The 43,136-nt window shown below is 62.1% G+C and carries 39 protein-coding genes and 1 tRNA gene; 26 read left to right on the forward strand and 14 right to left on the reverse strand.

The annotated features are described in order from the left end of the window. Positions 1-309 precede the first annotated feature (309 nt). From EN955_RS17515 to EN955_RS17540, 6 genes are read left to right on the forward strand one after another with little or no spacing between them, the layout of a single operon-like run. A complete protein-coding gene (locus tag EN955_RS17515; RefSeq protein WP_024503428.1) occupies positions 310-2,187 on the forward strand; it encodes an extracellular solute-binding protein in 1,878 nt (625 codons plus the stop codon). Further along, on the forward strand, positions 2,187-4,055 hold the full coding sequence (locus tag EN955_RS17520; RefSeq protein WP_024503427.1) for an extracellular solute-binding protein: 1,869 nt from the start codon (positions 2,187-2,189) through the stop codon (positions 4,053-4,055). Before EN955_RS17515 ends, EN955_RS17520 begins: the two co-directional genes overlap by 1 nt. Before the next feature lie 30 nt (positions 4,056-4,085). Continuing rightward, entirely contained in the window at positions 4,086-5,183 is a 1,098-nt protein-coding gene (locus tag EN955_RS17525) for a microcin C ABC transporter permease YejB (RefSeq protein ID WP_127223439.1), read from the forward strand. Then, positions 5,183-6,328 (forward strand): ABC transporter permease, encoded by a 1,146-nt coding sequence (locus tag EN955_RS17530; RefSeq protein ID WP_024503426.1) that lies wholly within the window; start codon positions 5,183-5,185, stop codon positions 6,326-6,328. Before EN955_RS17525 ends, EN955_RS17530 begins: the two co-directional genes overlap by 1 nt. After that, positions 6,325-7,956: an ABC transporter ATP-binding protein gene (locus tag EN955_RS17535; protein WP_013527943.1), complete on the forward strand. Its 1,632-nt coding sequence runs from the start codon at positions 6,325-6,327 to the stop codon at positions 7,954-7,956. Before EN955_RS17530 ends, EN955_RS17535 begins: the two co-directional genes overlap by 4 nt. Positions 7,957-7,985: 29 nt before the next feature. Then, positions 7,986-8,927, forward strand: coding sequence for a glyoxylate/hydroxypyruvate reductase A (locus tag EN955_RS17540; protein WP_024503425.1), 942 nt, complete (start codon positions 7,986-7,988; stop codon positions 8,925-8,927). On the opposite strand, the gene EN955_RS17545 is transcribed toward EN955_RS17540, so the two are convergent. Then, a complete protein-coding gene (locus tag EN955_RS17545) occupies positions 8,928-9,290 on the reverse strand; it encodes a hypothetical protein (protein ID WP_024503424.1) in 363 nt (120 codons plus the stop codon). 286 nt (positions 9,291-9,576) lie between these two features. Continuing rightward, positions 9,577-10,506: a methyltransferase domain-containing protein gene (locus EN955_RS17550; protein WP_024503423.1), complete on the reverse strand. Its 930-nt coding sequence runs from the start codon at positions 10,504-10,506 to the stop codon at positions 9,577-9,579. A gap of 106 nt (positions 10,507-10,612) precedes the next feature. On the opposite strand from EN955_RS17550, the gene EN955_RS17555 reads away from it, so the two are divergent. Both EN955_RS17555 and EN955_RS17560 read left to right on the forward strand, forming a co-directional pair. Beyond that, on the forward strand, positions 10,613-11,623 hold the full coding sequence (locus EN955_RS17555) for a ligase-associated DNA damage response exonuclease (protein WP_024503422.1): 1,011 nt from the start codon (positions 10,613-10,615) through the stop codon (positions 11,621-11,623). 4 nt (positions 11,624-11,627) lie between these two features. Then, entirely contained in the window at positions 11,628-13,229 is a 1,602-nt protein-coding gene (locus tag EN955_RS17560) for a cisplatin damage response ATP-dependent DNA ligase (protein ID WP_024503421.1), read from the forward strand. Between the two features lie 20 nt (positions 13,230-13,249). Here the strand turns inward: EN955_RS17560 and EN955_RS17565 are convergent, their stop codons facing one another. Beyond that, the gene (locus tag EN955_RS17565; RefSeq protein ID WP_024503420.1) at positions 13,250-14,389 is read right to left on the reverse strand and encodes a hypothetical protein; all 1,140 of its coding nucleotides are present in this window, start codon (positions 14,387-14,389) and stop codon (positions 13,250-13,252) included. 331 nt (positions 14,390-14,720) lie between these two features. On the opposite strand from EN955_RS17565, the gene EN955_RS17570 reads away from it, so the two are divergent. Next, positions 14,721-14,796 (forward strand) — tRNA-Thr (locus tag EN955_RS17570). Between the two features lie 45 nt (positions 14,797-14,841). Here the strand turns inward: EN955_RS17570 and EN955_RS17575 are convergent. From EN955_RS17575 to EN955_RS17600, 6 genes are all read right to left on the reverse strand, one after another. After that, positions 14,842-15,822 (reverse strand): GlxA family transcriptional regulator, encoded by a 981-nt coding sequence (locus EN955_RS17575; protein ID WP_024503419.1) that lies wholly within the window; start codon positions 15,820-15,822, stop codon positions 14,842-14,844. A gap of 29 nt (positions 15,823-15,851) precedes the next feature. Further along, positions 15,852-16,664: an alpha/beta hydrolase gene (locus EN955_RS17580; RefSeq protein ID WP_013527951.1), complete on the reverse strand. Its 813-nt coding sequence runs from the start codon at positions 16,662-16,664 to the stop codon at positions 15,852-15,854. A 71-nt stretch (positions 16,665-16,735) separates the two neighbouring features. Beyond that, on the reverse strand, positions 16,736-17,878 hold the full coding sequence (locus EN955_RS17585) for a glycine betaine/L-proline ABC transporter ATP-binding protein (RefSeq protein ID WP_024503418.1): 1,143 nt from the start codon (positions 17,876-17,878) through the stop codon (positions 16,736-16,738). Further along, positions 17,871-18,758, reverse strand: a complete 888-nt coding sequence (locus EN955_RS17590) for a proline/glycine betaine ABC transporter permease (protein WP_024503417.1) — start codon at positions 18,756-18,758, stop codon at positions 17,871-17,873. Before EN955_RS17590 ends, EN955_RS17585 begins: the two co-directional genes overlap by 8 nt. 85 nt (positions 18,759-18,843) lie before the next feature. Continuing rightward, positions 18,844-19,833: an ABC transporter substrate-binding protein gene (locus EN955_RS17595; RefSeq protein WP_164752785.1), complete on the reverse strand. Its 990-nt coding sequence runs from the start codon at positions 19,831-19,833 to the stop codon at positions 18,844-18,846. 11 nt (positions 19,834-19,844) lie between these two features. Further along, positions 19,845-22,052 carry an FAD-dependent oxidoreductase gene (locus EN955_RS17600; RefSeq protein ID WP_338101308.1) on the reverse strand — a complete coding sequence of 736 codons (2,208 nt, stop codon included), beginning with the start codon at positions 22,050-22,052 and terminating at the stop codon, positions 19,845-19,847. 41 nt (positions 22,053-22,093) lie between these two features. Between EN955_RS17600 and EN955_RS17610 the strand changes: the two genes are divergently transcribed. The 9 genes from EN955_RS17610 to EN955_RS35440 all read left to right on the forward strand — a co-directional run bounded on the left by EN955_RS17610 (position 22,094) and on the right by EN955_RS35440 (position 28,086). After that, positions 22,094-22,972 (forward strand): LysR substrate-binding domain-containing protein, encoded by an 879-nt coding sequence (locus tag EN955_RS17610; RefSeq protein WP_255337243.1) that lies wholly within the window; start codon positions 22,094-22,096, stop codon positions 22,970-22,972. Between the two features lie 446 nt (positions 22,973-23,418). Next, positions 23,419-23,607, forward strand: a complete 189-nt coding sequence (locus EN955_RS17615) for a DUF2158 domain-containing protein (RefSeq protein WP_013527958.1) — start codon at positions 23,419-23,421, stop codon at positions 23,605-23,607. A 94-nt stretch (positions 23,608-23,701) separates the two neighbouring features. Continuing rightward, on the forward strand, positions 23,702-24,190 hold the full coding sequence (locus EN955_RS17620; protein ID WP_245265332.1) for an acid-shock protein: 489 nt from the start codon (positions 23,702-23,704) through the stop codon (positions 24,188-24,190). 45 nt (positions 24,191-24,235) lie between these two features. Continuing rightward, entirely contained in the window at positions 24,236-24,778 is a 543-nt protein-coding gene (locus EN955_RS17625; RefSeq protein ID WP_024503412.1) for an RNA polymerase sigma factor, read from the forward strand. An 86-nt stretch (positions 24,779-24,864) separates the two neighbouring features. After that, positions 24,865-25,317 (forward strand): hypothetical protein, encoded by a 453-nt coding sequence (locus EN955_RS17630; RefSeq protein ID WP_024503411.1) that lies wholly within the window; start codon positions 24,865-24,867, stop codon positions 25,315-25,317. Next, positions 25,314-25,775, forward strand: coding sequence for a periplasmic heavy metal sensor (locus EN955_RS17635; protein ID WP_024503410.1), 462 nt, complete (start codon positions 25,314-25,316; stop codon positions 25,773-25,775). Before EN955_RS17630 ends, EN955_RS17635 begins: the two co-directional genes overlap by 4 nt. A gap of 111 nt (positions 25,776-25,886) precedes the next feature. Then, entirely contained in the window at positions 25,887-26,174 is a 288-nt protein-coding gene (locus tag EN955_RS17640) for a hypothetical protein (RefSeq protein ID WP_024503409.1), read from the forward strand. 174 nt (positions 26,175-26,348) lie between these two features. Then, positions 26,349-27,338, forward strand: coding sequence for a hypothetical protein (locus EN955_RS35435; protein WP_245265331.1), 990 nt, complete (start codon positions 26,349-26,351; stop codon positions 27,336-27,338). Continuing rightward, positions 27,307-28,086 (forward strand): hypothetical protein, encoded by a 780-nt coding sequence (locus EN955_RS35440; RefSeq protein WP_245265330.1) that lies wholly within the window; start codon positions 27,307-27,309, stop codon positions 28,084-28,086. The genes EN955_RS35435 and EN955_RS35440 overlap by 32 nt, the downstream gene beginning before the upstream one ends. 5 nt (positions 28,087-28,091) lie before the next feature. On the opposite strand, the gene EN955_RS17650 is transcribed toward EN955_RS35440, so the two are convergent. The 5 genes from EN955_RS17650 to EN955_RS17675 form a co-directional block, all read right to left on the reverse strand. Further along, positions 28,092-29,672 carry an indolepyruvate oxidoreductase subunit beta family protein gene (locus EN955_RS17650; RefSeq protein WP_024503408.1) on the reverse strand — a complete coding sequence of 527 codons (1,581 nt, stop codon included), beginning with the start codon at positions 29,670-29,672 and terminating at the stop codon, positions 28,092-28,094. Next, entirely contained in the window at positions 29,665-31,818 is a 2,154-nt protein-coding gene (locus EN955_RS17655; protein WP_024503407.1) for an indolepyruvate ferredoxin oxidoreductase subunit alpha, read from the reverse strand. Before EN955_RS17655 ends, EN955_RS17650 begins: the two co-directional genes overlap by 8 nt. Before the next feature lie 45 nt (positions 31,819-31,863). Then, on the reverse strand, positions 31,864-32,346 hold the full coding sequence (locus EN955_RS17660; protein ID WP_024503406.1) for a MarR family transcriptional regulator: 483 nt from the start codon (positions 32,344-32,346) through the stop codon (positions 31,864-31,866). Next, a complete protein-coding gene (locus tag EN955_RS17665; protein ID WP_024503405.1) occupies positions 32,346-33,917 on the reverse strand; it encodes an NAD(P)/FAD-dependent oxidoreductase in 1,572 nt (523 codons plus the stop codon). Before EN955_RS17665 ends, EN955_RS17660 begins: the two co-directional genes overlap by 1 nt. A gap of 311 nt (positions 33,918-34,228) precedes the next feature. Further along, positions 34,229-35,020, reverse strand: a complete 792-nt coding sequence (locus tag EN955_RS17675; protein ID WP_024503404.1) for a cyclase family protein — start codon at positions 35,018-35,020, stop codon at positions 34,229-34,231. A gap of 119 nt (positions 35,021-35,139) precedes the next feature. On the opposite strand from EN955_RS17675, the gene EN955_RS17680 reads away from it, so the two are divergent. The 8 genes from EN955_RS17680 to EN955_RS17720 all read left to right on the forward strand — a co-directional run. After that, positions 35,140-36,714, forward strand: coding sequence for an NAD(P)/FAD-dependent oxidoreductase (locus EN955_RS17680; protein ID WP_024503403.1), 1,575 nt, complete (start codon positions 35,140-35,142; stop codon positions 36,712-36,714). A gap of 110 nt (positions 36,715-36,824) precedes the next feature. After that, a complete protein-coding gene (locus EN955_RS17685) occupies positions 36,825-38,354 on the forward strand; it encodes an ABC transporter substrate-binding protein (protein WP_024503402.1) in 1,530 nt (509 codons plus the stop codon). 222 nt (positions 38,355-38,576) lie between these two features. Next, positions 38,577-39,584, forward strand: a complete 1,008-nt coding sequence (locus EN955_RS17695) for an ABC transporter permease (RefSeq protein WP_024503401.1) — start codon at positions 38,577-38,579, stop codon at positions 39,582-39,584. Beyond that, complete coding sequence (locus EN955_RS17700; RefSeq protein WP_013527973.1) at positions 39,577-40,425, forward strand: ABC transporter permease; 849 nt, start codon at positions 39,577-39,579, stop codon at positions 40,423-40,425. The genes EN955_RS17695 and EN955_RS17700 overlap by 8 nt, the downstream gene beginning before the upstream one ends. After that, positions 40,422-41,303, forward strand: a complete 882-nt coding sequence (locus EN955_RS17705; RefSeq protein ID WP_013527974.1) for an ABC transporter ATP-binding protein — start codon at positions 40,422-40,424, stop codon at positions 41,301-41,303. Before EN955_RS17700 ends, EN955_RS17705 begins: the two co-directional genes overlap by 4 nt. Continuing rightward, a complete protein-coding gene (locus tag EN955_RS17710) occupies positions 41,296-42,132 on the forward strand; it encodes an ATP-binding cassette domain-containing protein (RefSeq protein ID WP_024503400.1) in 837 nt (278 codons plus the stop codon). The genes EN955_RS17705 and EN955_RS17710 overlap by 8 nt, the downstream gene beginning before the upstream one ends. A 78-nt stretch (positions 42,133-42,210) precedes the next feature. Beyond that, on the forward strand, positions 42,211-42,810 hold the full coding sequence (locus EN955_RS17715; RefSeq protein WP_024503399.1) for a VOC family protein: 600 nt from the start codon (positions 42,211-42,213) through the stop codon (positions 42,808-42,810). Positions 42,811-42,951: 141 nt separating this feature from the next. Next, positions 42,952-43,136 (forward strand): FAD-dependent oxidoreductase (locus tag EN955_RS17720; protein WP_164769890.1); only part of this gene is annotated, 185 nt, incomplete at its 3' end.

Consider the following 43,136-nt stretch of genomic DNA (forward strand, 5'->3'; position numbering starts at 1 on the left):
ATCCCAAGCCGCTGCCGGCACCCGGTGCCGCCGCCGATGCAGGCGCCAAGCCCGCCGATGCAGCCGCTCCGGCAAAGCCGGCTGAGGGTGCCGCGCCGGCCGCTCCCGCCGCCCCGGCTCCGGCCGCACCGGCACCGGCGCCTGCCCAATAATTTCGATATCATCTCGACGACCTTGAAAAAGCCGGGTTCAGCCCGGCTTTTTTATTGGGAAAACCGCATAGGCGGCGACAAAGCCGCGCATGACGGTTTTCACGAGCGCCAAATCATCTAGATTGCCCATGAACGGGCATCGCGAAGAGGATAGTGCATGACGGTTGGCCGAACGCTTCTCAAGTCGTTGCTGGCGGCAGCCCTTCTGGCGGCGGGATTGCAGGCTGCCCGCGCCGACGAATGGCGCACCACCTCATCGCTGATCGGCGAGTCCAAATACGGCGCCAATTTCCAGCACTACGACTACGTCAATCCGAACGCGCCCAAGGGCGGCACGCTGAATTCGGTGGTGCCAGGCACATTCGACAGCTTCAATCCCTATGTCGTCCAGGGATCACCGGCCGCCGGCCTGGTCGGGTTCGGCGGCGGCCTGCTCTACGACACGCTGATGGAGCAGGCGACCGATGAAGGCAGCACCAGCCATCCGCTGATCGCCGATGCCTACAAATATCCTGATGACTATTCCTCCGCGACTTACCGGCTCGATCCGCGCGCCAAATGGCATGACGGCCAGCCGATCACCGTCGATGACGTGATCTGGTCGTTCCAGGTGCTCAAGGCCAACAGCCCGCAATACAGCCGCTATTTCGAGAATGTCACCGATGCGGTGGCGATTTCGGACCGCGAGGTGGAGTTCCATTTCAACCAGAAGGGCAATCGCGAACTGCCCAAGATCATCGGCGACCTCGCAGTGCTGCCGAAACATTGGTGGGAAGGCGCCGATGCCAACGGCAAGAAACGCGACGTGACCAAGCCGACCCTGGAAATCCCGCTCGGTTCGGCGGCCTACAAGATCGCCAGCTTCAAGCCGGGCTCGGAGATCATCTGGCAGCGTGTGCCGGACTACTGGGCGGCCAAGCTGCCGGTGAAGATCGGCCGCGAGAACTTCGACACCCGACGCTACACCTATATCCTCGACGACAATGCTGCCTGGCTCGCCTTCACCAAAGGCGGACTGGAAGACATCAACCGCGAATACAGTTCGCGTAAGTGGGCGACGGCTTACAATTTCCCGGCATTCCAGGCCGGCGATGTCATCAAGAAGGATTTCCAGACCCAGGCGCCGCAACCGATGCAGGGTTTCGTCCTCAACCAGCGGCGGCCGCTGTTCCAGGACCGGCTGGTGCGTGAGGCGCTGACCATCCCATTCGATTTCGAGAGCATGAACCGCACCCTGTTCTTCGGCTTCAACACCCGTACATCGAGCTATTTCCAGGGCACAGAACTGGCGTCGAGCGGACTGCCGCAAGGCAAGGAACTGGAGATCCTGGAAAAATACCGCGACAAGCTGCCGCCCGAACTTTTCACCCAGGAATTCAAGCTACCGGTCTATGATTCGCCGCAGGCGGAACGGAAGTACCTGAAACAGGCAGTCGATCTCTTCGCCAAGGCGGGCTGGGTGATCAAGGGCGGCAAGATGGTCAATGCCAAGACCGGCGCGCCGTTCAAGTTCGAGATCCTCGGCTGGAACGACACTGACCAGGTGATCGCCAGTCCCTACATCGCCAATCTGCGCAAGATCGGTGTCGATGCCACTTTGCGCATCATCGACCAGACGCAGTACATCAACCGCGTCAACAATTTTGATTTCGATGTCGTCACAGGCATCCTCCAGCAGTCGGAATCGCCGGGCAACGAGCAACGCGACTTCTGGAGCTCGAAAGCTGCCGATTCGCCCGGTTCGCGCAATCTGATGGGCATCAAGGATCCGACCATCGACGCGCTGGTCGATCGCATCATCTTCGCCACCGATCGCGACGATCTCGTCGCCGCCACCCATGCGCTCGACCGCATCCTGCTGTGGAACTTCTATGTCTTGCCGCAATATCACCGGTCGGCGGTGTGGCTGGCCTATTGGGACAAGTTCAAATTCCCCGACAAGCAGCCCGCCTATGTCGGTGCCGACATCGATTCCTGGTGGATCGACCCGGACAAGGAGAAGGCGCTGGCGGCCAAATACAAGGGCGGCAATTGATGGCGGCCCTTGCCCGCCGCGACTTTCTCGCCCTGGGCAGTGCCGCGGCAGCCGCTGCCCTGTTGTCCGGCCGGGCCTTCGCCGACATTGCGACCGGCATCAAGCTGCATGGCCTGTCGGCCTTCGGCGACCTCAAATACAAGCCCGATTTCGCGCATTTCGACTACGTCAATCCGGACGCGCCCAAGGGCGGCCAGATGAATTTCGCGCCGCCGAACGCAACCCTCAATCAGAGCTTCCTGACCTTCAACACGTTGAATTTCCTGGTGTTGAAGGGGGAGGCGCCGCCGCGCGCCGAACTCTGTTTCGATTCGCTGATGACAAGCGCGCTCGATGAGCCGGATGCAGTCTATGGCCTGCTTGCCGAAACCGTTACCCTGTCGCCAGACCGCAACGGTTTCCGCTTCGTGCTGCGACCGCAAGCGCGTTTCCACGACGGCTCGCCGCTGACCGCGCAAGACGTTGTCTTTGCGCTGAAGCTCTATAAGGACAAGGGCCATCCGAACCTTTCCCAGGCGTTGCGGTACATGACCGACGTGGTTGCGGTCGATCCCACCACCGTCGATCTCACCCTCAACGGCAAGCAGTCGGCGCAAAACGTCCTTGCGATCGTGGGGATGCCTATCGTCTCCAAGGCATTTTATACGGCCAATGATTTCGATGCTTCGACCATGACGCCGCCGCTTGGCTCGGGTCCCTACAAGATTGGACGCGTGGCGGCCGGACAGACGGTCGAATATGACCGCGTCGCCGACTATTGGGGCCGCGATCTCCCGGTGAACCGCGGCCTCTACAATTTCGACCGCATCCGCATCGACTTCTATCTTGACCGGCAGGCGGCATTCGAGGCCTTCAAGAAAGGCGACACGCATTTTCGCGAGGAATTCACCTCACGGGTATGGGCGACCGGATACGACTTTCCGGCGCTGAAGGACGGCAAGGTCCTCAAACGGGAATTTCCCGGCGAGAAGACGCCAGACATGCAGAGCGTCGCGCTGAACCAGCGTCGTCCGCAATTCCGCGATGAGCGGGTGCGGCGGGCGATCGCCAGATGCTTCGATTTCGAATGGATGAAGCGGGCCTTGTTTTACGGCTCCTACGAGCGTTCTCAATCGAACTTCGAACGATCGGATTACAAGGCCGAAGGCCTGCCCTCGCCTGACGAATTGGCCCTGCTGGAGCCATTCCGGGCCGAGTTGCCGCCAGAGGTTTTCGGTGAAGCGGTAACACAGCCCCTGTCCGACGGTTCGGGCCATGACCGCAAGCTGCTGGGCGAGGCTTCGAGACTGCTTGCGCAAGCCGGCTGGAAGCGCGACGGCAGTTTCGTCGTCAATGACAAGGGTGAGCGGCTGCGGGTCGAAATGCTGGCGGAGGACGATGGCATCGTTCGTATCTACACCCCGTGGTCGGAGAATATGAAGGCGATCGGAATCGACGCATCGATCCGGCAAATCGATTCGGCGCAGTATGAGCAGCGGCACAGCAATTACGACTTCGATCTTGCCTTGCTGCATTGGTCGATCGGGGCGACGCCGACTGACGACAGCCTGCAGATGCTCTATGATTCCCGCATGGCGAAAATCCCGGGGCAACGCAACTATCCGGGCACCGAAAGCAAGGCCATCGACGCCCTGATCGCGGCAGCAGCCAAGGCGAAAGACCGTATAGAACTCGTCACGGCGCTCAGAGCGCTCGACCGGGTCTTGCGCGCGCGGCTGGACTGGATTCCAACATACTATCTGGCGAATCACCGCGTCGCCTATTGGGACATGTTCGGCTTTGTCGAACAGAAGCCCGATTTCGGCTTTCCGGTCGAGACGCTGTGGTGGTTCGATAAGGGCAAGGCGGCAAGAATTGGCAAAGGCTGAGATGTTCGCTCAACGAGGGCAGAAGGCCTGATGGGCGCCTATATCCTGCGCCGCATCCTTTTGATGATCCCGACGCTGTTCGGCATCATGGCGATATCCTTCGCCGTCATCCAGTTCGCCCCCGGCGGTCCGGTCGAACAGGTCATCGCCCGGCTGACCAATCAGGGCGGCAGCGACCGCCTCGGCGGTGGTGGCGGCGACGCGGGTGCTGGCGGCAATTTCGATGCCGCCGGTGACGTCAGCTCGAAATATCGCGGTGCGCAGGGGCTCGATCCGGAATTCATCAAGAAGCTGGAAAAGCAGTTCGGCTTCGACAAGCCGCCGCTCGAGCGCTTCGGCATGATGCTGTGGAACTATGCCCGCTTCGATTTCGGCGACAGCTATTTCCGCGACATTTCGGTGCTCGACCTGATCCTGGAAAAAATGCCGGTGTCGATCTCGATCGGGCTGTGGATCACGCTGTTGTCCTATTTGATCTCGATCCCGCTCGGCATCCGCAAGGCGGTCAAGGACGGCACTCCCTTCGACGTCTGGACCAGCGGCGTCGTCATTGTCGGCTATGCCATTCCGGGCTTCCTGTTCGGCATCATGCTGATGGTGCTGTTTGCCGGCGGGTCTTTCTGGGACTGGTTTTCGTTGCGCGGCCTCACCTCGGACAATTGGGATCAATTGTCGTGGTGGGGAAAGATCGTCGACTATTTCTGGCACATGACATTGCCGCTGACCGCGCTGGTGCTGTCGGCCTTCGCCACCACGACGCTGCTGACCAAGAACTCGTTCCTCGAAGAAATCCGCAAACAGTATGTGGTGACGGCGCGGGCCAAGGGTCTGTCGGAACGGCAGGTGCTCTACGGCCACGTCTTCCGCAACGCCATGCTGATCGTCATCGCCGGTTTTCCCGGCGCCTTCATCTCGGCCTTCTTCACCGGCTCGCTGCTGATCGAGAACATCTTCTCCCTCGATGGCCTCGGCCTGCTCGGCTTCCGGTCGGTGGTCGAGCGCGACTATCCGGTGGTGTTCGCCAATCTCTACATCTTCTCGCTGCTGGGGCTGTTCGTCGGCCTCTTGTCCGACCTGCTCTACACCTGGGTCGATCCGCGCATCGATTTCGAGCGGAGAGACGTTTGATGTCGGAGGCTACAGTCCCCGTCGACGCGGCACCCGCGCGGATCAAGCGGCCGTTTCTGTCGCCGCTCAACAAGCGCCGCCTGCAGAACTTCAAAGCCAACCGCCGCGGCTACTGGTCGCTGTGGATCTTCCTCGTCCTGTTCGTGGTGTCGCTGTTTTCCGAGTTCATCGCCAACGACAAGCCGATCATCGCTTCCTACAAGGGCGAAATCCTGTTTCCGGTGCTGGTCGCCTACCCCGAGGAAAAATTCGGCGGCTTCTATGCCGTCACCGATTATCGCGATCCGGTCATCCAGGACGAGATCAACGCCAATGGCTGGATGATCTGGCCGCCGGTGCGCTACTCCTATCAGACGGTCAACAACGCTATTCCCGAAGCAGCACCGGCCAGGCCGTCGTGGCAGTATGACGCCAAGACACGCTGCAACCAGTATCCGCAGGGTGCTGCCGACCCCGCCTGCATCGTCGGCAACTGGAATTGGCTCGGCACCGACGACCAGGCCCGCGACGTGCTGGCGCGCGTCATCTACGGCTTCCGCATTTCGGTGCTGTTCGGCCTGATCCTGACCGCCGGCTCCGCCTTGATCGGCGTCGCGGCCGGCGCCGTGCAAGGCTATTTCGGCGGCTGGACGGATCTCTTGTTCCAGCGTTTCATCGAGATCTGGTCCGCCATCCCGGTGCTCTATCTCCTGCTCATCGTCGCCGCCATCCTGCCGCCGGGCTTCTTCATCCTGCTCGGCCTGATGCTGCTGTTTTCCTGGGTGGCGCTGGTCGGCGTGGTGCGGGCCGAGTTCCTGCGCGCCCGCAATTTCGAATATGTCAACGCGGCCCGGGCGCTCGGCGTGCCCAACCGCACCATCATGTTCCGGCACCTGCTGCCCAATGCTATGGTGGCGACATTGACCTTCATGCCCTTCCTGCTCTCGGGCTCGATCTCGACGCTGACCTCGCTCGACTACCTCGGCTTTGGCCTGCCGCCCGGCTCCGCCTCGCTCGGCGAATTGCTCAAGCAGGCGCAGCGCAACCTCAATGCGCCCTGGCTCGGCATTTCCGGCTTCGTCGTCATCTCGCTGATGCTGTCCCTGCTGGTCTTCGTCGGCGAGGCGACGCGCGACGCCTTCGATCCGCGCAAAACGTTCCGATGAGCGAAGCCCCCTTGCTCAGCGTACAGGACCTCAGCGTCGCCTTCAGCCAGGGCGGCGGCCAGTCGACGGCTGTCGACCACATCTCGTTCGACATCGCCAAGGGCGAGACGGTGGCGCTGGTCGGCGAATCCGGCTCCGGCAAATCGGTCTCGGCGCTTTCGGTGCTGAAGCTTTTGCCCTATCCAAGCGCCAGCCACCCCTCGGGAAAGATCGTGTTCCAGGGCAACGACCTGCTGGCGATGGGCGAGAAGCAGTTGCGGCAGGTGCGCGGCAACAAGATCACCATGATCTTCCAGGAGCCGATGACCTCGCTCAATCCGCTGCACACGATCGAGCATCAAATCGTCGAGATCCTGAAGCTGCACCAAGGCATGGCCGACCGCCCCGCCAAGGAGCGCACGCTGGCCCTGCTCAACGAGGTTGGCATCCGCGATCCGCACAAGCGCCTCGATGCCTATCCACACCAGTTGTCCGGGGGCCAGCGCCAGCGCGTGATGATCGCCATGGCGCTGGCCAACGAGCCCGAACTTCTGATCGCCGACGAGCCGACGACGGCGCTCGACGTCACCGTTCAGGCGCAGATCCTCGAACTGCTGGCCGGCTTGAAGAGCCGCAAGGGCATGTCGATGCTGTTCATCACCCATGATCTCGGCATCGTGCGCAAGATTGCCGACCGCGTCTGCGTGATGACCAAGGGCAAGATCGTCGAGACCGGCCCGACCAAGGAGATCTTCGCCAATCCGCAGCATGCCTACACAAGGCATCTGCTGGCGGCCGAGCCGAAGGGCAAGCCGCCGGCCGCCAATGCCGACGCCAAGCCGGTCATGACCGGCAAGGACATAAAGGTCTGGTTCCCGATCAAGCAGGGCTTCTTCCGCCGCACCGTCGACAATGTGAAGGCAGTGGACGGCATCGATGTCACCGTGCGCGCCGGCCAGACGCTCGGCGTGGTCGGCGAATCCGGCTCCGGCAAGACGACGCTCGGCTTGGCGCTGGCGCGCATGATCTCGTCGACCGGCATGATCCAGTTCAACGGTCGCGACATCAACCAGCTGTCCTTCAATGCAATGCGGCCGCTCAGGCGCGAATTGCAGATCGTCTTCCAGGATCCGTTCGGCTCGCTCAGCCCGCGCATGTCGATCGCCGAGATCATCGAGGAAGGCCTCAAGATCCACGAGCCGAAGCTGTCGCCCGACGAGCGCGACGACAAGGTGGCCGCCGTGCTGAAGGAGGTTGGGCTCGATCCGGCGACCCGCAACCGCTACCCGCACGAGTTTTCCGGTGGCCAGCGCCAGCGCGTTGCCATCGCACGCGCCATGGTGCTCAACCCGCGCTTCGTCATGCTGGACGAGCCGACATCGGCACTCGACATGAGCGTGCAGGCGCAGGTCGTCGACCTGCTGCGCAGCCTGCAGGCCAAGCACGACCTCGCCTATCTCTTCATCAGCCATGATTTGAAAGTCATCCGCGCGCTCGCCAACGACGTCATCGTCATGCGCAATGGCAGGATCGTCGAAGCCGGCCCTTCCCAGCAGATTTTTGAAAATCCGCAAACCGACTATACTCGGGCGCTGATCTCGGCCGCCTTCAAGATCGAGACGGCACCGGTCGGCATCGTCAGCGAGTGATTTGCGTAAAGAGGGACTAAAGGACCGCAATGGAAAAAGGCCGCATCCTGCTTGCCGTCACCGGCTTTCATCCGCAGCGCTGGCGCGACCTGCTGTCGGCCGAACGCGAGGTGGTGCTGGAGCCGGACGGCGCCAGCGACCCCTCGATCACCTATGCCGTTGTATGGAAGCAGAAGCCGAACATCCTGGCGTCGCTGCCCAATCTGCGCGCCATCTTCTCGATCGGCGCCGGCGTCGACCATATCTTCGCCGATCCCGGCCTGCCCGACGTGCCGATCGTCAAAATCGTTGCCGACAACCTCACCCAGTACATGACGGAATATGTCGTCTGGCGGGTGCTCGACCATCACCGCCAGGGCCTGCTCTACCGGTCGCAGCAGTCGAAGAAGATCTGGCATGAGCCGCAGCAGAGGCCTGCCGGTGACATTTCGGTCGGCATCATGGGCCTCGGCAGTCTCGGCCGCGCCGCGGCCTCGGTGCTGCTCTCGCTCGGCTTTGCCGTCAATGGCTGGTCGCGCACCGACAAGGCCATGCAAGGCGTCGCGACCTATTCCGGCGAAGCTGGATTGATCCCCTTCCTCAAGGCAACCGACATCCTGGTGGTGCTTCTGCCGCTGACGCCGGAGACCAGGGGCATCATCAACTACGGCGTGCTGAAGGAGCTGCGGAAACGCAACGGCCTCGGCGGCTCGGTGCTGATCAATGCCGGGCGTGGCCGCCTGCAGAAGGATGCCGACATTTTGCGGGCGCTGGATGACGGCACGTTGAAGGAGGCAAGCCTCGACGTGTTCGAGGTCGAACCGCTGCCGAAGACCAGTCCGCTGTGGGGGCATCCGAAAGTGTTCGTGACGCCACACGCGGCGGCGACCTCCGATCCGGTGCATCTGGCGCCGATCATGCTGCGCCAGATGGACGCCTTCGAACGCGGCGAAAAGCTCGACAATCTGGTGGACCGCAAGGCGGGGTATTAGCTAGCCGGGCAGAGCGAGCTTCTTCTGCTTCTCCGGCTGGCCGCAGTCGCGTCGATCGATCGACCGGTTCATGGCATCGATCTCACCGCTCGCCTTGTCGGTATCGCGCTTGGCCTTCGAGCGCATGTCCGGCGTGAACGGGCCGAAGCCCATCGCCGGATTGGAGAAGGTCGGCTTGGCCTTGATCGGCAGGTTGTATTGCTGCGCCAACCCGTTGCGCTGCGCCAGCAACTGGTCGCACGGCACGGTGTCGTATTGCAGGGAGGACTGGACGTTCGCATCCTGCTGTTCCGACATCGACGTGCCGCCGACACAGCCGGCGGTCAGCAGGCAAGAGGCCAAGATCATCATGTTCCAGCGCATCGGCTATGCTCCTCCTGATATCCCGCCCTGACGCGAGCAGATCGCAAATATCAGTCGCGCATGCAAATCGGACTTTTTCACAGCAGGAATATTTGCGAGGCGGCGAGGCTGCCCCTCCGCAGGCGCGTGGCTGACGGAGCATCAAACGAAAAACCCGCCTGTGCGGCGGGTCACTGGCGCAAATCAGCACCATGGGCGAAAATGTACCATAGCTGAGGGCAGGGTGTCAAGAAAAAATTCCTATCGCACCCGACGAAAAGCTGCCGACACCGCCGACCGGCTGTCGTCAGGTCTTTTGTTCAGCTGAGTTCGGAGCCCTGGCCACAACGACCAACCCGTTGACGTGTTCCCCGCGATCCTGCCGGATCGCGGTTGGTTCCAGTGACAGGACCGAAAGCCCGTTGGCGGCCAGCACGTCGAGCACATAGCGTTGCGCATGCGCATAGCGGCGTGACGGCAGCAGCGCGAAATCGCCATCGCCAGCCAGCGTCTCGACGGAAAACGCGAACAGGCCATCCGTGGCCAGCAAGCCGGCAATCGTCTTCACCACGCCGCCCAGCGCACCGACATAGATGAAAACATCGGCCACCGTCACCAGATCGGCTTTCGGACCGGCATAGGGAAAATCCCGCAGATCAGCCTTATCGAGGAAATCGTAGACGCCCTTGGCCCGCGCCTTTCTCAGCATTTTGGCCGAAATGTCATACCCCTCCAGCCGGTCGACGATCGGCCGCAGCCTCTGCCCCATCAGGCCTGTGCCGCAGCCGAGATCGAGCGCCAGCGCGAAGCGGCCCGGCCTTGCCGCTCGAATGGCCTGGTCGAGCATCCCAGGCAGGCGGTAACCCAGCCTGCCGACCAGGGACTCGTCGAAGCTCTCGGCATAATGGTCGAACAAGGTCTCGACGAAGGCGCTGGGGAGCGCATCGACCGCCGGCGCCTTGCCGATCAATTGCAGGTTCAGTGCAGCGCCTTGACGATCCGATGGATCGAGTTGCAGCGACATCGTCCACGCCTGCGCGGCCAGATCCGCCGCGCCCGCCGCCTGCTGCATCTCGCCGAGGCGAAACCAGCCCATCGCCCATTGCGGCGTCATTTCCAGCGCACCGAGCAGCAATTCCGCCGCCGCCGCATGATCGCCATCAGCGTGCAGCATCTCGGCATAGTCGGCGCGACGATCGGCGTTCAAGTCGCCTGACGAGGCCTGAAGCGGTTTCATGGCGATGGGTCCTGCCGGCGGATCGAGCCGGCGGTGCTCTATGCGGGAGTCAGCAGTGACTTACAACAGGCTTCCCGCCGCGGAATTATATCCTATCTTGGAGACCATGCGCACCAGTGTTCTGCTTCACCCCCGGCCCGAGGGCCTCTATTGCCCGCCGGGCGATTTCTTCATCGACCCGGTGCGGCCGGTCAACCGGGCACTGATCACGCATGGCCATTCCGACCACGCGCGTTCCGGCCACCGCTCGGTGCTGGCGACGCAGCAGACGCTCGACATTATGGGGCTGCGCTACGGTGAGGATTTCGCTGGAACAACACAAGCGGCAAGGCTCGGCGAGACGATTGCCCTCGATGGCGTCAGCGTCAGCTTCCATCCGGCCGGCCATGTGCTGGGCTCGGCGCAGATAGCGGTCGAGCATCAGGGCACGCGCATCGTCGCTTCCGGCGACTACAAGCGGCAGAGGGACGCGACCTGCGCGCCATTCGAGCCGATCCCGTGCGATGTGTTCATCACCGAAGCGACGTTCGGCCTGCCGGTGTTTCGCCATCCCCCGGACACCGAAGAAATCGCCCGCCTGTTGAAATCGGCCGCGCAGTTCCCTGAACGCTCGCATCTGGTCGGCGCCTATGCGCTGGGCAAGGCGCAACGGGTGATGCGGCTGTTGCGCGACGCCGGCTACGACAGGCCGCTCTACATCCATGGCGCGCTGGCCAAGCTCAGTGAGTACTACCAGAGCCAAGGCATCGATCTCGGCACCCTCGAACCGGCGACCGTCGAAAGCGGCGGCAAGGATGATTTTGCCGGCGCCATCGTCGTCGGCCCGCCTTCGGCCTTCGCGGATCGCTGGGCGCGGCGGTTTCCCGATCCGATCTCGTGCTTTGCGTCAGGCTGGATGCGTATCCGCCAGCGCGCCAAGCAGGGCGGCGTCGAACTGCCGCTGATCATCTCGGACCATGCCGACTGGGATGAGCTGACCGCCACCATCAAGGAGACCGGAGCCGAAGAGGTCTGGGTGACGCATGGCCGCGAGGAGGCGCTGGTGCGCTGGTGCGAACTCGAAGGCATCGTGGCAAAGCCACTGCACCTGGTGGGCTACGAGGACGAGGGTGATTGAAGCCATGAACCGCTTCGCCGAACTTCTCGACCGCCTGGTGCTGACGCCGTCGCGCAATGGCAAGCTGACCTTGCTGACCGACTATTTCCGCAGCGTCGAGGATCCCGATCGCGGCCTGGCGCTGGCTGCCATCACTGGCGATCTCCACATCGCCGCGGTCAAGCCGGCGATGCTGCGCATGCTCGTCACCGAACGCATGGATCCGGTGCTGTTCGGCTATTCCTACGACTATGTCGGCGATCTCGCCGAAACGGTGTCGCTGGTCTGGCCGCAAACGCCCGGAAACATCCCGAACCGCGAGCCGACGCTTGGCGAGGTCGTCGCCAAACTGCAGGCGGCAAGCCGCTCCGACGGACCGAAGGTGCTGGCAGGGCTGCTCGACAGCGCCGGCATCTCGGCACGCTTTGCCATCATCAAGCTGGTCACCGGCGGCCTGCGCATCGGCGTGTCGGCGCGTCTGGCCAAACAGGCGCTGGCGGATTTCGGCAAGGTCGAGGTCGCGGAGATCGAGGAGCTCTGGCACGGGCTGTCACCGCCTTACACAGCGTTGTTCGCCTGGCTGGAAGGCAAGGCCGAAAAGCCCAGGAACACGGCGTTGGCATTGTTTCGCCCGGTGATGCTGTCGAACCCGGTCGGCGACGGCGATCTCGAAAAGCTCGATCCGGCGGATTATGCCGCCGAATGGAAATGGGACGGCATCCGTGTCCAGGCGGTGGCGGAGGGCGGCATCCGCCGGCTCTATTCGCGCACCGGCGATGACGTTTCGGGCGCCTTTCCGGACCTCGCCGAGGCCATGCATTTTTCCGCAACGCTGGACGGCGAACTGCTTGTCGGCGATCCCCGGGAGGCGACGGGAACCTTCTCCGATCTGCAGCAACGGCTGAATCGCAAGACGGTGGCACCGAAGATGCAGCAGCAATACCCGGCCTTCATGCGCTGCTACGATCTGCTCCAGGTCGGCGGCGAGGATTTGCGCGCGCTGCCGTTTCGCGAACGGCGCGGCCGGCTGGAAAGCTTTGTCGCGACACTCGACCCGAGCCGTTTCGATCTGTCGCCATTCGTCGACTTCACGGACTGGCAAACGCTGGAGGAACTGCGCCGGGCGCCGCCGCATCCGATCATCGAAGGCGTCATGCTGAAGCGCTGGGACTCAGCCTATGTCGCCGGCCGGCCGAAAGGTCCGTGGTTCAAGTGGAAACGCGATCCGCACACAGTGGACGCGGTGCTGATGTATGCGCAGCGCGGCCACGGCAAGCGGTCGAGCTTCTATTCCGACTATACGTTCGGTGTCTGGACAGGTGCCGAAGGCGAAGAGGAACTGGTACCGGTCGGCAAGGCCTATTTCGGCTTCACCGACGAGGAACTGAAGCAGATCGACAAATATGTCCGCGACAACACGATCGAGCGTTTCGGGCCGGTGCGCTCGGTGCGGGCCGACCGCGACAACGGCCTGGTGCTGGAAGTCGCCTTCGAAGGACTGAACCGCTCGACCCGGCACAAATCCGGCGTCGCCATGCGCTTTCCCCGCATTTCGCGATTGCGCTGGGACAAGCCGGCCAACGAGGCCGACCGCATCGAAACGCTGCAGGCGCTGCTCGACCGCTAATTTCGCGCGTGCAGGGTTCGCTATGGCTCGATCGAAACGCGGATTTCGTAGATGTCGGCGGCCTTGCCCTGCTTGTCGAAGTCGGAATTGATGGCAATGGTGCCGGCCGAGCCCGGATGCTTGTCGGGAAACTGCACGTCGAACAGATATTCGTTCTGCTGCTGGCCGACCGCATAGCGCTTGCGGCCGCAGTCGCCGAGTTCGCCGAAATTGCAGTCGACCGAAATCTGCGTCTCCTTGCCTTCTTCGGAGCGGGCAATGATGTCGAACACGGCATGTTTGCCGGCCAGTTTCTCCAGCACGCCTTGTCCAACGTCGAAGCTGATCGCCGAACCGGACGCGCCGGAACGGATGCGCAGGAACGAACCGGTATCGTCCTTCATCACCTCGGCCCTGGCGTCCGATGGCGCACTGACATGCGATGCATCGGCCGGCGAAAACACATTGATCCAGTCGCGCGACTGGTCGGCGGCGCCGGGTTTTGCCGGACCGCCGTCGGCCGGTGTGAAATCGTCGTCCTCGACGGTCGGCGGCGCTTCAGGTGGTGCGGTGTCGAGTTGGGCCGACGTCTTGAACACGCCGGTCTGCACGGCGAAGAACAGGCCGATGCCAACCGCTGCCAGCAGTGTCACGGTCAGGAAGATGGCGGTCAGCGGCAGGCGACGCCCCCTTATGCGTCGTTCATCGCGGTCGGGCGCCACTTCCGTGGTCGCACCGGCCGCGGCCGGAACCGACATGTCGATGGCCGGAGCATCGGGAAGCGTGGCGTCCGGCATGATGTCGGGAACGACGGGCAGGACGCGCGAGCGCGGCGCATCGGCAGCGGATTGCACGGGGCCGTCGACGACGACATCGGGGGACGATGCCTGTCGGCCGGTTTCGACCGCGGGCGCCGGGTCCGCTCCGAGTTCGACCGCCGGTGCATCGCCCTGCGGGCCGACATCCGGCACCGCCGGCAGGAACTCGGATTCGATTTCGGTGATTTTCGCCTGGATTGCCTTGCGGCGCTTGATGGCGACCTCAACGGTCACACCGGGATTGGCCTGGAGCGCGCGATCAAGCGCGGCAAAAGCCGAGCGATAGACCCTCTCGCGGAACGCGCGGTCCTCGGCATTGCCTTTCTCCAAGGCGTTCCGGATCGCTTTTTCGATCGCGTCCAAGCGGGTCCCTCTGTCTTTGCCAACCTTGCCGTGATCGTTAGCCGCAGGCGACCAATCAATCAACGGGCGAGCGGCGCATTCTGCCTCGCGGAGGTATGCAAAGTCCATTCCGGCGCTGTTCCGGCAACAAAATCAGCATGTTTCACCGATCTTCACGCGCGGGGAGCGCACGCACCGTGCGCCGCATCCCCTTGACGATTGATTGGCGGACAAGGCGGCGGCCGGCTTTCGAGGGTGCCATGACGCCGCCGCAGGAATTGCCAAGTCGCATCTTGAATTCGCGCCCGGTTGCGTCTATCACCGCCGCATCTTGGAGGCGTTGGCTTCCCGGGCCGCTTTAGCTCAGTTGGTAGAGCACCGCATTCGTAATGCGGGGGTCGCGTGTTCGAGTCACGCAAGCGGCACCATTTACTTGTTCACAGCCGTCCATTCGTTTGGGCCCCCCCAACATCTCACGACCTAGATGGGACGGCTGACGTGCCTCGGGACTGCTTGAAGTCGGTGGGAGTAAGGCCAGTTTGGCGCTTGAAGGCGCGGCTGAAGTGTCCCGCATTGCTGAAGCCACAGCGGAATCCAATCTCGCCCATGTTTAGGTCGCTAACCTCGAGGAGCGTCTTTGCGTAGTGCACGCGTATCGCGAGATATGCCGACAGTGGGCTCCTACCGATTTCAGCAAAAAACAACCGTTCAAGCTGTCGTCTCGAAACGCTGAGCGACCCTGCAATGTCGCTGACAGCCAACGTTTCTTGGACGTTGCTCTCCATGAGAAGGAGTGCACGCCTCAGTTGTCTACTTTCGGCGTTTGGGAAAAGATCTCCAACGGGCTGGACGTCGCGGGTCGTCCTGACCCGATCAAGAATAAGGATCTTGGCAGCTTTCTCGCTGGCTTTCTTACCAATGGACTCTGCCACAAAATGACCAGCCAGGTCCGCCGCTCCGACACCGCCAGCGCAGGTTGCGCGGCTTCTGTCGACGGAGAACAGGCTATCCGCATGTGCCAAGACTTGCGGGAACATGGTACGGAAATCTTTGACGTGGAGCCAGCTCACGGACACGTTGTAGCCGTCCAGCAATCCATATCGAGCGAGTACGAAACTGGCTGTGCAGAGCGCCGTCAATCGAACTCCGCGCGATGCGGCCTTTAGCAGGAAGGCTTCCTTCTGGCTTCCAAGAGTATCGCCCGTGTTCAGAAGCCCGCCAACGACAACGATATCGTCGTATTCCTCCGGGTGCTGGAGCTCTCTCGTCGGCATCACTTCGATGCCGCAACTTGCGCGGATAGGCAAACCACGCTCGCCAACCACTTGCCAGTCGAACTCTACTCTTCGTCTCCGATCATCCTCGTCGCCCGCAAGCCGCAGCGTGTCGACGAAAAGCGCAAACGGCGAAAGCGTAAAATGGCGCGTCAGCAGAAACGCGAACTTTCTGGCCATCTCTCGTCATCACCGGTTAGATCGGAGAACTACTGCAGCGTATCGAAAAGTGCCGCGACGATCATTTCAGGCGCATCTTCCTGGACGAGATGACCTGCTTGAGGCACGGCCGTCATCACCCCGTTGGTGAGCTTCTCGGACAATTTCTGTCCTTGCGCGATTGGGATCCACTCGTCTTCACGACCCCATAGAATTCGAACGGGAAAATTCATCGGCCTATAAAGCTTTTCGACTTCGTCGGTGAATTTTTGATCCATTTGGGCGATCTGTCGATAGAAGGCCGGCTTGCCTACGGGTCCAAGCCAAGGCTGCATATAGAGGTCCAGAGCTTCGCTGCGAAGGGTCTGGAACGCCGCGCCTTGCAGGTACGCTCGCAAGATCGATTCGTGAATGTAATCCGGGGCGCCGGCAAACGCGGCTTCATGCTTTCGCACATGCTGCACCAATGCGGAGCCCCAAGGGGCGACCGCCACAGGGTCGACCAACAACAGGCTACGATACCGCACATCGTTAAGATAGTGGGTGCGAAGTGCAGTCGAGCCGCCAAAATCATGACAAAGGACGTCAGGCTCCTTCACGCCCCACTCCTTCAACAGTGAGGCAAAAAGTTTGTTCTGCACGCCTAGCGACACATCCTGACCATCCGCCTTTGCGGATTGACCATATCCGAGGAGATCGAAGAAATAGACCGTCCGGCGTGAAGCTATGAGAGGCGCTATGCGGCGCCATACTTGTGACGAAAACGGCGTTCCATGAAGCATCACCAAGGGAGCGCCCTCCCCGATCCGGCCCCACGCAACGTCCTGGCCTTCAAAACGAAACGACTGATCTAGCTTCAGCATCGGTGCCTCTTGATACCTCTATGATGATGATTGCGGAAATCGTCCCAAGGCGGAACGATCCCGAGCGACGCCTATCGTTCTGCGCGGTTCCCTGGGTTCGCCGGCTGATTGGCAGAGTACAACACCGGTCGAAATGAACTGGTGCCCCCACCGTTTTCGCTACCCCACAGTCCGCCGTATCCAATCATGGCCGCCATGATCTGGTCCTTTGTCACTCGACCCAACGGTTTGCCGTGTCCGTCGACGACGACGCTCTCGTGCCCGCCATGCTGGCACATCAGCTTTGCAGCCGCATTCAGGGTGGTGTCAGCTGAGAGAAGAGATTTCGGCAAAGCGCTCGCCGGATTTGACGGCGTCATAATCGCGTCAACTCGTATTATACGTCCTCTGTTGACGTCCTTTACAAACGAGGCCACGTAGTCATCTGCCGGCCGAAGAACGATGTCCTGGCTCGAACCTTGTTGAACTATCTGGCCGTTGCGAAGGATGGCAATCTGGTCTCCCAGTCTCAACGCCTCATCAAGATCGTGCGTGATGAACACGATCGTTTTTTTCACCTCCTGCTGAATATTCCGCAGCATCTCCTGCATGTCTGATCGAATGAGGGGATCGAGGGCAGAAAACGCCTCGTCCATCAGCAGGATTGGCGAGTCGCTTGCCAAAGCCCGAGCCAACCCGACACGTTGCTGCATGCCGCCCGAAAGCTGGTTCGGATACCGGTTTTCAAATCCGTTCAACCCAACGCGTGAAATCCAGCGCATCGCCTTTTCACGATGCCTATAGCGATCGCCGCCTTGGATCTCCAGGCCGTACAGGGTGTTCTCCAGAACGTTGCGATGCGGAAGCAAAGCAAATTTTTGAAACACCATCGCCGTGGTGTTGCGACGAAAGGCCCGCAAAGCATGCTCATCCAATTTGAGAACGTCCTGACCGCCAACGATGATCTGGCCAGCCGTCGGCTCAACCAGCCGGTTAATGTGCCGTATCAAGGTGGATTTCCCGGATCCCGAAAGGCCCATTATGACGTGGACCTGACCAGCAGCCATATTGATGCTAACGTCGTTCAGTCCAAGGACAAGCCCGTGGCGTTCGTTCAACTCATCTTTCGTCATGCCTCTCGCCAATGCATTCAGGTGGTTGTTGGCATTGGCTCCGAAGATCTTGAACAGATGTGAGATAACGATTCCGACTTGTTTTTCTTCACGATCAGGCATGCATCAACTCCAGGTGTCGCTGCAGCCGCTTGCCATAAGCTTGGCTGATACGGTCAAAAATGATGGCGATACCAACAATGGCTAGTCCATTGAACAAACCGAGCGTGAAATACTGATTGTTGATCGCTTTGAGGACCGGTTGACCCAAGCCCTGCACCCCGATCATCGAGGCAATGACGACCATGGCTAGTGCCATCATGATGGTCTGATTGACGCCAGCCATGATGGTCGGCAGCGCCAGGGGAATCTGGACGTCTCGCAGCTTTTGCCAATTGGACGAACCGAAGGCATCGGCCGCCTCTAATACATCCTTGTCCACGAGGCGGATGCCCAGATTTGTCAGCCTGATCATGGGAGGGATCGCATAGATTACGACGGCTATCACACCAGGAACCTTGCCGATTCCCAGCAGCATCACCACCGGGATCAGATAAACGAAGCTTGGCATGGTTTGCATGACATCGAGTACCGGATTGATGACCCTCTGGATGCGCTCCGATCTCGACATCGCAATTCCAACCGGCGCACCGAGCACGATGGCTATGATCGTCGAGACAAGGATCATGGACACCGTCTTCATCGTATCGTCCCACATGTTCAGGAACCCGATTGCAACGAGGGTGACGACGGTTCCAGCCACGGTTGTCAAGTTTCGGGATGCAAGCCATGCCAGCCCAGCCGCCAGCGAAATGATCAGCGGCCAGGGCGTGTCGGTTAGAAAGTGCTCGCACTTGATCAGAAGGTACTGCAACGGCGCGAAAAAGCCCTCAATTGAATCGCCGTATGTTCGGGTGAAGGTTCGAAAAGCGTCATCCAGCCCCTTTTTGACAAGCCGCAAGGCCTCGTCATTGAGATGGGGAAAATTTGTCAGCCAATCCATGAGGAGTTCTCGGTCGGTCAGCCCAGTGAGGGCAATGGCGGTCGCAATGATGGCCGCTCTAAAGGCCACCACCGCGACACGTTGATTAAAGTGCCGCTTTGATTTTTCCGGCGACGCCGACCGGGACCCACTTGGCCCAGATATCCTCGCGTGTCTTGAGGAAATACTTTGCCGCATCGTCACCAGTGGCCTGGTTGTCGGTCATCCAGGTCAAGAGACCGTTCACCGTATCGTTGGACCACGACCGGGTTTGCAGGTACTCCATCACTGCGGGATCAGTACGATCCGAAAAGCCTTTCGTGACGATCGTCTTTACTCGATCTTGCGGCCAAACGTTTGGCTTTGGATCGGCACAATCCGCCACTGTATTGCAACGCTTCCATTCAGCCTGATTGTAAGGAACCCCGAAGTCGAGCTTCACCATTTCATACTTTCCCAGAATCGACGTCGGAGCCCAATAGAATCCGAGCCAGCCTTGGTGGCGCTCATATGACTTTGCTATCGATCCATCCAAGCCGGCTGCCGATCCGGTGTCGATCAAGGTGAAGCCGGCTTTTTCAGCGCCGTAGGCTTTGAAGAGCTGCGTTGTAACAACCGTCGCGCCCCAGCCCTGAGGCCCATTGAAGACCGCCCCTTTCGATGAATCTTCAGGTGCTGGAAAGAGCTCCGGATGTTTGAGCGCATCCGCAATGGTTTTGATATCCGGGTGTGCTTCGGACACATACTTTGGAATCCACCACCCGTTGACGCCACCATCTTTGAGGGCCGCGCCAGTTTCAACAAGCTTGCCTAGCTTGATGCCGGTAGCGACAACATCTGGCAGCAGATCGACCCAGATCTCGGGAGCAACATCGGGCTTTCCCTTTTCGATCATGGAGGTGACCGTCGGCACGGTGTCCCCTTCGAGAATTTCCGCATCACATCCGAACCCAGCTTTAAGAATGAACTTGTCCAGGCTTGCCAGCACTTCAGCGCTCTGCCAATTCATGCTGGAGATTGTCAGCTCACCGCAGCTTGATGCAGCATTCGCAGGGAGTGACTCCAGTACAAGAATTGTCAGGCATGCCGCCGCCAGTGGGAGATTTTTCACGTCGTTTCCCCTTTCATTTGCCTATGTGTTACTGAGTAGCGCGCTTGATCGGAGCCGGTCTGTCCGGCGACCGTGATGACGGAACAGACACGCAACGCATCAAAGAGCGCAGCATGGATGTTCCTCGAAGAGACCGCGTCACCAATCCGGAACAACACGAAATCACCGGCCGGGTTCACCGTTCGGTATTCGGCTTTGCCGTCCAATAGAGACGCTACTTCTATTTGGCCGTTGTTGACTGAATGACTTTGAAGTTCGAAGTACAATTCAGCGTTTTCTTCCGTCCCGACTTCATAGAAGACATGATCGGCCTGGAATTTTTCTTCCAGGTCGGTGAGGACGTTTCGCACGGTGACGGTCAAACGGTTGCCGTCTGGTCTCAAGGCAACGATCTCACGGTCGGTGAGGAAGTTCACCCCGCGCTGATACAGGTTGCGCATGCCGACGCCGTAGTTCGTCGGCCCGAGATTATGAAGAGGTGTGCGATCCGGCGTTAAGAGAGTGACGCAAGCACCGGATTGGGTTGCTACCTCCGCCGCCACCAGCGAGTGATGGTCGCCTCGATCGTCGAAAATGATGACCTCTCCAACAGGAGGCTGTCCGGTGAACACGTCCCAAATCGGCCGGGCAAGATGCGCGCCGCCAATGTTCAGCGAGCGCGGCAGTGCGCCTGTCGCGATCACCACCAACACAGGTTTCTCACGCAGGATGTCCTCGGCTTCCGCCAGCATGTTGTAGCGAACATCAACGCCGAGATGCTCGAGTTCATTGACCAGCCAATCGATGACCCCGCGCATCTGGCGCCTGGTGGAACCTCCGGCCGCCATGTTAATCTGCCCACCCAGCTGGTTGGACGCTTCGAACAGGGTCACCCTGTAGCCCCGCTCGGCGAGAACACGGGACGCCTCCAGTCCTCCTGGGCCTCCACCAACAACGACAGCGCGCAAACCCGCTATTTCATGGCGGCGAAAGCGATGCGGGAAGAAACGCTCGCGACCGGTCGCGGCATTCTGGCCGCATAAAGCGTCTTTGCCTTGATTAACCCGGTCTGCGCAGTAGTTCATTCCGACGCAGGTGCGGATACGATCTTCCTGCCCGGTTTGCAGCTTTGAGACCAGGTAGGGATCGGCGATGTGAGCCCTGGTCATTCCCACCATATCGACAATGCCGTCGCGCAGGGCATGGCGAGCAGTTGCGATATCGGCAATGCCTCCTGCATAGAATATGGGTAGTAAAACGGCCTCACGTATGTCTTTGGCAACTCCAAGGAAACGGGCTGCGGGAGTGCCCATAGGAGGCATCCATTGAGCCAAGCCCAGATCGTCGTATGGCGCTCCCGCAAGCACGTTGAGGAAGTCGACCAGACCGCACTGCTCAAGCCGCTGGGCGATCTCGATGCAGTCCTCGCGACTGAGCCCACCTTTGAGGAAATCGTTACCGGTGATCCTCAGCCCTATGATGAACTCGTCACCCACAGCATCGCGGACGCCGTTCAGGACGTCGAAGGTGAGTCGAAGCCGGTTCTCCAGGGAGCCGCCATAATCGTCCTGTCTGAAATTGATCAGAGGGGATAGGAATTGTCCCAGCAAGTGCGAGTGCGACAGGATTTCGATTCCGTCAAAACCGCCCTTTTTGCATCGTACAGCCGCGGCCGCAAAGTCCTTGGTGACGCGTACTATGTCAGCCCTTTCCATACTCTTTGGATAGGCTCGGTGCGCCCGTTCTCGCGTGTTAGATGGTCCTATTACTGGCAGCCATTCCCCTACGTCGCTGGATGTACGCCTCCCCATATGTGTCAGCTGACACATAATCGCGGCGCCATGGGAATGAACGCCCCCGGTAAGCAGTTCAAACCAAGGCAGGATGCTGTCATCGCCGGCATAAAGTTGCCCAAACGCGGACGGGCTGTCCGACGAAACGTTGGTCGACCCCCCCACCACCGTTAGAGCAAGCCCTCCCTTGGCCTTCTCCTCATGATAGAGCCGGTAGCGCTCCGTAGGCCAACCGTTCTCTACATAAGCCGGCGCATGAGCGGTGCTCATAATCCTGTTTCGAAGTTGCAGAGACCTGAGCTGGAATGAATCGAGCAACGGGTCCTTTTGTCGATGGCTATCGTGAGATGGCACTCTTGGCTTCCTCAGCGTATTATGGCTGGGACTATGATTACGGGGTGCTTTTCGGATAGTCAGCGTAAGATCGATCACGCCTGAGGTAAATCAGATTGACGTCTCGTCCGCCTTTGAGATTGCCGCCACTACACAGTCTGGTCGCGTTCGAAGCGGCGGGAAGCCACATGAATTTTACCGCTGCGGCTCATGAGTTGAATGTCACCCGGGAAGCGGTAAGCATGCAGGTCAGGCTCCTGGAATCCAGGCTTGGCGCCAAATTGTTCGAGCGGGGGCAACGAGGCGTGGCACTTACAGAATATGGGCGCCAATTTCACAATACAGTTTCAGAAAGCTTATGGCTGATCTCAAGGGAGTTTAACGAGAAAGTCGCTGACATTCCGGCAAATGTAACAGTTAGTACAACCGTTGCATTTGGAAGTTGCTGGCTGATGCCGAGGTTGGCTGATTTTCGAATTCGTAATCCCGGAATCAATATAAAACTGGTTGAAACCGATGAATGCTTGGATATGAGCAAATTCGGGATAGACATTTCGATTAGATATGGTCGCGGTGACTGGAATAAATTGAAGTCAGAGAAAATGTTTAGTGAGGAGTTTTTTCCGATTTGCAGTCCAGGATATGTAAATGCTGTCGGCGCCGAAAACCTCCGCAAGTTTCAAAACGTGACGCTGCTGCATCTAGATGGGCGGGCTCACGAATGGGAGAATTGGGACAAGTGGCTTGAATTCGCGAAGCTAACTTCTTTACGCCCTCAGCAAGGAATCTGGTTTCAAAATTACGACAATCTGCTGCGGGCCACCCTCGAAGGGCAAGGGTTGGCGTTGGGATGGACACGCCTTGTTGAGGAGAAGCTGTCAAATGGGAGTCTCGTACGCCCTTTTGACCTCGCCTTCACGACTGGCAATGGCTACTACATTGTTGAAGCTCCAGCGAATGCTCCAAATCGTGCCAGCAAGATCTTTAGGAACTGGATACGCGACAAAATGCGCATCTAGTCCCGTCGCCGTCGGGCGCTTATGGAAACCATGCAAGGATTTTTTCGTGTGTAACAGCGCCGTTACCCGCTGAAGGCCGCACACAGTAGTGTTCTTGTACATCGCGGATTTATACTGATTCGTAACTGGCCAGCTTTCCAGTTGAGTTCATGGACGACGCGCCCTCACTGGGATGGCCGATCCCATGCCGGCTCAAGGCGCGGGCAAGGACGTTACGGGACGATCTCCAGGGAACTCGTTGCGACCCGCTTGGCATCGAAAACGATTTTGATTCTAATGGCTTGAGCCGGCAATTGGCTGCCCGCAAGCGCACCATTTCCCCTCCTTTTCGTCGTCTACCCCTTCGCATCTGGTGCAAAGGATTGCGGCGCCGGCCTGGCAGATCTGCCATTGTCGAGACCCCGGTTTGGTGTGAAACTCATGGCCTCAGCATGGGAGGTCAAAAAATGCCCAACAATTTCAAGACCGGAGACGTGGTCAAGCTGAAATCCGGAGGCCCCAGGATGACGGTCAGCGATGGCGCAGCCTCGGGCATGTATCTGTGCCACTGGTTCAATCGCGAGGGCGAGGTGTGGACCCCGCAGCATGCCGGGTTCAAGCCCGAACAACTGATTGCGGCCGACCAGTCGGACTAGAGCTCCTTCCATCCCGATCGACGGGATGCGCACCCGAGCACGAACGGATCAGCACGCGCGACCGACGGATTTTCCGGGTCGCGGCGTTTAACGGATGAAGCGCGATGACGGCACAAGCCGTCTGCGTCGCGCCAAGCTGGAGACGCACAACATGATCAGCCGTTCGATATTAGTCGTTGCCTTGAGTTTGCAGACGGTTGCGGCTCTTGCCCAGGCAACGACCCCGCCTGCACCGCAGACCGCCGCGCCACTTGCCGCGCCAGGCGCGTCGGGGAGCAGGTCCGACATCACGCTGGCCAAATTCCAGAAGCGGCGCGAAAAGGCGATCATGGCGGCCGACACGGATGGCGACGGCAAGATCAGCCTGCTGGAATGGGAGGCCTTTCAGGCGAAGCGCAACGTCAAGGGCGACGCCGCCAGATCCTTCGCACGGATCGATTCCAACCATGACGGCTTCATCGATCGCGCCGAACTCGATGCGTTCTTCGCCAAGCGCTTCGCCCGGCTGGACAAGAATGCCGATGGCATTCTGACAGCCGACGAACTGCCGGGCCACAAAACCGCTCCCAAGCAAGAGCAATGACCAAGAGGCAATGACGCGCGATGAACATCGGGAGTGCGCCGACTGATGGCTGCGGATCCGGACGAGGAGCTGGTTCGCCGTGTCGGCGCCGGCGAGCCGGCAGCCGTGCAAACGCTCGTCGCGCGCAAGCTGCCGCGTATCCTGGCGCTTGCCGTGCGCATGCTCGGCGATGCGGCGGAGGCCGAGGATGTCGCGCAGGAAACCTTCGTGCGGATCTGGCGCCATGCCGCGAGCTGGCGGCGCGGCAATGCGCGCTTCGACAGCTGGATCCACCGGGTGACGCTCAACCTTTGCTACGACCGGCTGCGTCGCAGGCGCGAGTGGGTGACCGGCGACCTGCCGGACGTCGCCGATCCTGCGCCGCTTCCCGATGCTCATTCCGAGGAAGAAGCCCATCGGGTCGAACGGGCGCTGCAAGCCATAGCGCCGCGCCAGCGCGAAGCGATCGTTCTGGTCTACTATCAGGGGATGTCCAATATCGAGGCGGCAGCGACACTGCAGATCAGCGTCGATGCCCTGGAAAGCCTGCTCGCGCGCGGCCGGCGGTCGCTGCAAGCGATCCTGGCGGAGGATGGCGCCGATGAGTAAACGCCGGGCAAGCAGCAACGCAGCACGGCCATTGCGCCTTGCTGGTGCCGCCTGGCGCTCGGCGCCGACGGGCAAGGGGGAGACACATGGCTGAAGGGTCCAGGAACGAACCCGCAATGGATGCCAGGCGCTTTGCCGCCTTGGCGCAGGCCTATGGCGGCGACTTGCGGCGATGGCCCGAGGCCGAGCGAATGGCCGGCACGGTCTTTGCCGCAAGCGACGCGGGCGAGGCCATCTTGAGGCAGGCCGGGACACTTGACGCGCTGCTCGACAGCTACCGCGTCGACGCCCCGGACAAGGCACTGCACAGCAGCATTCTGCAGGCTGCCGGCCGGCACATCGTCCAGCGCCGGCGTCAGTGGTTCTGGTGGCTGGGACTTGGACTTGCCGGCATTGGTCTGGCCGGTGCCGTGGCAGGACTGGCCCTGGTGACCATCGTCACGCCGGAGGTCCAGCCGGACCATTATGTGCTGGATACCGATGTAACGGCGTTTGGCGATGCCGGCCCGGATGCCGAGAACGGTGAGGAAAACCTATGAGCCCGCGCTGGATCCGTGGTCTGGTCATTACTTCCGTGGTGCTGAACGTCTTTCTTGCGGGCGCATTCGTCGGCGGCGCGGTCTGGCTGAGAAATGCCAAAGCGGGCGCGGCTGTCTCGCTGGAATCGGCTGGCCGACAGCTTGCCAACCAGGACCGCAAGGCGTTCCGCGAGGCGCTGCGCCAGGTTCGCGTGCAGTCCAGTCAGATCATTCTCGATGGCCAGCAGGCGAGGCAGGAGGCAGCGGACCTGTTGCAGCAGCCTGTCATGGACAAGGCCGCCTTGTCCGCCGCCCTGGAACGGGCACGCAATGCCGATGTGACGGTGCGCAGCCGGCTTGAACAGGCCATTGTCGACTTCGCGGCGAGCACATCGCCTGAAAACCGGAGCGTGCTGGCACAGGCGTTGCTGCGCCATATGGAACGCCGCGCCACCGTTACGCCAAAAAAATCGCCATGACGACCGACGGAAAAGGCCGGAGACGCCGTTTAACGATGCGAAGGGACAAGCCTGCCCTGTGCACCATACAGGACGGCCATCTTCATCGTCGAAAGCACTCGGAGTCCAATTATGAGTCGCCTGAAAAACTATGCAGCAACCGCTATCCTGGCCATCGGTGGAACTGTCGTGACAGCCTCCGCGTCCAGCGCAATGCCCATCGTGTCCGTTGCCAAGCCAGCCACCCCGGCACTGGTCGAGCATGTCCGCTGGGGCTGCGGCATCGGCTGGCACCCTAACAGATGGGGCCGCTGCGTGCCGAACGGCGTCGTCGTCGTGCGCCCGCGCTACCACTACTGGCACGGTCCGGCCTACGTCTGGCATCCGCATCATCACTGGCGCCACTGGCACCATTACTGATCAAAGCACCGCGGGGCCGGGCACCTTTCGGGGCGGCCCCGCGCGAGCGCTGGCGCGCACCGGACAATCCCGACCAGCCGAGTTAAGGTTAAATCCACTATACATTTGTTCTTAGCCCGCAAATAATCGAAGAATTTCCCGAAACTATGCTCAGGCATCTTCGTGGGAAAATCTGTGGTTCAGCTTCAAGGTCTTGGACGGGTGCTCTGCCATCCGCTGACGCTGGCCGTGGTCAGCCTTGCAGGCGTCTTCGCCGCCGGACGGGCCGAGCACGAATGGCTGTCGGTGCCGTTCTCGCTGGCGCTGGTGGCTGCCCTTGCCGGACTTCTGTTCCTGGCTTCGGGGCGCCTTGCCTTTTCCGTCTACCTCGCCTGGATGGGCATTGCCTTCGTCACCGTGGTTTCGGCGATCAAGTTCCGGCTGAAAGGATTTTCGCTGCACTTCTACGACACGGTCTTCGTGTCGAGGGACCCGGAAGTGTATCGTTTCCTGCTCGGCTCCTACCTCCATCTGATCGCGCCGGTCATCATTGCCCTAGGGCTCGGCATCGGGGCGGCGGTGCTTCTGTTCCGGATCGATCGGAAAATTGGCTGGCCGGTGTCGGCACGCGTCCTGGTGATGGCGGCGCTCGTCGTTCTGGTGCCGCTGACCTTTCCGGCCGAGGCCTCGAAGGACCGCTATTTCTACTACATGCAGGGCCGGCACATGTCGGCCTTCTTCGTCTCGCTGCTGGATTTGCACAACCTCGTTGTAGAATCGGGCTTCGAAAAGCGGCTGCAAGCCGTGGCGCCGCAGCCGCCTTTTGCCGACACGGTCGATTGCGGCGACCGGGCTGATCTTCCCGACGTCTTTTTCGTGCTCAGCGAAAGCCAGTCCGATCCCGGCTATTTTCCGCAGGTCGGCAACGGCGCGGGATTCCTGCAGAGATTCGCACCGGGGGCCGGCACGCCGCACCAGATGCAGGTCGAGACGTTTGGCGGCGGCACCTGGATCACCAATCTGTCGCTGATGACCGGCCTGTCGGCCACCGATTTCGGCTGGCGAAGCCCCTATCTGACCATCACCCTGCAGGACAAGGGTCGCCGGAGCCTTGCCGGAGGTGCTGGCGCGCTGCGGATATCGGACTGTCGTGATGACGCCGATGGACTTTTCGTTCGTCAATGAAGGGCCGTTCCTGAAATCGATCGGTTTCGAGACCGTGCTCGACATCAAGGACATCGCCGCGCCCTTCTATCACCTGCGCGACAACTTTTATTACCAGGCGGCCGAGGCATTCATCGCCAGGCACCATAGGGAAGACGGCCGGCCGCTGTTCCTCGAAATCCAGACCATGTTTCCGCACTCACCCTATGAGGGGCGGATGGAGCCCGGGCTGAAGGTCGAGGGCGAGCCTTTCTCGGGCGATTTCCAGGCCAATGAGTATCTGCGCCGGATGGCGGTAGCGCGCGGCGATTTCCAGGATTTCCTCGACAAGAGGCAAGCGGATGCCGGTGAACGCGGCGCCGTGGTGCTCGAATTCGGCGATCACCAGTCGTCGGCGACCAAGCCGTTCGTCGAGGCGATCGCCGGGGACGACGCCTTGGCGACCCCTGGCTCGCTTGCCTATCGCACTTTCTACACGCTCACCACCTTCAACCATCCTTTGCGCCATCCGATGCCTGACCTGGCGCCGCTCGACATCGGCTTCCTCAGCGCGAGCCTGCTCGACGCCGCCGGCCTGCCGATGTCGCCTGTCATGGCCGACCTCGTGCGCCTGCGCGACCATTGCGGCGGCAGGTTTCATGGTTGTCAGGATCGGGCGGAGGTCGATGCGCATCTGCGCCGGCGCGTCGATTCAGGCCTGCTGCATCTGTTCCCGGAAGCGGTGCCGCTGCGTGGGCTGGCGCCGCTCCAATCGGTAGATGCTCGCTAGTTATCTCAGCCGATTTTATCTGGCCCCAGCGTCGCCACGGTCTTCAGCGCACCGTCCAGCATGTCGCCCTTCTCGTCCTTCAGCGCCATTTCGCGCAGGCGGCGGATCCAGTCGGCGGCGTCGGTGCGGCCCTTGACCATGTCGAGCGCGGACAGCACCCGGTCGAATTTCGACTGCGCCCGGACATGGGTGTCGCTATAGCCCTTGATCAGCCGGCGGCAGTTGAGGATTTCGACGGCCAGTGCGTAATCCTGGGGCACATGGTCGAGCGCCAGCGCGTACCAGCCATCGAGATGCGCGATCTCAACCTTGTGGCGCAGCAGGCTGCGGCGCCAGCGGCGCAGGCCACCGATGAACCACAGAGCGGCAAAGCCGGCAAAACTGTCGGTGCGGATGCGGCGGCCATGGTTGATGCGACGGTCGAGAAAGGCGGCGAGCTTCGGCCGGTCCTCGATGTAGCTGCCCAGACCCGCCGGCAGCGTGCCGCAGAACTCCTCGATGCGCGGATGGAAATATTCGGTCACCTGCAGGATCGAGCCATCCTTGACGCCGACCTCGCGGCGCACGCGTTTGTCGCGCGTCGAACGTGTCTTGAGATCGGCGACGCGGATCATGTCGTCGTAGCACAGCGCGTTGGCCAGATGCTTGGCGGCAGCGATGGACAAGCCATAGCCCTGAATCGGCCCGTCCAGCGCGACGGCCTTGTCCAGCCGGTCGAGATAGTCGCGCCCATAGGCGATGTCCTGATAGTCGACGACCTTTCTCAAGCCTCGAAGCGCCATGTCGCGCACGGCCACCGGCAACAGATCGATGCGGGCAGCCAAGGCCTGCCAGCCTTGCAGCAGGTTTTGCGGGCCACTCACCTGTCCTGCGCCCAGGGCAGATTCGACGATCGCTGGCTCGGCCGGCCTAGGCGCCGGTGCTGCCGTGCCGCGCGCACGATCAAACGCGGCCCCGAAGGCGGCGAGGCTGGCCTTGACGCCCCGGCCGCCGGCACCGATCGCCTGTTCGTAGCTCTCGCGCGTGAACGGCAGGGCGCCGGACCCTGCCAGCGCGCCAAGCAGGCTGGCCGAGATCATCGAGCCATTGTCGGCGGCGATCTTCTCCATATCGAAAGCGATGAAGCGTTTCGATGCGGCTTCCGCCGTCGCGTGCACCTTGGACGACGAGGCGCGGCCGTCGCCCGGTTCGATCTTTTCCGACACGGCGGCGATGCGGTGCGACGAGGCGATCAGCGTGGTGCGCTCGGGCGTGACGAAGCCGCGAATGATGGCGCGGCCGGCTTCCATCAACTCCGCCGCGATCAGTATGTCGACATCGCCCTGCGAGGGCGACAGTGCAAAGACCGGCAGCCGGCCGGTGTCGCGGGCCATCTCGACATAGTAGATGGTGGCGCCGGTACGCTGGGCGACGCCGGCGACCGAGGTCGACTGCGCGACATAGCCGTTGCGCTCGGCGACATCGGTAATCCAATCGGCGAGCACGCCGCCGCCCTGGCCGCCGACCGCCAGCACGGCGAGCTTGATGACACGCTCACCATCCTGAGCGCCGGCATGGGCGCGAAGTGGGGGGACGGCGTCAAGCATCGGCGAAAGTCAGGCGCCGGCTTTCGCGGCGACGCTGCAACAGGCTGATGGTGGCGCGGCGCGCGGCTTCCAGGAAGCGATCCCAGCGGCTTGGATTGTGGACGACGTCGGCGCGATAGAAGGACGGGCAGAGCACCGCCGCATCGGCGACCTCGCCGCAATTGCCGCAACCGACGCAACTCTGGTCGATATGCGCGACCGGATCGTCGCGCAAAGGATCGTCGAGCGACTTGACCGACAGCGATGGGCAGCCGGACAGCCGCATGCAGGCATGGTCACCGGTGCAGATGTCCTCATCGACGCCGAACTTCGGTTTCATGACACGGGTCCCGCCCTTGATCGCCTTGTCGACCAGCGGCTTTTCGCGGCGCTGGCGGTTGAGCATGCATTCGGACGAGGCGACGATGACTTTCGGCCCCTTCTCCTCCGTCGTCAGCGCCTCGCGCAGCGTGTCCTGCATCTTGGTCACGTCATAGGTGCGGTCGACATGGCGCAGCCATTTGACGCCCATGCCTTTGACCGCCTCGGTGATCGGATGCTTCGTCGACTTGGTCTTGTTGCCGGCGCGGGATGAGAGGATGTCCTGGCCGCCGGTGGCGGCCGAGTAAAAATTATCGACGATGACGATGACGCCGTCGTTCTTGTTGAACACCGCGTTGCCAATTGAGGAGGTCAGGCCGTTGTGCCAGAAGCCGCCGTCGCCGACGAAGGAGATGGACCGCCGCTTGGCATCAGGCGAATTGAAGGCCGAGGCGGAGGCCGGGCCCAGCCCGTAGCCCATGGTGGTGGCGCCGAGCTCGAAAGGCGGCATGATCGAGAACAGATGGCAGCCGATGTCGGAGGCGATGTGATGCTTGCCTAGCTCCTGCTCGACCAGTTTTGTCGCGGCAAAGATCGGCCGTTCCGGGCAGCCGATGCAGAAGCCCGGCGGACGGCCCGGCACGACATTGATGAGGTCGGCGGCATCAACGCCGTCGCCAACCTTGTTGGGCGCGCGCACCTCGCCCGGCAAAAGATGCGGCGCCTCGGCGCGCAGGAAGGCGCCGATGCCGTCGAGCATGACCTGGCCGGTATATTCGCCGGCCATCGGCAGGTGCTCCTTGCCGACCAGCCTGGTGCCTCGACCGGCCTTGTGCAGCATCGAAGCAAAGGCCTGTTCGATGTAGTTGGGCTGGCCTTCCTCGACGACCAGCACCGACTGCTTGCCCTCGCAGAACGACAGGAACTCGTCATCGATCAAGGGATAGACGGCATTGAGCACATAGAGCGGCACGTCGGTGTCGCCATAAATGTCGGCAAGGCCGAGCCGCTGCAGCGCGCGGATGACCGAATTGTACATGCCGCCCTGCATGACGATGCCGACCGAGCCATGGTCCGAGCCGAAGAACTCGTTGATCTTGTTCTTGGCGATGAAGTCGACCGCCGCCGGCCAGCGTTTCTGCACCTTCTCCTTCTCATGCAGGAAGGAGGCGGGCGGCAGCACGATGCGGCCGGTGTCGCGGCGCGGCGCGTCGAGGGCATCGGCGACCGTCATCGGCGGTCGCTTGTTGTCCTTGGCGATGAAATGGCCATGCACGTGGCAGCAGCGGATGCGCACCTGCAGCATGACCGGCGTGTTGGAAATCTCCGACAGCTCGAAACCATCCTCCACCGCCTTGACGATCGATGGCAGGTTCGGTCGCGGGTCGAGCAGCCACACCTGGCTTTTCATGGCGAAGGCATGGCTGCGCTCCTGCATGATCGAGGAGCCCTCGCCATAGTCTTCGCCGACGATGATCAGCGCGCCGCCGGTGACGCCGCCGGAGGCGAGGTTGGCGAGCGCGTCGGAGGCAACATTGGTGCCGACGGTCGACTTGAAGGTCGCCGCACCGCGAATGGGATAATGCACTGACGCCGCCAGCATGGCGGTGGCAGTGGCTTCCGAGGCGCTGGCCTCGAAATGCACGCCGAGCTCGCCCAGAATGTCCTGCGCGTCGGCCAGCACGTCCATCAGGTGACTGATCGGCGCGCCCTGATAGCCGCCGACATAGCCGACGCCGCATTGCAGCAGCGCCTTGGTGATGGCGAGAATGCCTTCGCCGGCAAACTCCTCGCCGGCACCGAGCCTGAGTTTTTCGACTTCCCTGGCAAAAGACCGTTCGGCCATTCTTTTTCTCCCTTCCGTTACCGCCAGCGCTGGCGGCGCGTAGGTCTAGATGTCGTGCTTGCGAATGTTCTTCAGCATCTTCAAAAGCGTGGCGATGAGTGCGGAATATTCGGCATCGTCGATGTCGTCGAACATCGCTTCGAACGCGTCGTGCATGGCCGGCCAGGCGCGGGTGAACTCGGCGCGGCCCTCGTCGGTCAGGAACACATGGCGGATTCGGCTGTCGGTGACACCCTGCTCGCGTCGCACCAGACCCTGGCGCTCCAGCGTATCGAGGGTCCGGCTCAAGGTCGATTGCTCGATGACCGTATAGACCGAGAGGTCGTTGACGGTGATACCGTCGGTGACCGACAGCACGGCGAGCGTGCGGACCTGCGGGATGGTCAGGCCCTGCTTGCGGAAATCGTCGCGCAAGGTGGCGTTGTAGCGGCCCATGATGCGGTTCATCAGATAGGGCGCGAATTGCTGCAGCCCGATCTGCCCCAGGGTCGAAATGCGCTGGCGCTTTTCCGCGACCTTCTCTTCCATCACAGCCTCCCCGCCAGGAGAAATCCGGAACCGCCGCCTAGACCCGCACCCGGGTGGGTCGAGGCGCCGATATGGTAGAGACCCTTGATGCCGGTCTGATGGTTGCGGCTGGTCTTGAACGGCCGCCACAGGAAAGACTGGTCGATGGTCGAGGAACCGCCATAGGGGTCACCGCCGACCAGGTTGATGTTCATCGCTTCGAGATCGGCCGGCGAATAGGCGCGGCGCGCGATGATGCTGTCCTTGAAGCCGTCGATATGGCTGGCGAGGATCGCTTCGGCGCGATCGGCATAGGCCTCGCGCAACGCGTCGGTCCATTGCCCGTCGGCCGGGGCCTGCAGTTTGCCTGCGGCGTCGCCCTTGATAAAGCGAGGCGCCTCTGGCAGCTGCAGCCACAGGATCGCCTTGCCCTCCGGGCAGCGCGACGGGTCGAGCGCGTGCGGCTGGCCGACGCAGATGGTCGGCACCTCCGGCAGCATGCTGCGCGCCGCCTCGTTGCAGGCCTTCGATACGCCGTCCAGTCCAGGGGTCAGATGCAGCAGCGCCACCTTGTCCAAGCCATCGCCCCGCCATGCCGGCGGCTTGTCGAGGGCATAGTGGATCTGGAAATTGCCTTTGCCGTAGCGGTACTTTTGCGTCGCCTCGACATCGGCTTTGGGTGCATCCGCGCCAAGCAGCCTGCCATAGAGCTGCGTTGGCGTAACCGAGCAGATGACGCTCTTGTCGGCATTGATTGTCTCGCCCGAGGCCAGCCGCACGCCGGTTGCCCGGCCATTACTTTGAACGATCGAAGCGACATCGGCGCCGGTGCGGACATCGCCGCCGCGTTCTCGGATCAAAGCCTCGAAGGCGGCAAGCAGGTTCATAGCGCCGCCCTTGACGATAGGGGCTCCGGCCGCCTCCAGCGCGAAGGCGATGACCTTGGCGATCTGGCCGGAGAAGGCGTCCTCGGGTCCAAGCCCGGCATGCAGTACCCAGGGTGCCCACAGCGCGCGGATGGTTTCGGACCGGTAGGTGTTTTCGAGCCAGCCGCGCGCCGGCACCAGAGCTTCGCCGAGGAAGGCGGCAAGGCCGCGCGGGCCACGCCGCCAGCCATCACCGGCAAGCAGCTTCGCTGTCGGGTAGGACCACAGGCTGCCGCCGAGCAAGCCGAACAGCAGGCCGGCATTGCGTTCGATGCCGCCGACATCATCCGCGTGCCGGTCACCGTCGCCTGCCGCGATTGCATTGAGGGCGGCGATGTTGGCGGCACGGTCGGTGCTGAGCACGGCATGGCTGCCATCCGGCCGCAGCACGCCCGTCGGCGTGCCCGTGTGGCAGAACTCCAGCCCGTGGCGCGCGAGATCGGCGCCCAGTGCCGCAAAGGCCGGCGAGGTGATGAACAGCACGAAGGTCGTCGCCATCACATCATGGATGAAGCCGGGTGCGGTGATCTCCTCGGTGCGCAAGCAACCGCCAATGCGGTCGTTGCGATCGAGGACGAGCACACGCGCCCCTTTGCCGCCAAGCATCGCCGCGCAGACCAGCGCGTTGATGCCGCTGCCGACGATGATGTGATCGGGGGCGGTCATTGGCGGTTGCTCTTTGCTTGCGGGCAGTGGAGTTCAATCGCGTGGAATTGCGCTCTACGGCGCCCCCCTCTGGCCTGCCGGCCATCTCCCCCTCTTGGGGGAAGATTGGCAGCTTCGGCGCCCCACTCAATCCTGCAACGTCGCAGATTGGCGAAAACCATTGTGAAGGCCAATCTCCCCCCTTGAGGGGGAGATGTCCGGCAGGACAGAGGGGGGCGCCATAGAGCGCTGGCGCTACAAGCCTGCCACCCTTTACCCACTATTCCAGTTTCGCCTTCGCGCATGATCTTCTCCCGAAGACCCACCTCGCTTTATTGCTTCGACACCAGTGCCAGCGCGCGGATCGGGCTGCCGGTGCCGTGCTCGATCTTGAGCGGCGCCGCGATCAGGATGGCGCCCTTCGGCGGCAGCTGGTCGAGGTTGCAGAGGCTGGCGAGACCGTAGCGGTTGGCCTTGTGCATCAGCGTGTGCGCCGGGAATGGCGGCTCCATGCCACCGGCCTTGCCGGCATCGGTGCCGATCGTCTCCGAGCCCCAGCCCTTGATATCCTTGCTGATCAGGAACTGGATGGCTTCGGCCGTCGGGCCGGGCGTGTGCGGGCCGGTCTCGTTGGCATTGAGGAACTCGGCTTCCGAGCCGTTGCGCTTGTACCAGTCGGTGCGCATCACCACCCATTCGCCGGCATTGATCGCACCGTGCTCGGCTTCCCAGGCCTTGATGTGGTCGACGGTGAGCAGGAAATCGGGGTCGGCGGCGGCTTCCTTCGAACAGTCGATGACATTGACCGGGCCGACGAAATTCTGCGCCGGAATGGTGTCGGTGGCGCCGTCCGGATAATCCTTGCCGCTGATCCAATGCTGCGGCGCGTCGAAATGCGTGCCCGAATGTTCGCCGAGCTTCAGCCAGTTCCAGGCCCACCACGGACCGTTCTTGTCGTAACGGGAGATGTTGTGGATCTCGACCTTCGGCGTGTCGACGGCGAGTTCCGGCGGCAGCTTGATCAACGGCGTGTCCGGCCCGAGCGGCGCCGACAGGTCGACCACCTTGATGGCGCCTGAAAGAAGCTGGCCGGCGACTTCGCCGAGGAGTTTTTGCGTGTCCATGGTTTGAAGTTCCCTCTTTCGTGTGATGATCAAGGCTCGTCTCGGCCCTTAATATCCTACTAGACGAAAACATATGCATCTGCAATTATCTTTAAGCATAAAGGAAATGGGGACGGGGCGTGAGCGAGTTCGACGCCATCTTTGTCGGGGCGGGCCACAACAGTCTGGCATGCGCCGCGCATTTGGCGCTCCAAGGCTGGAAAACAGGGGTTTTCGAGCGCGGCGCGATAATCGGCGGCGCCGTCCAGACGCGCGAATTCACCCTTCCCGGCTTCCGCCACGATTTCGGCGCGATGAACCTCAGCCTCTTCGCCGGCTCGGCCTTCCACCGGAAATATGCAAATGAATTGAAAGCGCAGGGGCTGGAGTTCGCCCCGGTCGCCGACTGTTTCGCCAGCGCATTCCCTGACGGGCGCTGGTTCGGCGTCAGCAACGATCTGGAAAAGACGGCCGCGCGCATCGCCGCCTTTTCCGCCGCCGACGCCGCCACATGGCGCAGGCTGGTCGCCGCCTTCCCGGCGGAGGCCGAACACCTGTTCCGGCTGCTGGGTTCGCCGATGAGTGCCCGCGCGCTTGCCGGCACGGCGTGGAACCTGTGGCGCAAGAAGGGCATCGCCGGTTCGCTCGATACGGGCCGGCTGCTGCTGTCCTCACCCCGCGCCTGGCTGGAGGAAACTTTCGAGTCGCCGCATATCAGGGCAACGCTCGCCACTTGGGGCATGCATCTCGACTTCGCCCCGGATATCGCCGGCGGTGCCGTGTTCCCCTATCTGGAATCGATGGCCAACCAGAGTTTCGGCATGGTGCTGGGCAAGGGCGGCGCCGATACCATCATCCGTGCCCTCTCTGGCATGGTGACCTCCGCCGGCGGCAAGATCGTCACCGGCGCCGAAGTCGCCGAGATCACGGTTTCCGCCGGCAGGGCGACCGGCGTACGGCTCGCTTCGGGCGAGTCGCATACCGCCACCAGGGCAGTCATTGCCGGCGTCGCGCCCAAGGCGCTGACGGGCAGATTGCTGCCCAATGGTTCGGGCGACGCCGGCTTCGACACGGCGATGCAGAAATTCCGCCATGCGCCAGGCACGATGATGATCCACCTGGCGCTGGACGATTTGCCGGATTGGCGTGCCGGAGCGGAGCTTCGGCAGTTCGCCTATGTGCATCTGTCGCCGTCGCTCGACGCCATGTCGCGCACCTATCAGCAGGCCATGGCGGGCATGCTGCCGGACGAGCCTGTGCTGGTGGTCGGCCAGCCGACGGCGATCGACCCGTCGCGGGCGCCTCAGGGAAAGCATGTGCTGTGGGTGCAAGTGCGCATGCTGCCGGCCGAAATCCTGGGCGATGCCGCCGGCAAGATCGCACCGGACCATTGGGACAAGGTCAAGGAGGTCTACGCCAAGCGTGTCCTCGACATCATCGAGACCTATGCGCCCGGCCTGCGCAACAAGATCCTCGGCCGCGCCGTCTTCTCGCCCATCGACCTCGAGCGTGAGAACCCGAATCTCGTCGGTGGCGACCAGGTCTGCGGCAGCCATCATCTGGCGCAGAACTTTTTATTCCGCCCGGCGCGCAACTATGCCGGCTGGAACACGCCGGTGGCGCATCTGCACCTCACTGGAGCCGCGACATGGCCGGGCGCCGGCACAGGTGCGGCGTCGGGCTTCATGCTCGCACAACAGCTTGGCGGGAGGTAGGAGCCGGAGATTTCCTTGAGGCTACGAGGGGCAAGGCGCTGCTGCCCAAGAAGCCTGAACCGATGACATGAAGACGCCGCGCAGAAACAAAACCAACAAGGGGAACGACCATGACAATCAACAGACGTGAATTGCTGGGATACAGCGCCGCGGCACTCGGGGTGGCCGCCGTCGGCCTGCCGCAGATCGCTAGGGCGGCTGCCGGCGAACTGACCATCGCCTACAACGTCAACCTGCCATCCTGGGATCCAACCACCGGCCCGTCGGCCGTCAACCCGACCATCCAGGGGCTTTACCAGTCGGTGTTCGACCAATTCATCCCGCAAAAGCCCGATTTGTCCTTCGCGCCGGGCCTGCTCACCGAATGGGGCTGGAACGACGACCGCACCAAGATCATGATGGCGGTGCGCGAAGGCGTGACCTGGCATGACGGCTCGCCGTTCACGGCCGAGGACGTGGTCTGGTCGCTGCAGCGGGCCGGCGACGAAAAGACCGGCAACCCGATCCAGTTCGTCTGGAAGAACGTCAACAACTTCAAGATCGACGGCAACAAGATCACCGGCGACGTCGTGCAGTTCGACCCGGTCTATTTCAAATGGATGTCGTTCCTGACCGGCTACATCATGCCGAAGGCCTATTACGAGAAGGTCGGCGCGGAAGGTTTCGAGAAGGCGCCGATCGGCACCGGCCCCTACATGGTGGAAAAGTTCGAGCGCAACGCTTTCCTGCGGCTCAAGGCAAACCCGAACTACTGGGGCGGCAAGCCGGCCTTCGAGAATGTGACGATCAAGTTCGTCGCCGACGCGGCAAGCCGCGTCGCCGAGATCGAATCCGGCTCCTCGCAAGTGACGCTCGAAATCCCCTACGAGGAGTATGACCGGCTGATCGCCAAGGACGGGCTGGCCGGCTCGTGCAAGAACGTTTCCGACATCGGCATGATCTTCTTCAACGACATCGAGGCGATGCTGGACAAGAACGTCCGTCAGGCCGCCGTGATGGCCGTCGACAAGAAGCTGCTGGTCGATCGCCTGCTGCGCGGCTACGGACAGCCGATCGATACGCTGGAAACGCCGGAATACGCATCCTACGACGCGTCGATCAAGGTCGAGCACAATCCGGAAAAGGCCAAGGAATTGCTGGCTGCGTCCGGCTATTCGCCGGAAAAGCCGGTCAAGTTCACCATCCAGACGACCAAGGGCTTCAAGCCCAAGGACTATGAGATGATCCAGGCGATCGTCGGCATGTGGCGCAAGGTCGGCATCGAGGCGACGATCGAGGTCTACGAGATCGCAAAGCACTACGAACTGCGCGCCGCCGATAAGCTGGCGCCGGCCGCCTTCTACAACTGGGGCAACGCCATCGGCGATCCGACCACCTCGACCGGCTTTGCCATGTACGGCCCGAGCCCGCATTCGGTGTGGGACAGCCAGGATTTGATCGACATGATCAACCCGCTGTGGGGCGAGAAGGACGAGGCCAAGCGCATCGCCGGCTGGAAGGCTGTCGACAAATACATCGCCGAGCAGGCCTATGTGCTGCCGCTGATGCAGTATGCGCAGCCCATCGTCCATGCCAAGGGCGTCAATGTGGTTCAGCATGTGTCGGGCGCGCTGCTGCCGGCCCTGATGACCCCGGCCTGAGAGAGTCGAGAAAGGCGCGCTGTCGCAAAGCCGGCATGCCTTCTCCCAACTTGCGCAGGCCCCCTCATCCGGCCCTTCGGGCCACCTTCTCCCCGCTGGAGAGAAGAGACCGGCTCAGCCGTCAGCGACCTCTTCTCCCCTCGGGGAGAAGGTGGCCGCGAAGCGGCCGGATGAGGGGTCTTCGTTCCATCAGTCACTGAAACGCATTAGGCCTACGCCAGAATGCTCCTGCAAAGATTCCTGATCCGTCTGCTGACGATGCTGATCACGCTGTTCGGCGTGGCCATCGTCGTCTTTGTCGTGATCCGCGTCGCGCCCGGCGATCCGATCGCCATGATGCTGCCGCCTGGTGCTACGGATGTCGACATTGCCCGGCTGCGAGCGCTCTACGGCCTCGACAAGACCATCGTGCAGCAATTCTTCATCTGGCTGTCAGGCGTCGCCAGGGGCGATTTCGGCACCTCGATTTCGCTCAGGCAGGATGTGCTGGGTCTCGTCTTCAACCGGCTGCCAGCGACGCTGGAGCTTGCCATCGTCGCGCTTGTGATGGCGGTGGCGCTCGGCGGCACGACGGCAATCATCGGCGCGCGCGAACGCGGCACGGCGGTCGAGGCCGGCATCGACATCGCCAGCGGCGCGGCGCTTTCCATTCCCGACTTCCTGTGGGGCCTGGTGCTGATCCTGCTGTTCGGCGTGCTGGTGCCGATCTTCGACATTTCCGGCCGGGTGTCGCCGCAGCTCGACCTGCCCTTCGTCACCCAGTTTTATCTGTTCGAGAGCTTGCTTCGTCTGCGCCTCGACCTGACCTGGGATCTCCTGAAACACATGCTGATGCCGGCCGTGGCGCTGGCGCTGCCGCTGGCGGCGATCATCTCGCAGCTGCTGAAACAGTCGCTGAAGGAAGTGCTCGACCTCGACTACGTCGTGCTGGCGCGGGTCAAGGGGTTTTCGGAAACGCAGGTCATCCTGCGCGAGGCCTTGAAGAATGCCGCTTTGCCGACGCTGACGCTGGTCGGCGTGCAGTTCACCTTCCTCATCGGCGGCACCGTCATCGTCGAACGGCTGTTTTCCTATGAAGGCCTCGGCAACATGGCGATCGACGCCGTCATCAACCGCGACCTGCCGCTGATCCAGGGCATCGTTCTGGTCTTCGCGCTGCTGTTCGTGCTGATCAACCTCAGCGTCGACATGATGTACGCACTGCTCAATCCAAGGCTGCGCCATGGATGAGGGCCGCGCTCAAAGACGAGCTGTGTCGCCGCGTCTGTGGCTGGCCGGCGGCTGGCTGCTGCTGGCGCTTCTGGCGGCAATCTTCGCGCCGCTGGTCGCGCCGCAGGATCCGCTGGCGCAGGATTTGATGCTGGAACGGTTGCCGCCGTTCTGGATGGCCGGCGCCGAACCCGGCTATTGGCTCGGCACCGACAGCCTCGGCCGCGATCTGTTGTCGCGACTGATCTTCGGCGGCCGCATCGCCTTCATCGTCGCTTTCGCCGCGGCCATCGCCGCCTGCCTGGTCGGCTCGATGCTGGGGCTCATAGCCGGCTATTTCGGCGGCTGGGCCGACCGCATCATCTCGCGCATCGTCGATGTCTGGATGGCATTTCCGCCGGTGCTGTTCGCCATCCTTTTGGTTGCGGTGCTCGGCACGGGCTTGAGTTCCGTCATCCTGGCCATCGCCATCATCGACTGGACGCGTTTCTGCCGGGTGATCCGTGCCGAGACGATGGGCCAGTCGCGCATGGATTATGTCGAGAATGCCCGCATCGCCGGCTATGGCCGCATCGGCATCATGCTGCGCGAAGTGCTGCCCAATGTGGTGCCGTCAATCGTGGCGCTGCTGTCGCTGGAAATGGGCATCGCCGTCATCGTCGAGGCGATCCTGTCCTTCGTCAATCTGTCGATCTCGACCGACGACCCGACCTGGGGCGGCATCATCGCCGAGGGCCGGCTGTCGATCCATCAGGCCTGGTGGGTGCTGGTGTTCCCGCTGATCACGCTCATCCTCACCGTGCTGTCGTTCAGCCAATTCGGCGAGGCGTTGAAGACGCGCTTCGACCCGGTGCTGCGATGAGCGCGGTCTGCCTTGACATCGCCAATCTGAGCGCCGTGCTGCCCAACGGCCAGCGCGTGCTGCGTTCGGTGTCGCTCTCCGTCCAACCCGGCGAGGTCCGCGCGTTGGTCGGCGAAAGCGGCGCCGGCAAGACGATGATCGGCAAGGCTGTGCTTGGTGTGCTGCCGTCGAGCGTGCGCATCGTCGAAGGCGATATGTTGCTTGAGGGCGAAGACCTCGGCAAGTTGCCGCCCAAGGCACGGCGCACGCTGATCGGGGCATGCACGGCGCTGATCCCGCAGGACCCGCTGACCGCTCTCAACCCGTCACGCCGCATCGGCTCGCAGATGACCGACCGGCTGGTGCGCATCCTCGGCTGGAGTGGCGAGAAGGCCGATACCCGCATTCGCCAGTTGCTGGACGAGGTGCAGATCCGCGACCCCGACCGCGTGCTCAAAAGCTATCCGCACGAACTGTCCGGCGGCATGCGCCAGCGCGTGCTGATCGCCGCCGCCTTCGCCGCGGAGCCAAGGCTGATCGTCGCCGACGAGCCGACCACGGCGCTCGACGTCACCGTGCAGAAGCAGATCCTGCGGCTGATCGCTGCGTTGCAGCGCGAGCATGGCACGGCGATCCTGTTCGTCACCCATGATCTCGGCGTCGTCGCCAAGATCAGCCAGAGGGTCTCGGTGCTCTATGCCGGCAAGGTGGTGGAGGAGGCCGAGACCGCAGCGCTCTTCGCCGCGCCGCAGCACCCCTACACACGGGCGCTGATCGCGGCGACGCCGCGCTACACCGATCCTTTCGCCTCGCTAAGACCGGTGGACGAGGCGGTGCTGGCCGGACTTGCTTCGGAGATCGCTGCCGCCGACCAAGCCTGGAGGCGGCCGCATGGTTGAACCGTTGTTCTCCGTGCGCGGGCTGAAGGTCGCGCTGCCCGACATGACGCGCAAGCCACTGATCGGCCGCGCGCCATTGGCCGAAATCCTGAAGGGCCTGGACTTCGACCTGCCGCGGGGCTCGGTGACCGGCATTGTCGGCGAATCCGGTTCGGGCAAGTCGACGCTCGGCCGCGCTTTGGTGCGCCTGCTGGAGCCAAGCGCCGGCAGCATCCGCTTCGACGGCCGCGACATCACCAATCTGCCGGAAGCGGAGCTGCGGCCGCTGCGGCGCAATCTGCAGATGATTTTTCAAGATCCGATGTCGTCGCTCAACCCGCGCTGCACCATTGCCAGCATTATCGCCGCGCCTTTGAAGCAGAATGGTCTTGGCGACAACCTGAAGGCGCGCGTCGCCGAGGCGCTGCAGCGTGTCGGCCTGCCGCAAAGTTTCGCCAGCCGCTATCGGCACGAACTGTCGGGCGGCCAGCGCCAGCGCGTCGGCATTGCGCGCGCTCTGGCGCTGTCGCCGAAATTCGTGCTGGCCGACGAGATCGTCTCGGGCCTCGACGTCTCGACGCAGGCGCAGATCCTCACCCTGCTGGAGGAGCTTGCCGCGGAGATGGGGCTGACCGTCGCTTTCATCAGCCACGATCTGTCGGTCATCCGGCGGCTGTGCCGGCAGGTGATCGTCATGCGCGAAGGCGTGATCGTCGAAGCGAGCGCCACCGACACCTTGTTCGACAAGCCGCGGCAAAGCTACACGCGCGATCTCATCGCGGCCATTCCGCTGCCCGAGATCGATGCGAGTTGGCTGGACATTCCTTCCGCCGCCAAGGCGCCGCCATGAATGCATACGCACGCCGACGAGCGGGCCTCGGACGTGCGACCACAAAGACCCAAGTCCCGCCAAATGGAGAGGACTGACATGAAGACCACAATCGCAATTGCAACGCTCGCCGCCGCAATGCTCGGCAGCGCCGGCATGGCCTCGGCGGATTCGATCCCGGGCATGCGCGGCCACGACCACACCGGGATCACGGTTCCCGACATGAAGCAGGCGGTCGACTTCTTCACCGAAGTGGTCGGCTGCAAGAAGGCGATGTCGTTCGGCCCGTTCGCCGACGACAAGGGCACCTTCATGCAGGATCTCCTGGGCGTCGATCCGAAGGCGGTGATCGAAGAGGTCACCATGGTGCGTTGTGGCTACGGCTCGAACATCGAGCTGTTCAAATACACAGCACCGGACCAGAAGGACCTGACGCCGAAGAACAGCGACATTGGCGGCTTCCACATCGCCTTCTATGTCGACGACGTCGCTGCTGCCAAAGCCTATCTCGAAGGCAAGGGCGTCAAGACGCGGATGGGGCCGCTGCCGGTCAAGGAAGGGCCGGCCGCCGGCCAGACCATCCTCTATTTCCAGGCGCCGTGGGGGCTGCAACTGGAAGCGATCAGCTATCCCGATGGCATGGCCTATGAGAAGGGCGCCGAGACGGTGCTGTGGAGCCCGAAGAACCCGGAAAAGTGATCCGGCAGCGCGCTTGCGCGATGACACGCAGGCGCGCTTTCGCCATGTCAGGACGATCGTTCTGATATAAAACTTTAAGCTTGAAATATCTTGTCGCCGGCGCGATACTGAACTCCAGCAAGCGAAGAGGAGATCGCACAGATGAAGGTTGCGGTTCTCGGCGGCGGACCAGCCGGCCTCTACTTTGCCATTTCGATGAAACTGAGGGACGCCGCCCACGATGTGACGGTGTTCGAGCGCAACCGCGCCGACGACACGTTCGGCTGGGGCGTCGTGCTGTCGGCCGAAACGCTCGACAATCTGTCGAAAAACGATCCGGTCAGCGC

This window comes from Mesorhizobium sp. M7A.F.Ca.CA.001.04.2.1 (assembly GCF_003998485.1).
In the GTDB taxonomy this organism is placed as follows: Bacteria; Pseudomonadota; Alphaproteobacteria; order Rhizobiales; family Rhizobiaceae; genus Mesorhizobium; species Mesorhizobium ciceri.

Bases quoted from the DNA above. Each gene is read 5' to 3' on its own strand.
- EN955_RS17515 (WP_024503428.1), top strand. From the start codon at position 310: ATGACGGTTGGCCGAACGCTTCTCAAGTCGTTGCTGGCGGCAGCCCTT.
- EN955_RS17520 (WP_024503427.1), top strand. From the start codon at position 2,187: ATGGCGGCCCTTGCCCGCCGCGACTTTCTCGCCCTGGGCAGTGCCGCG.
- EN955_RS17525 (WP_127223439.1), top strand. From the start codon at position 4,086: ATGGGCGCCTATATCCTGCGCCGCATCCTTTTGATGATCCCGACGCTG.
- EN955_RS17530 (WP_024503426.1), top strand. From the start codon at position 5,183: ATGTCGGAGGCTACAGTCCCCGTCGACGCGGCACCCGCGCGGATCAAG.
- EN955_RS17535 (WP_013527943.1), top strand. From the start codon at position 6,325: ATGAGCGAAGCCCCCTTGCTCAGCGTACAGGACCTCAGCGTCGCCTTC.
- EN955_RS17540 (WP_024503425.1), top strand. From the start codon at position 7,986: ATGGAAAAAGGCCGCATCCTGCTTGCCGTCACCGGCTTTCATCCGCAG.
- EN955_RS17545 (WP_024503424.1), bottom strand. From the start codon at position 9,290: ATGCGCTGGAACATGATGATCTTGGCCTCTTGCCTGCTGACCGCCGGC.
- EN955_RS17550 (WP_024503423.1), bottom strand. From the start codon at position 10,506: ATGAAACCGCTTCAGGCCTCGTCAGGCGACTTGAACGCCGATCGTCGC.
- EN955_RS17555 (WP_024503422.1), top strand. From the start codon at position 10,613: ATGCGCACCAGTGTTCTGCTTCACCCCCGGCCCGAGGGCCTCTATTGC.
- EN955_RS17560 (WP_024503421.1), top strand. From the start codon at position 11,628: ATGAACCGCTTCGCCGAACTTCTCGACCGCCTGGTGCTGACGCCGTCG.
- EN955_RS17575 (WP_024503419.1), bottom strand. From the start codon at position 15,822: ATGGCCAGAAAGTTCGCGTTTCTGCTGACGCGCCATTTTACGCTTTCG.
- EN955_RS17580 (WP_013527951.1), bottom strand. From the start codon at position 16,664: ATGCTGAAGCTAGATCAGTCGTTTCGTTTTGAAGGCCAGGACGTTGCG.
- EN955_RS17585 (WP_024503418.1), bottom strand. From the start codon at position 17,878: ATGCCTGATCGTGAAGAAAAACAAGTCGGAATCGTTATCTCACATCTG.
- EN955_RS17590 (WP_024503417.1), bottom strand. From the start codon at position 18,758: ATGGATTGGCTGACAAATTTTCCCCATCTCAATGACGAGGCCTTGCGG.
- EN955_RS17615 (WP_013527958.1), top strand. From the start codon at position 23,419: ATGCCCAACAATTTCAAGACCGGAGACGTGGTCAAGCTGAAATCCGGA.
- EN955_RS17620 (WP_245265332.1), top strand. From the start codon at position 23,702: ATGAAGCGCGATGACGGCACAAGCCGTCTGCGTCGCGCCAAGCTGGAG.
- EN955_RS17625 (WP_024503412.1), top strand. From the start codon at position 24,236: ATGGCTGCGGATCCGGACGAGGAGCTGGTTCGCCGTGTCGGCGCCGGC.
- EN955_RS17630 (WP_024503411.1), top strand. From the start codon at position 24,865: ATGGCTGAAGGGTCCAGGAACGAACCCGCAATGGATGCCAGGCGCTTT.
- EN955_RS17635 (WP_024503410.1), top strand. From the start codon at position 25,314: ATGAGCCCGCGCTGGATCCGTGGTCTGGTCATTACTTCCGTGGTGCTG.
- EN955_RS17640 (WP_024503409.1), top strand. From the start codon at position 25,887: ATGAGTCGCCTGAAAAACTATGCAGCAACCGCTATCCTGGCCATCGGT.
- EN955_RS35440 (WP_245265330.1), top strand. From the start codon at position 27,307: ATGACGCCGATGGACTTTTCGTTCGTCAATGAAGGGCCGTTCCTGAAA.
- EN955_RS17650 (WP_024503408.1), bottom strand. From the start codon at position 29,672: ATGCTTGACGCCGTCCCCCCACTTCGCGCCCATGCCGGCGCTCAGGAT.
- EN955_RS17655 (WP_024503407.1), bottom strand. From the start codon at position 31,818: ATGGCCGAACGGTCTTTTGCCAGGGAAGTCGAAAAACTCAGGCTCGGT.
- EN955_RS17660 (WP_024503406.1), bottom strand. From the start codon at position 32,346: ATGGAAGAGAAGGTCGCGGAAAAGCGCCAGCGCATTTCGACCCTGGGG.
- EN955_RS17665 (WP_024503405.1), bottom strand. From the start codon at position 33,917: ATGACCGCCCCCGATCACATCATCGTCGGCAGCGGCATCAACGCGCTG.
- EN955_RS17675 (WP_024503404.1), bottom strand. From the start codon at position 35,020: ATGGACACGCAAAAACTCCTCGGCGAAGTCGCCGGCCAGCTTCTTTCA.
- EN955_RS17685 (WP_024503402.1), top strand. From the start codon at position 36,825: ATGACAATCAACAGACGTGAATTGCTGGGATACAGCGCCGCGGCACTC.
- EN955_RS17695 (WP_024503401.1), top strand. From the start codon at position 38,577: ATGCTCCTGCAAAGATTCCTGATCCGTCTGCTGACGATGCTGATCACG.
- EN955_RS17700 (WP_013527973.1), top strand. From the start codon at position 39,577: ATGGATGAGGGCCGCGCTCAAAGACGAGCTGTGTCGCCGCGTCTGTGG.
- EN955_RS17705 (WP_013527974.1), top strand. From the start codon at position 40,422: ATGAGCGCGGTCTGCCTTGACATCGCCAATCTGAGCGCCGTGCTGCCC.
- EN955_RS17710 (WP_024503400.1), top strand. From the start codon at position 41,296: ATGGTTGAACCGTTGTTCTCCGTGCGCGGGCTGAAGGTCGCGCTGCCC.
- EN955_RS17715 (WP_024503399.1), top strand. From the start codon at position 42,211: ATGAAGACCACAATCGCAATTGCAACGCTCGCCGCCGCAATGCTCGGC.